General features: G+C 45.2%; 43 protein-coding genes and 1 tRNA gene (1 of these 44 running past the window's edge). 11 read left to right on the forward strand and 33 right to left on the reverse strand.

What is annotated here, in order from left to right; genetic code table 11:
• The 7 genes from ABDW16_RS20510 to ABDW16_RS20540 all read right to left on the reverse strand — a co-directional run.
• The coding region (locus tag ABDW16_RS20510; protein ID WP_343672324.1) for a hypothetical protein at positions 1-427 on the reverse strand (427 nt) is incomplete at its 3' end.
• 18 nt (positions 428-445) lie between these two features.
• Complete coding sequence (kynU, locus tag ABDW16_RS20515; RefSeq protein ID WP_343672326.1) at positions 446-1,702, reverse strand: kynureninase; 1,257 nt, start codon at positions 1,700-1,702, stop codon at positions 446-448.
• A 600-nt stretch (positions 1,703-2,302) separates the two neighbouring features.
• Entirely contained in the window at positions 2,303-3,088 is a 786-nt protein-coding gene (locus ABDW16_RS20520) for a TIGR00266 family protein (protein ID WP_343672327.1), read from the reverse strand.
• 216 nt (positions 3,089-3,304) lie between these two features.
• Positions 3,305-6,859: an efflux RND transporter permease subunit gene (locus ABDW16_RS20525; RefSeq protein ID WP_343672328.1), complete on the reverse strand. Its 3,555-nt coding sequence runs from the start codon at positions 6,857-6,859 to the stop codon at positions 3,305-3,307.
• Positions 6,860-6,877: 18 nt separating this feature from the next.
• Positions 6,878-7,984, reverse strand: a complete 1,107-nt coding sequence (locus ABDW16_RS20530; protein ID WP_343672329.1) for an efflux RND transporter periplasmic adaptor subunit — start codon at positions 7,982-7,984, stop codon at positions 6,878-6,880.
• 34 nt (positions 7,985-8,018) lie between these two features.
• Positions 8,019-9,383 (reverse strand): TolC family protein, encoded by a 1,365-nt coding sequence (locus ABDW16_RS20535; RefSeq protein WP_343672330.1) that lies wholly within the window; start codon positions 9,381-9,383, stop codon positions 8,019-8,021.
• 15 nt (positions 9,384-9,398) lie between these two features.
• Positions 9,399-10,007, reverse strand: a complete 609-nt coding sequence (locus ABDW16_RS20540; RefSeq protein WP_343672331.1) for a TetR/AcrR family transcriptional regulator — start codon at positions 10,005-10,007, stop codon at positions 9,399-9,401.
• A 186-nt stretch (positions 10,008-10,193) separates the two neighbouring features.
• On the opposite strand from ABDW16_RS20540, the gene ABDW16_RS20545 reads away from it, so the two are divergent.
• From ABDW16_RS20545 to ABDW16_RS20575, 7 genes are all read left to right on the forward strand, one after another.
• Complete coding sequence (locus ABDW16_RS20545; RefSeq protein ID WP_343672332.1) at positions 10,194-10,817, forward strand: DUF502 domain-containing protein; 624 nt, start codon at positions 10,194-10,196, stop codon at positions 10,815-10,817.
• A gap of 2 nt (positions 10,818-10,819) precedes the next feature.
• Entirely contained in the window at positions 10,820-11,767 is a 948-nt protein-coding gene (locus ABDW16_RS20550; RefSeq protein WP_343672333.1) for a zinc dependent phospholipase C family protein, read from the forward strand.
• Between the two features lie 232 nt (positions 11,768-11,999).
• Positions 12,000-13,070, forward strand: a complete 1,071-nt coding sequence (gene serC, locus ABDW16_RS20555; RefSeq protein ID WP_343672335.1) for a 3-phosphoserine/phosphohydroxythreonine transaminase — start codon at positions 12,000-12,002, stop codon at positions 13,068-13,070.
• Between the two features lie 167 nt (positions 13,071-13,237).
• Positions 13,238-14,467, forward strand: coding sequence for a DUF1015 family protein (locus ABDW16_RS20560; RefSeq protein WP_343672337.1), 1,230 nt, complete (start codon positions 13,238-13,240; stop codon positions 14,465-14,467).
• 85 nt (positions 14,468-14,552) lie between these two features.
• On the forward strand, positions 14,553-15,632 hold the full coding sequence (locus ABDW16_RS20565; RefSeq protein WP_343672338.1) for a tetratricopeptide repeat protein: 1,080 nt from the start codon (positions 14,553-14,555) through the stop codon (positions 15,630-15,632).
• 84 nt (positions 15,633-15,716) lie between these two features.
• Positions 15,717-17,375 carry a phenylacetic acid degradation protein PaaN gene (gene paaN / locus ABDW16_RS20570; RefSeq protein ID WP_343672339.1) on the forward strand — a complete coding sequence of 553 codons (1,659 nt, stop codon included), beginning with the start codon at positions 15,717-15,719 and terminating at the stop codon, positions 17,373-17,375.
• Positions 17,376-17,394: 19 nt separating this feature from the next.
• On the forward strand, positions 17,395-18,057 hold the full coding sequence (locus ABDW16_RS20575) for a YceI family protein (RefSeq protein WP_343672340.1): 663 nt from the start codon (positions 17,395-17,397) through the stop codon (positions 18,055-18,057).
• A 55-nt stretch (positions 18,058-18,112) separates the two neighbouring features.
• Here the strand turns inward: ABDW16_RS20575 and ABDW16_RS20580 are convergent, their stop codons facing one another.
• A complete protein-coding gene (locus ABDW16_RS20580; RefSeq protein ID WP_083723420.1) occupies positions 18,113-18,481 on the reverse strand; it encodes a helix-turn-helix domain-containing protein in 369 nt (122 codons plus the stop codon).
• Positions 18,482-18,703: 222 nt separating this feature from the next.
• On the opposite strand from ABDW16_RS20580, the gene ABDW16_RS20585 reads away from it, so the two are divergent.
• Positions 18,704-19,813 carry an alpha/beta hydrolase gene (locus ABDW16_RS20585; protein ID WP_343672341.1) on the forward strand — a complete coding sequence of 370 codons (1,110 nt, stop codon included), beginning with the start codon at positions 18,704-18,706 and terminating at the stop codon, positions 19,811-19,813.
• 2 nt (positions 19,814-19,815) lie between these two features.
• Here ABDW16_RS20585 and ABDW16_RS20590 read toward each other — a convergent pair whose 3' ends face one another.
• The gene (locus ABDW16_RS20590) at positions 19,816-20,178 is read right to left on the reverse strand and encodes a hypothetical protein (RefSeq protein ID WP_343672342.1); all 363 of its coding nucleotides are present in this window, start codon (positions 20,176-20,178) and stop codon (positions 19,816-19,818) included.
• A gap of 2 nt (positions 20,179-20,180) precedes the next feature.
• A complete protein-coding gene (locus ABDW16_RS20595; protein WP_343672343.1) occupies positions 20,181-21,140 on the reverse strand; it encodes a glycosyltransferase in 960 nt (319 codons plus the stop codon).
• 182 nt (positions 21,141-21,322) lie between these two features.
• On the opposite strand from ABDW16_RS20595, the gene ABDW16_RS20600 reads away from it, so the two are divergent.
• The gene (locus ABDW16_RS20600) at positions 21,323-22,486 is read left to right on the forward strand and encodes an iron-containing alcohol dehydrogenase (RefSeq protein ID WP_343672344.1); all 1,164 of its coding nucleotides are present in this window, start codon (positions 21,323-21,325) and stop codon (positions 22,484-22,486) included.
• Positions 22,487-22,516: 30 nt separating this feature from the next.
• Here ABDW16_RS20600 and ABDW16_RS20605 read toward each other — a convergent pair whose 3' ends face one another.
• From ABDW16_RS20605 to ABDW16_RS20700, 20 genes are all read right to left on the reverse strand, one after another.
• Positions 22,517-25,903: an SbcC/MukB-like Walker B domain-containing protein gene (locus ABDW16_RS20605; protein ID WP_343672345.1), complete on the reverse strand. Its 3,387-nt coding sequence runs from the start codon at positions 25,901-25,903 to the stop codon at positions 22,517-22,519.
• A gap of 18 nt (positions 25,904-25,921) precedes the next feature.
• Positions 25,922-26,518: a DUF4194 domain-containing protein gene (locus ABDW16_RS20610; protein WP_116853447.1), complete on the reverse strand. Its 597-nt coding sequence runs from the start codon at positions 26,516-26,518 to the stop codon at positions 25,922-25,924.
• Between the two features lie 6 nt (positions 26,519-26,524).
• A complete protein-coding gene (locus tag ABDW16_RS20615; protein WP_343672346.1) occupies positions 26,525-27,994 on the reverse strand; it encodes a DUF3375 domain-containing protein in 1,470 nt (489 codons plus the stop codon).
• A 54-nt stretch (positions 27,995-28,048) separates the two neighbouring features.
• Positions 28,049-28,954, reverse strand: coding sequence for an ADP-ribosylglycohydrolase family protein (locus tag ABDW16_RS20620; RefSeq protein ID WP_343672347.1), 906 nt, complete (start codon positions 28,952-28,954; stop codon positions 28,049-28,051).
• 14 nt (positions 28,955-28,968) lie between these two features.
• Positions 28,969-29,460 carry a class I SAM-dependent methyltransferase gene (locus tag ABDW16_RS20625; protein WP_343672348.1) on the reverse strand — a complete coding sequence of 164 codons (492 nt, stop codon included), beginning with the start codon at positions 29,458-29,460 and terminating at the stop codon, positions 28,969-28,971.
• A 2-nt stretch (positions 29,461-29,462) separates the two neighbouring features.
• On the reverse strand, positions 29,463-30,425 hold the full coding sequence (locus ABDW16_RS20630; RefSeq protein ID WP_343672350.1) for a hypothetical protein: 963 nt from the start codon (positions 30,423-30,425) through the stop codon (positions 29,463-29,465).
• A 13-nt stretch (positions 30,426-30,438) separates the two neighbouring features.
• Positions 30,439-31,539: a toxic anion resistance protein gene (locus ABDW16_RS20635; RefSeq protein ID WP_343672351.1), complete on the reverse strand. Its 1,101-nt coding sequence runs from the start codon at positions 31,537-31,539 to the stop codon at positions 30,439-30,441.
• A 17-nt stretch (positions 31,540-31,556) separates the two neighbouring features.
• Complete coding sequence (locus ABDW16_RS20640) at positions 31,557-32,171, reverse strand: TerD family protein (RefSeq protein ID WP_343672352.1); 615 nt, start codon at positions 32,169-32,171, stop codon at positions 31,557-31,559.
• A gap of 5 nt (positions 32,172-32,176) precedes the next feature.
• Complete coding sequence (locus ABDW16_RS20645) at positions 32,177-32,731, reverse strand: TerD family protein (RefSeq protein WP_343672353.1); 555 nt, start codon at positions 32,729-32,731, stop codon at positions 32,177-32,179.
• 3 nt (positions 32,732-32,734) lie between these two features.
• On the reverse strand, positions 32,735-33,568 hold the full coding sequence (locus ABDW16_RS20650; protein ID WP_343672354.1) for a phosphoribosyltransferase family protein: 834 nt from the start codon (positions 33,566-33,568) through the stop codon (positions 32,735-32,737).
• A gap of 251 nt (positions 33,569-33,819) precedes the next feature.
• Complete coding sequence (locus ABDW16_RS20655) at positions 33,820-36,255, reverse strand: DUF4982 domain-containing protein (protein ID WP_343672356.1); 2,436 nt, start codon at positions 36,253-36,255, stop codon at positions 33,820-33,822.
• Positions 36,256-36,264: 9 nt separating this feature from the next.
• Positions 36,265-37,278, reverse strand: coding sequence for a glycosyl hydrolase 53 family protein (locus ABDW16_RS20660; protein WP_343672357.1), 1,014 nt, complete (start codon positions 37,276-37,278; stop codon positions 36,265-36,267).
• Positions 37,275-38,336: a DUF5111 domain-containing protein gene (locus tag ABDW16_RS20665; RefSeq protein WP_343672358.1), complete on the reverse strand. Its 1,062-nt coding sequence runs from the start codon at positions 38,334-38,336 to the stop codon at positions 37,275-37,277. The genes ABDW16_RS20660 and ABDW16_RS20665 overlap by 4 nt, the downstream gene beginning before the upstream one ends.
• 17 nt (positions 38,337-38,353) lie before the next feature.
• Positions 38,354-39,925 (reverse strand): RagB/SusD family nutrient uptake outer membrane protein, encoded by a 1,572-nt coding sequence (locus tag ABDW16_RS20670; protein WP_343672360.1) that lies wholly within the window; start codon positions 39,923-39,925, stop codon positions 38,354-38,356.
• Between the two features lie 5 nt (positions 39,926-39,930).
• Positions 39,931-42,873: a TonB-dependent receptor gene (locus ABDW16_RS20675; RefSeq protein WP_343672362.1), complete on the reverse strand. Its 2,943-nt coding sequence runs from the start codon at positions 42,871-42,873 to the stop codon at positions 39,931-39,933.
• 31 nt (positions 42,874-42,904) lie between these two features.
• Positions 42,905-45,364, reverse strand: coding sequence for a cellulase family glycosylhydrolase (locus ABDW16_RS20680; protein ID WP_343672363.1), 2,460 nt, complete (start codon positions 45,362-45,364; stop codon positions 42,905-42,907).
• 141 nt (positions 45,365-45,505) lie between these two features.
• Positions 45,506-49,399: a two-component regulator propeller domain-containing protein gene (locus tag ABDW16_RS20685; RefSeq protein WP_343672364.1), complete on the reverse strand. Its 3,894-nt coding sequence runs from the start codon at positions 49,397-49,399 to the stop codon at positions 45,506-45,508.
• A 344-nt stretch (positions 49,400-49,743) separates the two neighbouring features.
• A complete protein-coding gene (locus ABDW16_RS20690; RefSeq protein ID WP_343672365.1) occupies positions 49,744-50,256 on the reverse strand; it encodes a cupin domain-containing protein in 513 nt (170 codons plus the stop codon).
• 21 nt (positions 50,257-50,277) lie between these two features.
• Positions 50,278-51,234, reverse strand: coding sequence for an alpha/beta hydrolase (locus ABDW16_RS20695; protein WP_343672367.1), 957 nt, complete (start codon positions 51,232-51,234; stop codon positions 50,278-50,280).
• Between the two features lie 60 nt (positions 51,235-51,294).
• Positions 51,295-52,089, reverse strand: coding sequence for an alpha/beta hydrolase (locus tag ABDW16_RS20700; RefSeq protein ID WP_343672369.1), 795 nt, complete (start codon positions 52,087-52,089; stop codon positions 51,295-51,297).
• A gap of 320 nt (positions 52,090-52,409) precedes the next feature.
• Between ABDW16_RS20700 and ABDW16_RS20705 the strand changes: the two genes are divergently transcribed.
• Both ABDW16_RS20705 and ABDW16_RS20710 read left to right on the forward strand, forming a co-directional pair.
• Positions 52,410-54,641, forward strand: coding sequence for a histidine kinase dimerization/phosphoacceptor domain -containing protein (locus tag ABDW16_RS20705; protein WP_343672371.1), 2,232 nt, complete (start codon positions 52,410-52,412; stop codon positions 54,639-54,641).
• A gap of 53 nt (positions 54,642-54,694) precedes the next feature.
• The gene (locus ABDW16_RS20710) at positions 54,695-56,617 is read left to right on the forward strand and encodes a sigma 54-interacting response regulator (RefSeq protein ID WP_343672373.1); all 1,923 of its coding nucleotides are present in this window, start codon (positions 54,695-54,697) and stop codon (positions 56,615-56,617) included.
• 64 nt (positions 56,618-56,681) lie between these two features.
• Here the strand turns inward: ABDW16_RS20710 and ABDW16_RS20715 are convergent.
• From ABDW16_RS20715 to ABDW16_RS20725, 3 genes are all read right to left on the reverse strand, one after another.
• Positions 56,682-56,753: transfer RNA gene (locus tag ABDW16_RS20715), tRNA-Arg, on the reverse strand.
• Between the two features lie 61 nt (positions 56,754-56,814).
• Positions 56,815-57,426 carry a MarC family protein gene (locus ABDW16_RS20720; RefSeq protein WP_343672374.1) on the reverse strand — a complete coding sequence of 204 codons (612 nt, stop codon included), beginning with the start codon at positions 57,424-57,426 and terminating at the stop codon, positions 56,815-56,817.
• 188 nt (positions 57,427-57,614) lie between these two features.
• Positions 57,615-57,671 carry the end of a hypothetical protein gene (locus tag ABDW16_RS20725; RefSeq protein ID WP_343672375.1) on the reverse strand. Its footprint extends 594 nt past the window's final position, so 57 of the gene's 651 nt are visible here — the last part of the coding sequence; its start codon lies off the right edge, out of view — the gene reads right to left on this strand; its stop codon occupies positions 57,615-57,617.

The following is a 57,671-nucleotide window of genomic DNA, read 5'->3' on the forward strand; positions in this document are numbered from 1 at the left end:
CGCCGCGATCATAACCACCGCCGCCACGATTGTAGCCACCACCTTCACGGTCGCCATAGCCACCGCCACGGTTGTAGCCACCACCACCGCCTTCACGGTTGAAATCACGGTCTCCGCCACCGTAGCCACCGCCGCCGCGATCGTAACCGCCGCCGCCACCATAGCCACCGTTGTCACGTGGACGATATCCACCGCCGCCACCATCGCGATCACCGCGATTATAGCCACCGCCGCCTTCGCCGCGGTCACGGTTAAAATTAGGTCTGTCATCTCTGTCCTGGTTGTAACCACCAGGTCTGCCCTCCCTTTCGTTGTTAAAATCGGGTTTGAAGTAACCGCCTGGTCTCTCCTTATTGGGATCTTGGTCTTTTTCTGTACCAGGAGGAGAGTAGGGCCTGCGGGGGCGTTCGTTTCTCTCAAAATTCATCGTACTTAATTAAGCGTTTTAAGCAATATTTGCTATGATTTCATAAAAATGAAATACGTCTCCATAAGAGTTATATAAGGGCGCCGGTGAAACCCGTATTACTCCGGGCTCCCGCCAGTCCACAATGATACCGGCATCCGTCATCTTTTGTTGGATATCTTTACCTCTGTCATGGAATAGCAAAGATAATTGGGCGCCGCGTTCCTTACAATTTTTAGGCGTAATTATTTCAAATTTTATGTTTTCTATATGTTTTAACAGGAATTCAAGATAATTGGTAAGTCGTATACTCTTATCTCTCAAAGCTGCCATACCAGCTGATTCAAACAGTTCCAGTGAGGCTTTTAATGCTACCATGTTAAATACCTGTGCCGTGCTTATTTGCCAGCCTTCTGCACGGTTTTTAGGCTCAAAGCCTTTTTCCATTTTAAAACGGATGGTTTCCTCGTTGCCCCACCAGCCGCCTAACCTTGGCCGGTTCCTGTCTCGGGCATGTCTTTCATGTATAAATGCTCCACCAACTGCGCCGGGGCCTCCATTTAGATACTTATATGAGCACCACACGGCAAAATCTACTTCCCAGTCGTGTAACTTCACAGGTACGTTTCCTACTACGTGTGCCAGGTCGAACCCGACTACAGCCCCTGCTCTATGGGCTGCTTTCGTAATGGACTGCATATTAAACAATTGGCCGGTATAATAGTTTATTCCCCCCAACAATATAAGCGCTAAGCTACTACTTTCCTGATCAATTATCTCAAAAATATCTTCCTCACGGATTAAAAATTCTCCCTCACGGGGCGCTACTTCTATTATTGCCGTCGCCGGATCCAGGCCATGCAGTTTCACCTGGGTTTCCACAGCGTACTGGTCGCTGGGAAACGCACCTGCTTCCATTAGTATCTTGAATTTTTCCTTTGTCGGTTTGTAAAATGTCATCATCATCAAGTGAAGATTGACAGTTAGTGTATTCATTACTGTCAGTTCCTCCTGGCTGGCACCTACTATCTCCACCATCGGCCGGCTGCAATATTGCTGGTAATATAACCATGGATTCCTGGCTCCCCAGTACCCCTCTACTGCACATTGCTGCCAGTCCTCCAGCTCCTGCATAACAGCTGGTTGCACATTCTTCGGCTGCAGACCCAATGAATTACCACAAAAATATATCGCATCCTTTCCATTCCGCTGTGGGAAATAAAACTGATTCCTATAGTTTTTCAAAGTGTCTTTCTGGTCCTGCTCTTCGGCAAATGCCCATGATAGATCAAACATAATTCAATTTCCATTGTTTCCCGGCAGATTCTGCTTTTTACGAAGACTCTACTTAAAAAAATTGAGTATTCAATGCCCTTTTGGTGTATCACAGAACCCGTAACGTGTACAATTATTTTTATGGTCCATAATGCCCGTCACTATCATGCAGGACTTAATACCGCCATGCAATAGCGCCAGTTATTCTAGTATGTATAGTTTGCTAATTTTTTCTTTCTGTTAATTGCTAACGCTGCTTATTAATAATATCAGTTTATTTAAAAATTACCGGTTAGTCAATATTCCTTTCTAATTATAGTATTCCGTTTGATAACCTTGTTTTCAATAAATAAATCTTATAATCATAGGTCTTCTTCCTCTGGAAGGTACCATTAGTTTCACTGTCAATCAGGATGTAATATGCAATGACCGGTTATTAATTTTTTTCCTCTGCCAGTTACAACAGTTATTTGATTCTTTGTCTGTTTAATGATCTCAATTCTATAAAAATACCTGCTAATAACGGTTATTCAATAAGGCGGTTCTTAACGATACCAGTTTTCTATGCGTCTGATTATTCCAGTTATAACAGTTAATATGCTGTTTCAGTTTAATTAATTGTCAATCTCCATCCAGTAAATTTCCCAATCCGCCTAATATACTACCTTCTTCCTTACGGCGAACTGTTCCATATGATACAATTCTGCTTGCTAACCGACTTATAGGCAATGACTGTACCCACACCGTCCCGGGTCCTCTCAAAGTGGCAAAAAATAATCCTTCACCACCAAATACCATATTCTTAATTCCCCGTACAAATTCAACGTCAAAATCTATTCCCGAAGTATACGCGACCAAACATCCCGTATCTATTTTTAATACCTGCCCGGGCAGTAATTTTTTCTCTAATACCAACCCTCCTGCATGCACAAAAGCCATACCATCACCCTCCAGCTTCTCCATAATGAAACCCTCGCCTCCAAAAATCCCTGTGCCCAGCTTACGCTGCCACTCTATCCCGATACTTACCCCCTTCGCCGCACAAAGAAATGCATCCTTCTGGCAGATCACCTTGCCCCCCATCTGGGATAAATCCATGGGGATGATCTTACCCGGGTAGGGTGCCGCGAAACTTACACGCTTCTTTCCCTGCCCCATATTCGTAAATGCAGTCATGAAAAGACTCTCCCCGGTCAGCATGCGCTTACCGGCAGACATCAACTTCCCTAAAATACCTTGATTTGATTGTGAACCATCACCAAACATGGTTTGCATCTGTATCTCCTGGTCCATCATCATAAAACTACCACTCTCGGCCACGGCGGTTTCCTGTGGGTCGAGTTCTATTTCGACAATCTGTATTTCTTCGCCATAGATACTGTAATCTATTTCATGGTTGCGTCGCATAGCGTTGTTGTTACCCGGATTAACAAAAATGGCGCTTTAAGCCCAAAAATACTGATTTGCTACAGTAGTATTTGTTAAAGTTTGTTAAGATACAGAAAAAAGTGGGAATATGGCAAAGTTTAATATAAAAAAACCGTCCCGGACGAAACGGGACGGTATGCTGTTAAACCTACAACTGTTACACTGTAATTGTGTACACTTACTTTAAATTATCTACTACAAGCTCTTCACTTCCTTTACCCCTACCCCATTTTCATGCGCCTTTTCCTCTTCCTCTTTCCCACTGAAGAACTTATACGGCTTGTCTGATACATAATCCGGTGCATGCAGTTTCCGCACTGTCTCCTTCTTCATAAACAGCTTCACAATCACTACAAAGAATGGAATATACTTCAGCGCCCTCGGCCATCCATAATAATCCAATACATCGATAGACCGCTTATTCATCGCATACATCACCGGAACAAGAATCAGGGTCAGGAAGGTAGCAAATACCAACCCATACACCATGGTCCAGGCCAGAGGACCCCAGAATGCCACATTGTCTCCACCAAAGAAGATATGTGGCTTGAACTCAGAAAACAAGGTTTCGAAATCAATATTTAATCCCACCGCCAGTGGAATCAAACCTAGAATTGCCGCTATGGCTGTGAGCAACACCGGCGTCATACGGGTACGTCCCGCTTCTACCACCGCTTCATATACCGGTATATTTTGCTGCACCAACAGATCTGTAAACTCTACGAGTACAATACCATTACGCACTACTATACCCGCCAGCGCCATGATACCTACCCCCGTCATTACGATAGAAATATCCATTCCGAAAACGGAGAAGCCCAGGAATACGCCTATGATACTAAACAGGATTTCCATAAAGATCACCAGCGGACGACCTATTGAGTTGAACTGCGTCACCATAATCATCAGGATCAACCCAAATGCACCGATCATCGCAAACATCAGGAAGTTCATCGTCTCTGCCTGGTCTTCCTGCTCACCCGTCATCTTTACCTGGATACCTGCAGGCTTCGCAAAATCACCCAGCGCCGTCTGTATTTGTTGTACCACTTCGTTCGCATTATAACCTGTGAGTACATTTGAGTACAATGTAACCACACGCTTCTGATCTATACGCTTGATACTTGCATATGTATTGGAATAATGAATATCTGCCACGGCACTCAGTGGTACCTGCCTGATCGTGCCTCCCATATTCATGTCCCTGTATACCAGGTTCAGGTTCATAAGCGTATTGATATTGTTACGCTGTGTTTCCTGGAACCTTACCATAATCGGATAATCATCTTCCGGATCCCTGAACTTAGATACCTCATATCCATACAATGCTGTACGCAATGCCATACCAATCGTAGTGGTAGAAATACCCTCCCTGTTCGCGCGCTCACGATCTATATTTACTACGATCTCCGGCTTGTTACTCTGAAAATCTGAACGTAACTCTTCTACCCCACCAATCTCCAGTGAATCCAGGTAACGTTTCAGTTTATCGGCTGTAGACGTCAGTTCTTCAAATTCATCGCCAGCTATTTCTATGTTGATAGGTTTACCTGTTGGAGGCCCCCCCTGCTCCTGCTCTACCGTGATGTCTGTACCAGGTATTCCTTTCACGGCCTGCCTGATCTTGTCCAGGTATTGCTTGGTATCATGTCCGTCACGCTTGCCAAATTCCACGAACGCCACTGTTACCTTCCCTTTATGTGGCTGCACACTCATATCCATCTGCGATGGATCGCCGGCACCTACTGCTACATTGGAGATAATAGATTCTACAATCGGATTGTTTGCCCCGACTACCTTTGTTATCCTGTCTTCTACAATATGCGTGATACTATCAGTGTACTTCTGATCTGTACCCATCGGCAACTCTATATATGCATAGATGAAGTTCGGATCTGCCTGCGGAAAGAATACCACTTTGGGATTCCTTATCGCTGTCAGCATGATACTAAAGATGAGCAAACCGAATGTGCCGATCAGGATCCAGATAGGTCTCCACCCAATAAGGCACCATTTCAGGATACGCTTATAACGCTCCTGCACCTTCGGCCAGAAGTTGCTCTGGAAGCGACGTGCCACCCCACCCAGGTAAAATTTCTCAAGTAAAATGAGCAGGAATATAAAGATGACAAAGTTGCCTAATCCCATACTACCATTCGCATAACCTAACAGTGCTATCACACCAAACACGATTGCCATGTAAGTGAACTTCTTATTCCATGTCGGCTTCGGATGATTTTCACCTTCGTGCCTGTCCATGAAATCCACCGCAAATACAGGGTTAATGATATATGCTACTACCAGCGATGCACCCAGCGTAGTGATCAATGTTACCGGCAGGAAAAACATAAACTTACCTATGATACCCGGCCAGAACAGCAGGGGCACGAATGGCGCCAACACCGTCAGCGTACCGGAGAATACAGGTAGAAACACCTCTCCTGCCGCTATCTTGGCGGCCTTCACAATACCTAAATCCTTTCGTTCATAAAAGATACGGTGCACATTTTCTATCACCACAATCGCATCATCTACCACAATACCCAATGCCAGCAGGAAGGAGAACAGCACCATCATATTCAGCGTGAAATGATAGGCGGGCATCAGCAGGAAGGCAATGAACATCGAGATAGGTACTGACATGGCTACGAAGATCGCATTCACCGCTCCCATGAAGAACATGAGGATCACCGTCACCAGCAGAAAACCAATGATGATAGTATTGATCAGGTCATGTAGTGTAACGCGTGTAGAGTTAGACTGATCGCCTGTGATCACTACATTCAGTCCTTTCGGGAAATAATCCTGTTTCATTTCTTCGATGATCACCCTGATTTTATCAGAGGCATCGATCAGGTTCTTACCACTCTGTTTGATCACGTTCAGTGTGATTACATTCTTTCCACCCAGGCGTGCATAACTCTCCTGCTCCTCAAATCCATCTACTACATCGGCAATATCACGCAGGTAAACCGTTGCGCCTGAAGCACCGCGGATCACGATATTGCGCAACTTGGAAGGATCCTTATATTCTCCTTTCACACTCAGGGTACGCTTTTGTCCATCCATAGATACCTGGCCGCCGGAGATAGTCCTGTTTTCAGAAGCCACTGCGTTGGCAATATCATCAAAACTCACCTGCGCTGCATCCATCTTGTATTTATCTACATTGATCTGGATTTCACGATCCAGTGCACCTACGATATCTACACGGGTAATTTCATTCAGGGCTTCGATCCTGTCCTGCATCTCATCTGCATACCTTTTCAGGGATTGCAGATCGAAGTCACCAGACAGGTTAATGTTCATAATCGGAATCTGTGATACATCTATCTTGATGATCTGTGGTTCCTGTGTGAGATTATTAGGCAAATCCTTTTTCGCATCGTCTACTTTTTCTCTTACTTCCTGGCGGGCCGTTTCCATGTTCTCACCCGCTTCGAACTCAATGGTGATGGCAGAGTAGTCCTGCATACTCGTACTCTTGATAGACTTCACACCAGATATACCGCCCAGTTGTTTTTCAATGGGCTTGGTCACCAGTGTCTCCATATCTTCAGGAGAGGTTCCATCATTGATCGTACTGATATAGAACTGCGGGAACACTACCTCCGGGTATTGTTCCTTCGGCAGACTTTGATAGGATAGTATACCCGCTATGGCTATGATAATAGTGGCGACATACACGCTCACTTTATTATCAATGGCCCAGCTGGTAGGCTTAAATTCTTTGTTCAGATTATCTTGCATACAACAGTATTTTTAAGATCATAACTGGATCAGGTCATTATCATTCAATCCCTGATAGCCTGTTGTCACTATATTATCGCCTGCCTGTAATCCGCTTTTGATTTCAGCTTTATCATTGTAGGTACGGCCTACTTCCACTTCTCTTCTTTTAGCAATCAATCCAGCTTTGGATTTCTCAGCGATGATTACATAGGATTTACCCAATGCATACTGGATGATATTGACAGGTATCACCAGCGCATGGGGCGCCACGTAGTCTATGATCTTGATCTGTGCAATCATGTTTGGTCTCAGTGCCGGATCGCTGTTCAGCGGCACTTCTACTTTGATAGTACGGCTTATGGGATCGATAACTTTGGCTGCAAACCCGATTTTAGTTCGGAGTTGCTTATCGATGTCCGGGAACCGGATCACTACCGGGTCACCTGTTTTCACCACCCCGGCATAAGCTTCTGCCACATTGGCCAATACACGCAGGTTCGCATTGTTCACCACCCTGAACGAGGTGGAACCCGGTGCTGCATTGTCACCCAGTTTGGCAATCACTGCATCGACAGAGCCATTGATCGGGGAAACGATTTTAGCCTGAGAGAGTTGATCATTCAGGGTAGCCATTTTCCGTTCCAGTGATTCCTTCTGGTTTTTGGCATTGAGGTATTGTACTTCGGAGCCTATCTGTTGTTTCCAGAGGTTCTGTTGCTTTTCATAGAGGGTATTGGCGAGGTCCAGCTGGGTGCGGAGTTCCGCCATGTTAGCCCGCAGAATCTGATCGTCTACCTGGGCCAGTGTCTGGCCTTTGGACACGCTCTGCCCTTCTTTTACATAAATAGCGGTGATCACACCGGGTACTTTGGAACTGACGTTCACGTTTTCACGTGCATCTACAGCTCCCTGTATATCTATATAGTGTTCGAATACAGAATCCTTTACAGCTGTGACAATCACTGACTTCATCTTTTGGGCAGCGGTATCAGTTTTATTCACCTGTTTTTCCAGCTGTGCAATCTCCTTTTTCAGGGCCGCCTCCTGTTGTTTCAGCTGTTTGAGTTTTTCTTCGGCTGTAGGTTGACCGCATGCCATGAAGACGAGCAGGAACAGTAATGCGGATGGATATTTGTAAGACATATAGAATGAATTAGAATGAGAAATAATGCAGCAACTACAACTTGCCATACGCTTTCAGGTAATCGATCTTGGCCACACTGGCATTGAATAGTGCTGTGAAATAATTGTTCTGGGCAGTGAGCAGGTCATTTTCCGCATTACTCATTTCCAGGCTGGAACCTACGCCCTCCCTGTATTTTATTTGTGTAGTATTGTATACTTCCTGCGCCAGCTGCATATTGCTTTCCTGTGCTTCGAGCGCCATGATATTGTTGCGCAGGTTAGAAGTAGATTGTGTTTGTTCCAGGTCGATACCGAGTTTTGCATCTTCTATGCTGACTTCAGTTTTCTTCACCTGCAGGAAAGCCTGGTCTACCTTGCGTCTGCGCTGGAAGCCGGTAAATATGTTGAAACTCAGGTTAACCCCATAGCCAACATAGCCGTACCAGGTTTGCTTATCAAAGTAGTTGAACACGTCGCTCGCGCGGCTCACACCACCTGTACCAAAGAGGGAGAGCACAGGCAGGGCATTGTATTTATATCTCTTAAGATCGTATTCGTATGCTTTCTTTTGTGATTCCAGTAACTGGTATTCTATACGCTGGGAGTAGTCGAATTTTTCCACGGCTACTGCTGATTTTATCTCTGCAGTAGAGAGCGTGTCGGTAAGTGTCAGCTCCTGCTGCATGGGCATGCCCATGGAGTATTTGAGAGCTGCCAGTCCTACTTCGGAGAGGTTCTGTAACCGGGTCTCTTCCGTGCGGAGGTTGGTTACCTGCACCATCAGCCTGTCTACATCAAGTTTTTCAACGAGGCCGTTTTTGTAGGTCTCCCTGGTTTCGCCCAGCAGTTTTTCCAGTGTAGCCAGGTTGCCCCTGAGTATGGTCAGGGCTTTACGTGCGGAAAGCACGTTGTAATAAGCTTTGTAAACATTCACTTTGACATCGATTTCCGCTTTCTGCACACCTCTGTGTGAGAGCTCTTCCAGTGTTTTGCGGGCCTGAAGGGCTACAAGTATACTGGGATCGAAGAGTACCTGGTTGAATTTTACTTCGCCAAGCACATTGAATTTAAGGCCAAAAGCGAAGGGTACGAGGGTACCTTTGGGTACAGTGTCTGAAAAGTTGGAGGCATCGATCAGTTGTTTCTGGACAATCGGATTGTGCTGGAAGGATCCTGCGCCGCTGAGTTGTGGCATGGCCATTCCGCTGACTTCTTTGTTTTTCGCCAGCTGGATGAGTTCATCCAGTTTCGCGTTTCGCACGGTGGCCTGGTTAGCCAGGGCATAGTCTACCGCTTCTTTCGCAGTAAGCGACATAGGCGCTGACGGCGGATTGGCGGGGGACTGGGCCATTCCCGTGTGAAAGATCAGCAGCAGTAAGGCTCCTATCCATCCTGTCCGCTTTTTGTTCGCTTGCATAAAGGTCATTTGTTTTTACGATAGTTGTAGTTTATAGGCTTCGATCCTTTCAAATCCATCACTGGAAACAAGTCCATATAGAAAATGTTCCAATAAAATGCGTTGTACCTTACTCATTTCGTAGAGGCCGGGTGCAAATACATCTGGTTGAAAACAGAGCATAGCAGTAGCCAGCCGGTATTTGGTGAGTACATCTACGTCCAGGTCCGGGCGATAAAGCCCCTCCCTGATACCTCTTTTGAGGTTTTCGCGGATGGTGCTTTGCAGGCTATTGTCCCGGTAAGAGAGAAATGCCTGGTAAGCGCTGGAGTGATATCTTTGCAGGTCGAGGAGGACAAAAGGCTTCATGTTTCTGAACTGTTTGTCCAGCATTTGCATGACGAGGAAGAGCTCGTCGATGGCATTGGCGGCCTGGGTTTGGTTTGCCTTGCAGTCTTGCTCTATGGTTAAGAGATGACGGGTGATCGCATGGGTGACCAATTCGTCTTTGTCGGCGAAATGGGCATAGAGGGTCTTTTTGGATACACCCATTTTTTGGGCAATGTCATCCATGGTAATGGATCTGGTGCCGAATTGGCTGAACAGATTGAATGCGGTATCCAGAATACGTTCCTGTATTTCCATTGGATAGTGGTTTTGCAGGGGCAAAAAATCTCAAATCTCTTCTCAGAATAAGGTCGGGAGTAAAACTATGGAAACTTTTTAAACTATAAAAGTTTCCAGAAGGATTTTATTTAATGTAGATAACTTGAAGTTAAAAAACACATTGCCCTTTAAATAGTACCTTTGCCCCAGTTCACAACAACTTATATGTCTCCAAAAATCCGTCTTAAGGTTCTGGCATCGAAGATATTAAGGTATTTCTTCCAGGGTTTGCTGGTTCTGGCACCCATGGGTGTGACCGCCTTTACTTTGTATTACCTGTTTGTAACCATCGACAACATCTTCCCGAAGGATCTCATCCCCCAGGAAGCTCCTTTCAGCTATCTCCGGTACAAGGGGGTGGGGTTTGCGTTGGTATTACTCCTGGTAGTAGTGGTAGGTTACCTGAGCTCCTCCTTTATTCTGGGAAGGATTTTCGCCCTTTTTGACGGCATCCTGGAAAAGACACCTTTCATTAAATATATTTACTCATCTGTCAAAGACGTTTTCGACGCCTTTGTAGGGGAAAAAAAGAAGTTCGATCACCCCGTACTTGTCCAGATCTATGGTGTGGATGTATGGGAAATGGGCTTCATCACCCAGCCGGACGTAAGCACCCTGGGCCTGGAAGGTTACATGGCGGTATACGTACCGCATGCGTACGCCATCACAGGCAAAGTATTCATGGTGCCTGCCCAAAAGGTAAAACCCCTCACGAATATCTCTGCCGGGGAAGCAATGAAGTTTGCCGTGAGCGGTGGGGTGACTTCCCTGGAACACCACCATAAATAATCATGTTTTTTAAAAGACTGTTTTCCATTGTTGTTTGCATCCTCCTCCCAGTCATCGTTATGGGCTGGGGTTTCTTTGCTCACCAGCGCATCAATGAACTCGCGGTGTTTTCTCTCCCACCTGCCATGCTCCTGCTCTACAAGCCGTATCAGGCCTACCTGAAAGCGCATGCTACAGATGCCGATAAAAGAAGATATATTGTAGCTGCCGAAGGGCCCCGTCACTACATAGATATTGATCACTATGGCGCACCACCCTACGATTGGATACCCCGCAGCTGGCAGGCTGCCCTGCTACAGTTTGGGGAAGACAGCCTGCTACAGTATGGGATCGTACCCTGGTACATACCGCAAATGATGGCCCGCCTGTCTAAAGCGTTCCAGAACAGAGACCTTGACGGGATACTCCGCCTCAGCGCTGACCTGGGCCATTATGTAGCCGATGCACATGTGCCCCTGCATGCCTGCTCCAATCACAACGGGCAGTTCACCGGGCAGGAAGGTATTCATGGACTATGGGAGTCTCGTATTCCTGAACTGCTGGCAGACGCCAGTTTCAATTACTGGTGTGGCAAAGCCATTTACATCCGGGATGTTCCAACCTTTGTATGGCAGATAGTGAGTAGCAGTGCCAGCGCAGCAGACACCGTGTTAAAACAGGAGAAAGACCTGAGCCTGCGTACTCCGCCGGATGCACGTTATGCCTATGAAAACAGGAAAGGAAAACTGGTGCGCACTTACGCTACTTCCTATACGAAAGCGTATCAGCAATTGCTGGGCGATATGGTAGAACGTCGTATGCGTGCCGCCATTCATGCAGTAGCCAGCTGCTGGTATACTGCCTGGGTCGATGCAGGCCAGCCTCCACTCACCACCATCGTGAACGGGAAACTGAAAGAAAATACGCCCCTGCCAGATACGGGCAAAATGATTGGTCGTGTGGAGGAATAGCTGGCACACGCTTTGTGCAATGGAGCGGGTTGAGCACACAAAGGATTTTCAATTAATTTCGAATTTAAAAAAATATAAATTACCTTTGTTAGCACTATCTTTTTTAGCCTTATCCTACACGCTATCAGCATCTGATTTGAAATGCCATACATTTATTTTTTAATCCATTCCTCTGACAAAACCAAGAAGCAAAGTGGAACAAGCTAACAATTTATTTAATTTAGATCGACCTATGAAGGTGCACAATTTTAACGCGGGACCTTCCGTATTACCAAATGAGGTTCTGTACAAGGCTAGTAAAGCTTTGATTGACTTTGAGGGGTCAGGAATGTCCATATTGGAAATAGGGCATAGGACACCACTGTTTCAGGCTGTAATGGATGAGGCACGTAATCTCGTACGCGAACTGATGCAACTGGAAGATGACTTCGAAGTACTCTACCTTCACGGTGGTGCTACGCAGCAATTCCTGCAGGTTCCTATGAACTTACTTGAAAACGATGGAACGGCATCTTACATAGATACCGGTGTATGGAGCAATAAGGCGATTAAAGAAGCAAAGCAGTTTGGTTTCGTAGACGTAGCTGGTAGTTCAAAAGAAAGCAACTACACTTACATCCCCAAACAATTTAATGTTTCCCCAAAATCAACTTACCTGCACATCACAACCAACAATACCATCTATGGTACGCAATGGCAGCAATTGCCACAGGTAGATGTACCACTGATTGGAGACATGAGTAGTGATATCCTGAGCAGGCCAATGGACTTTAACAAGTTCTCCCTCATCTACGCTGGTGTACAGAAAAACATGGGCGCCGCAGGCGTTACGATGGTAGCTGTACGTAAGAGCATTCTTGGTAAGGTAACCCGCAAGATTCCAACGATTTTGGATTATCGCAATCACATTGAGAACGGATCAATGTTGAATACCCCGCCCGTATTTTCAGTTTACATATCCATGCTCACCCTTCGCTGGCTGAAAGATCAGGGCGGTGCGGCTGCAATGGAGAAACTGAATGAAAAGAAAGCAGCGCTGCTGTACGATGAGATCGATCAGAACCCATTGTTCCGTGGTACTGTGGCCAAGGAAGACCGTAGCCGCATGAACGTTTGCTTTATCATGGATAAACCTGAACTGGAAGATGAATTCCTGAAATTTACTAAGAAGGAAGACATAGTAGGTATCAAGGGACATCGCAGCGTAGGTGGTTTCCGTGCTTCTCTGTACAATGCATTGCCGTATGAAAGTGTGGAAGTGCTGGTGGAGGCAATGAAGTATTTCAGCCTGAAGAAAGCATAATTTTACTTATTAAATAAAGAGAAAAAGCTCCCGCCTTCGGCAGGAGCTTTTTCTCTTTAGGGGAAGGGCCTGCGGCCGGCTTATTGCCAACAATACCATTGTGGCCTCGTATTTGTTCATCTGCCTATTTGCAGTTACATTTACCTGACTAACAATATCTTTTCAATATGGCAATCATCAGACCGTTCAAAGGATTAAGACCCACGCCGGCACTGGCTCAAAAAGTTGCAGCCAGACCATATGATGTGTTAAGCGCTCCAGAAGCTAAGTTAGAAGCAGCCGGCAACCCCTACTCTTTTTACCACGTTTCCAAATCAGAAATCGACCTGCCAGATGGCACCGACGTATATAGCCAGCCTGTATACGATAAAGCTGCTGAAAACCTGCAACGCTTTATCAAAGAAGGTACCCTCTTCCAGGACAACACCCCCTGCTACTACATCTATCGCCTGATCATGAATGGCCGCAGCCAGACAGGCCTCGTATGTATCTCCTCGATCTCCGATTACAATAGCGGGATTATCAAAAAGCACGAATTCACCCGTCCAGACAAAGAAAAAGACAGGATCAACAATATCAAAACTACCCGTGCACAAACAGGCAATGTATTCCTTGCCTACAACGATGTTCCCGAGATCAATTCACTCATTGATCAATGGACAACCCATCATACACCAACGTACGACTTTACCGCTGCCGACGGCATTCAGCACACCATCTGGGTGGTGGATGACAAAGCAACCAATGACAATATCACCTCTCTATTCGAGACCAAAGTACCACATACCTATATTGCGGACGGACACCATCGCGCCGCATCGGCCTCCCTGGTACAAAAGGAACTACACGTCAACCCCGATGATCCGGCTAATTATTTCCTGACCACCATATTCCCTGCCAGCCAGCTGGTGATCCTTGACTACAACAGGGTAGTGAAAGACCTGAATGGCCTGAGCAAGGAAGACCTGCTTTCCAAACTGGAATACGACTTCGTCGTGGAACCCATCGGTCACCTGCCACAGGCACCTTCCATGCTCCACGAATTCAGCATGTACCTGGATGGCAGCTGGTATCGCCTGGTGGCACAGGAAGGTACCTTTAGCTACGACCCTATCGGTATACTGGATGTCACCATCCTCTCTAACAATGTGCTGGATAAACTGCTCGGCATCAAAGATCAGCGTACAGACAAGCGTATCGACTTCATAGGCGGCATCCGGGGACTGCAGGAACTGGTAAAACGCGTAGACAGCGGAGAATACAAAGTTGCTTTTGCACTATACCCTGTCACCATTCAGCAACTATTTGACATAGCAGATAGTGGTAATGTGATGCCGCCCAAAAGTACCTGGTTCGAACCCAAATTAAGAGACGGACTGGTATCCCACCTTCTCTGATCTGTCACAGAAAGCTTCAAATCCGTAAGATGAAGCAGGTTTGGCACATTTTTTACCTAATTTTACACCAAACGAAAGATCAAGAATGTACACGAGGGCCTCTTTATTGAAAATAGCTATATGTATTGGCTTCTTTTTCGCGACCATACCGGGTTTCGCACAGGATGCCAATGAATTATTTAATACCGCCAATGGCTTTCTTCGCAGCGGAGATTATTCCAACGCTATATTGGTACTGAACCAGGCCATTACCATGGAACCTGACAATACCCAATTTAAAAAGCAACTGGGATTCGCTTATTTTCTGCAGGGCGATATGAGCAAAGCCAAAAGCACCATCGAACCCCTGCTGAGCAAAAAGGACGCCGATGCACAACTCTACCAGATAGCCGGCAATATCTACCAGGCGAAACAGGAATGGAAAACAGCCCAGAAATTGTACGAAAAAGGCCTGAAGCGCTTCCCCGAAAGTGGAGAACTGTATAATGACAATGGCCAACTGCTGATGTTCCTGAAAATATACGAGGGCGGTATGGCCAGCTGGTTGAAAGGGATTGAGAAAGATCCCGGCTTCCCGGGCAACTACTACAACGCCTGCAGGGCCTACTCTTACGTAAAAGATCCTTCATGGATCATCCTTTACGGTGAGATCTTCGTAAACCTGGAGAGCTACACCGAGCGTACTGCCGAAGTGCGTACCATGCTGATAGATGCGTATAAAAAATTATATAACGATCCCAGTCTCATGACCCAGGCCCTCGAGGACATGGAAAATGAGCGGAAAAGCAAAAAGCAGTCAGCCTCCGAATTTGCTGACAGCTATAAAGCCTCTATGGGCAAACAAACATCTGTAGTGATGACAGGTATAGACCCTGAGAGCCTGGTGATGGTAAGGACCCGTTTCCTGCTGGACTGGTTCAACTTTTCAGGTGTGAAGTTTCCCTACGCATTATTTGACTACCAGCGCAACCTGCTGAAAGAAGGCTTATTTGACGCTTACACCCAGTGGATTTTTGGTCCCGTAAGTAACCAATCTGCCTTCAAAGCCTGGACAAATATGCATAAAGCTGAATACGACGCGTTTTTACAATATCAGCGCAACCATCCGCTGAAGCTGAGAGCTGATGAGTACTACAACGACAATCGTTTCTCATTAGCCAGATAATGACTGAAGGATGGTAAAGATCTCTACCGGGGCTTGCAACGACGCAAGCCCCGGAATGAAAAGCTAATTATTCAAATTCCACATATGCTTACCATCAAACACCAAAACACGATTGAAAAAGCCGTGAAGGCAAATCACGAGCGTGCGTTCTACTCGCAATACCCTGAGCACCCCAAAGCTTACGGCGAGCAAGCCCCCGAAGAAGGCCATAACAGGTACAAAGCACAACTCAACAACCCTTTTTCTCTACTTCTACAAACCGGTGAATCCGGATGGGCCGGTGAGGAAGTATCTCCATACACCATGGAGCCACTGGGCATTACCTATCCCCTTTTCACGGCGAACGATCTTGTGGAAAATGCTGTTGCTGCGGCTCCCCAATGGCGCAATACAACTGTGGATATACGGGCCGATATCCTGGTAGAAACACTGGATCGCATACAGACATATTTTTTTGATATCGCCTACGCCACCCAGCACACTACCGGGCAGAGCTTTATGATGAGCTTTCAGGCATCCGGCCCACATGCAAACGACCGGGCACTCGAAGCTATTGCCATGGGCTACTACGAACTGAATCGCTACCCTGCCGAACAGTTGTGGGAAAAACCTATGGGTAAATTTGCCCTCCAACTCAAAAAGAACTTCAGGGCCATGCCCAAAGGGCCGGGTCTTGTAATTGGCTGCTCTACATTCCCGGTATGGAATTCGCTACCTGGTATATATGCAGATCTGGTAACAGGCAACCCTGTGATTGTGAAACCTCATCCCAGGGCTATATTGCCTATCGCGATTGTGGTAAGCGCCATACAGCAGGTATTGCAGGAGAAAGGCTTTAGCCCTAACCTGTGCCAGCTGGCCACCGATACCTCCGCAACGCCGATTACCAAAACGCTGTGCGAACATCCCGGTATCAAACTCATTGACTATACAGGGGGCAGCCAGTTTGGGAATTACGTAGAATCCCTGCCTGGCAAAACTGTTTTTACAGAAAAAGCGGGCGTCAACTCTGTGATCCTGGATAGCGTAGCGGATATAGATGCGGTGATGCAGAACCTGGCATTCTCCGTCTCCCTGTACTCCGGGCAGATGTGTACCGCGCCACAGAACTTCTTTATACCTGCAGGAGGCGTGCAAACTCCTAACGGCACACTTTCTTTCGATGAAGTAGTAGAGAAATTCAAAAATGCAGTAACTGCCCTGGTCAGCAATCCTAAAATGGGCGCCGGCACGCTGGGTGCTTTACAGAACGATACCACCCTGCAACGGGCGCACAATGCGGGTAAACTGGGTGCAAAGGTGATACTGGAAGGCCAGCCTCTGGTAAACGAAGAATTTGCACACGCCAGGGGTTTCACACCAGCTATCCTGCAGGTAGACAGTGCAGACAGGCACATTTTTGAGCAGGAACTATTTGGCCCGGTTTTATTGCTCGTCAGGACCAAAGATACAGACGAGTCCATTCAACTGGCCCGCCAGATGGCAGAACAACATGGGGCAATTACCTGCGCAGCATATGTTGTAAACCCGGACATAAAGGAAAAAATCACAGAGGCAATGAACAGCGTGTTCACCCCGGTTTCTTTCAATTTTACCGGATTTATATGGGTGAACCAGCACGCAGCTTTCTCTGATTTTCATGTGACCGGAGGTAACCCTGCGGGAAATGCAAGCTTTACGAACCCGGAATTTATTCTCAGACGCTTTGTCTGGGTGGGCAACCGGGAAATAGCTGGCAGCTGAGATGCGAATAATATAGTTTATGAAATATATAGTTCCAATCATTTTGCTTACGTTCATGGCCGCCTGCGAACAGGTGCCAAAGGCCGATAAAGCAACGATTCAAAATGCCCAGTCCGTAAAGGAAGGAGAAGGCAGGTCATACCAGGTAGATACCACGGTAAGTGTTGTACAGTTTATCGGTACAAAGCCTACAGGCAAGCATACCGGCATCATCAGGCTCCTGGAGAGCAAATTGTATGTGCAGGATACGCTGATCACCGGCGGTAGTATTAAGATCAATATGAGCACGCTGGAAGACTTAGATCTGGCACCTACTGATTCCATGCTGCAACACAAGCTGGAAGCAGAGCTGAAAGGACCTATGTTTTTTGATATTGAAAAACACCCGGTGGCTACTTTTGAGATTACTGGTGTGACCAATTTTAAACCTTCTGTCGGGAATGAGGTATTGATGAAGAATGCGAACTATACCGTGCAGGGAAACCTTACTATAAAGGATTCAACAAAGAACATTTCATTTCCAGCTATTATTACAAAAGATAAAGGTGTGATAAGAGCAGAGGCGAATTTTAACATCGACAGAACATTGTGGGGAATGACTTACAGAGCAGATAAATCCATGCAGGATAAGTTAATTAATTCGCTGGTGAATATCCAGTTTAAGCTCGTTGCAAAACAATAAGCTGTATCCAAATAAAGAGGGGATGTATCATGATGATGATACATCCCCTCTTTATTTATACTGCGACAGCTTTCTCGTCGTAGATAATACTGGAAAACTCACATAACTTTTCCAGTAAGCCACAAAGTTCCACTCCATTTTCTGTGAGGGAATAAACAACTTTAGGTGGCATGCCGGGAAACTGCTGACGGGTGATCAATCCTGTCTTTTCCAGCGTTTTTAGCCGGTCTGAAAGAATATGATCTGTAATGTAGGTCAGCTCTTCCCTGATTCCTGAAAATCTATTATTGCCTGCTTCTATACAAAATAAGATATCTGTAGTCCAGCGACGGCTCATAGAAAACAACAACTCATTCAGCGGACACTTGCTCTCCAGGAACGATTGATTCTGATAATTAGACGAATTGGTCTTTCTTTCTGCCATAGTGCTCTAAAATTCTAAGTTTACGATCGGGTTCGTCCTTCAAAAAGTGACAGGTATAGAAAAGATACTGCTATTATAGAAATTAGTCAAACTAAATTATCGTTAATTGATGAGTGGCAGCAGCCTGAACCGGACTATTAGCTGTTCATTCATATCTTTGCCACTGTTCGAAAAAAGAACAGGCTGAACCACCGGAATGAATGGGTTTCGTAAAAACACGCTATGATCCGTCTTATTTTAATTATTCTTTTGCTGCTGACTTCATTACTCACAGTTATCAAAGCACCTACCTATCACCTGTGGATGCTCGCCATTGGCGCCGCTGAACTGGCGTGGATTTTCATTGTGATCACGCTGGTGGTCATGCTAAGTGGTTTCTTTATACATGACTACAATACATGGGGCACCGTATTGGGTTGTGTGGCCATCATACTGTTTCTCTCTCCCCTTTTCAGGGCGTACGATGTGGCCAGTCACTTACCCAAAGCCATGAATAAAGCGCTTGGAGATGAGTCAGATGCAACGCCTTTGAGCCTGTCTGTATTACTCTCTGGTTATAAAGAAGCCCCTGTTGCTTATAAAAGCCTGCCTTATTGCAACAACCTGCATGTGGACTTCTACCCTGCCGTACATCCGGGCAATCATCCCTGTGTAGTGCTGGTGCATGGTGGATCCTGGAGTAGTGGCAGTAGTCAGGACCTTCCTGAACTGAATATCTACTTAGCCAATCATGGCTACCATGTAGCAGCTATCAATTACAGGCTGGCGCCGCAATACATATGCCCTGCGCCAGTGGAAGATGTGTACCTGGCCATGGATTACCTGCGTGCCCATGCCGGAGAACTGCGCATCGACACGAACAATTTTGTATTGATGGGCCGCTCTGCCGGCGCACAGATTGCTTTGCTGGCAGCCTATCGCGAGCAGGTACCGGGACTGAAAGGTGTAGTAGATTTCTACGGTCCTGCTGATATGGTGTGGGGTTATTCACTACCTGCCAGCCCACTGGTTATGGATTCCAGGAAAGTAATGGAAAACTACCTGGGTGGTACTTACAGCGCAGTACCAAACAACTATGCAGCCAGTTCCCCCGTTGAATTTGTAAACAAAAATACAGTGCCTACATTACTCATTCATGGTGAACATGACGTGCTCGTAGCGTATGAACATAGCATCAGGCTGGAAAAGAAACTACGGGAAAATGGTATTAAACATTTCTTTCTCTCGCTGCCCTGGGCCACCCATGGGTTTGATTATAACCTGAAAGGGCCGGGCGGACAATTATCCACCTACGCTGTATTAAGATTCTTACAAAATATATGTAAAGGATAAAATCAGACTGCGTCTGGTACAAAGTTGATTTCTGACTCGTCAGTAAAAGCGACATATACTCTCTTCCATGGCTGATCATCTATTAGTTGCCACTTATGGCCACTGCCAGTGGTATCCATCGCAATGAGTATATCTCCGGGTTGAAGTGTGAAGGTCTCACCCGGACCGGTTTCAAACAACAATGTTCCGGTAAGGGTGATTACATATTGTGTAGTTGGCGCCGGGTGCCAGTCGTAAAAACTATGCGCCGGTGTTTCGTTGAACATAATTGATGCAGCAGGATTTACCTGCAGATTCGACACAGTACCCACCTGTACATAAGAATGGCCGTCGTTGCCTGTGTATAACTTGTACGCCCTGATCATAACTATTTAAACATTTTCCTGAATGATTCCAGCAATCTCACCGGCAAAGATTTTGCACGGGAGAATGCTTGTTCCGATGCCTTACGTTCCTGTAGTATTTCCGTTCTGATCACAGGATCTACCTTTATATAGCGCGAAAGACGATTGACCAATCTAACTCTTTTTCTTCTTAAATGAATGAGCTGTACCAGCTCATCATTACCGGCCTCACCTTTCAACTCTTTCAATTGCAGTGCCGGCACAGGATTATTGCCTGCTATAATACTGTTAATTTTTTGCATATACCCCCACCCTACCTGTTGCTTACTATGCACACGATAGCGGATCAATGGCGCTTCTATATATCCCAGCATCTTTGCATTGGCGGCGACCAGTGCAATCCACGCATCATGCCAGATCTTGTGCATAAGACGGAATGGCAGGATCTGTGGCAGGCTCTCTTTTTTGAGCGCAAGTGTTGCCCCGGTTACAATACGACCGTGTTTCAACAGGTAGCGCAGCAGATCATCTTTTGTTTGTGCATATGCCCTTACTTCGGCAGTGAAGCCAACCACATCCCATAAGGTAGATGGTAAAGGAGCACTGTTTTCATCCATGAAAACAGCATTGGTAAAGACCACCTTGTTCTCCGGATGATTATTAAAATATGAGACCACCGTTGCTACTTTCTCTGGCAACCAGCAATCATCATGATCACTCAGAAAGATGATATCTCCTTTGCTCTCTGCCAGTACACACTCAAAATTCTTACGCGCCCCTTTGTTCTTTTCATTACGAATAATGCGGAAAAGATCAGGATAACGACTGGCATAATCATTCAAGATCCGGATAGTCTGATCTGAGGAAGCGTCGTCGACTACCACTATTTCATTCACGCGCAGCGTCTGGTGAATGATGGTTTCCAGTTGTTCCGGAAGGTATTTCTCACTGTTGTAGGTGCAGATGCCGACGGATATGATCACTGATATTTGAATTTGCTGCAATATAGGGCAAACGAATCCCATTTTTTATTCCTTGACTATGGCAACTTTATTATGTATTAATATTCAAATTAATATAACTCATCCTTTTTCATTCATTTTGCAATAGTTGCCTTTGTCAAGTTGATAATCTGCTACATTTATCCTGCTCAATAACCAACCCCATGTTAAATTTCGAATTTAAAAATCCTACGAAGATCCATTTTGGGAAAGGACAACTTTCTCAACTCCCCAACGAGATTCCTGCTGGTGTAAGATTACTGATGGTGTATGGTGTAAGCAGTATCAAACAAAATGGTATTTACGAACAGGTTAAAAGTCACTTAAAGGAATATCACCTTTTCGAATTTGGCGGCATCCATGCCAATCCCGAATACGAAGTGCTGTTACAGGCGCTGGACATTATCAGGAAAGAAAAGATCAATTTTATACTGGCTGTAGGTGGTGGCTCTGTCATAGATGGTGCAAAATTTCTGGCAGCAGCAGCTAAGTACGAAGGAGATAATCTATGGGATATGCTTACCTATAGAATCAGGGTAGAACATGGTATTCCATTTGGCACTGTACTTACCATGCCGGCTACCGGTTCTGAAATGAATTCAGGCGCGGTGATCAACAGGGCTGCAACACAGGAAAAATTGCCCATGGGTCATGGCCCGGCCCTCTTTCCACAGTTTTCAATTATGGACCCGGAGTTCATTGCTTCCATTCCTGTCCGGCAAATAGCGAATGGGATCACGGATGCCTTTACACATGTGCTGGAACAATACATGACCTATCCTACCGGCGCCCTGCTACAGGATAGATTTTGCGAGAGCATTCTACAGACATTGATTGAAATCGCACCCCGGATTATTGAAAATCCGGCGGACTACAATACGGCGGCCAATTACATGTGGTGCTGCACCATGGCCCTGAACGGCCTGATTCAAAAAGGAGTTCCTGCAGACTGGGCAGTGCATTCTATGGGGCATGAATTGACTGCCATGTATGGAATAGATCATGCCAGAACATTAGCTGTGATCATGCCCTCTCATTACAGGTATAATATCCATTCTAAACAGGAAAAACTGGCCCAATATGCGGCACGGGTATGGAACATCACAGCCGGTAGTATACGCGAAAAAGCCTATGCGGCTATCGATCGTACTGAAGCGTTTTTTCACTCTCTGAACATCGCTACACATTTATCTGCTTATACCCCTGATTTTGAAGGCGCTGCCCAGCAGATTTCCCGCCGGTTTATTGAAAGAGGCTGGTATGGGCTGGGGGAAAGGAAAACACTGACACCTGCCGATGTGGAAAAGATCGTGGAAATGAGTTATTGAGGGCCGCCATCACAGCGGCCCCTGTATTAATTAAGCAGAGATCTTATCCTGCAATTCTTTTACTGTCATATTGTAGAGTACACTGTGCCTGTTATTCACCCTTTGTACCAGGTGCACATGCGCAATAAACTGTTGTACTACTGAGATCTTATCACTTGGTGTCACCACCAGTAATTGTAAGTGCAGCTGCTTACAGAGCTCCATAAGGTAAGTTGCCTTTTCCTCATCCTGGTTACTGAAGCTCTCATCTACTGCAATGAAACGGAGGCTGCGGGTATTCTTGCCTTCCCTCGTGATACCAAACTGGTAAGCAATGGCGCTACACAGAATAGTGTAAGTGAGCTGTGCTTTTTCACCTCCTGACAGTTGTCCCATCTGGCGGTAAATTTTCTTGGACTCGTTGGTATTGCGATACCTTTCATCTGCCCAGAACTCAAACCAGTTACGGGCATCCATTACCCTGCTACGGTAGGTTTCACTTTCATCCAGTGCGGTGATCAGTGGCATCACTCTTTCACGGAAGTGCGTGGCCTTTTCTTCGAAGGTGCTTTGTTGCCAGTTAGCCGCCTGTGGCAGGGCATCGAGTAAGCGGCTTTTGAATTCCCTTACTTCCGTACCTGTTGGTACAGGCCGCTTTACCAGCTGTATGTAAGTATCCGGCAGGCGGTTGAAGTTGATGCCGCTCAGAGATTGATTCAGCTTCTGGATGGTATTGGAGATATCACGCTCCCACTTCTCCATCTCTTCGTTCAGGCCCCCGATCTTGTAAGTGATGGTGACGTTGATATAGCTTTCAAAATCCTTTTTAAAACGGGGCAGGTTATCGTTGCTCAGTTTATCCAGCCATTCGATGTATTCACCCGCATTTTTCGCCTCTTCTGACATCGCGTGAACATCTGCACTCCAATCAGGGAAACGCTGTAATAATTCAGGAGAAGGGTTTTTAAGACGATTGATACTGCGGTTCAGCAATACCTCTTCTTTATGACTGGCATCTTCTGCCTGCTTCAGGTTTTGCTCCTTGCTATCACGCAGCGATTTGTAGATGCTGCCGATATTATCCAGCGTTACCTCACTCAGTTCCTGGCTATGCTGCTGCTGGAATTGCAACAGTTGGTCCTTGTCTGCATCCGTGATGTGTTGTAACAGGTGTTGCAGGGTTTCCTGCTCTGTTTCCATATCGGAAATAGTACGTTGCTCCAGTGCTTCGTTCCTGATTAGGGTAGCCTGGGTTTCCTGTACTTCCTGCTTTTGCCTTTCTATATCCTGCAGTTGTTCTGTCAGCGCATCCAGTTCCATGTTTTCATCACGCATGGAAGCAATCTGTTCTTCTGCTTTATGAATGTTTTTCTGGATCTTAGGAATGTTCAGCTCTTCAAAACCTTTGTGCTCCTTTAAGCGGCCGGCAGCATAGAATTGCTTTTGCAGGCGCGCAGAGCGGGTTTTGCAGGTTTGCAGTATTTCGGTACTCGATGTGATGGCTTCATTCAGCTTATTACGCTTAATGATCAGCGCTTCTTTTTTCCTGTCATTGTTCCAGCCCATCACATAGCGGGACTCATCGTTCCTGTTGGAGCGGTCATCCTTTTCATGGCGGTCCCGGTTCTTGATCAGCCCTTCGATGGTGATGGCCATATCATAGCGCTGCAGAAGCTTTTCGTTTTCTACACAGGTGTAGTTGAAATGCTGGATGATTTGCTGCTCTACCCATTCGGTGAGCTTGTGATCAGGATGGAAATCCAGCTTTTCATAAACGGTGTTTTCATCCGGGTACAGGTTGAGTGCTGATTCCTTGATCTGGTAGTATACCAGGCGGGTACGCATGTTATTGTTGTTCACATAACTGGTCACCTTCTTGTAATGTTTGTCAGGCACCAGCAGGCGCAATGCAAAGGAGTGCAGCAGCTTCTCGATAGCTGGTTGCCAGTGCAGTTCTTCTGGTTTTACCTGGATCAGTTCACCGGCAAAGAGGATCTCACCTTCATCTATCTTCAGGTAATTGCACATGTCTTTGCGCAATTGAATCAGGTGAGAAGGGATGTTGTTTTTAGATTGGTGCAGGAGTTCTATTTCCTTTTCCAGGCTATCTTTTTCGCTATCGGCTTTTTCCTTTACCCGCTTGGCACTGTACTCATCTTCTTCATTCAGACGCTGCTCTGTTTCCAGTTTCAGCGCTGCACGGCCGGCTTCTTTCAGCAGGCGTGTATAGGTAGCTTCGTCATTGATTTCATTATCCTTGATGTGCAATGTTTCGCACCAGGTCATGAACTCCTGCAGGTTCGCTTCTGCAGCTACTTTCTTCTGGCGCAGTTCTTCGATCGTCTTTTCCAGCTGTTGCAGGCGCTGACCAGCTTTGTTCTGTTCCAGCATATTGCGGGTAGTACGCTCCTGTTCCAGCAACTCATTCATCTGCGTTTTGGATGTTTCGATCTTGCGGAGCAGGGTGGTTACTTCCTGACGTTTTTCCTGCAAGACCTGGCCCAGCAACTGGCTGCGGGTAAAGCTGTTCCAGATGGTGGCGGTATTCAGGTCCTGTTTATAGCCGGAGATCTTTGCTGCATAGTTGGCAAAATTCGCATGGTGTTCCTTGATTGGTTCCAGCATGCGGATCTGTTCTTCTGCCTTTTCGATGTTGCGTTGTGCATCGAGCAGGGTAGTCAGGTGTTTTTTCAGTTCCTGAAACTGCTCTTCCATGTTACGTGGTTCCAGCATGTTGGTCCGGATAAAATCGTCCAGGTTACCCAACACTTTGATACCTACGGTCTGGTTAAAGAGCTGTAATGCCTGTATACTCTGCATACCCAGGGCGTCTACCAGTCGCTGTGCATATTTGCTGGCGGCGTCGAACCATTCTACCTGTTTACGCGCACCTTTGTTGTACAATTGATCGATCCGTTTTTTCCACTGGCCGCCCAGGTCGAAGGGACGGAAATCGTCTGCAATGTGCATAGCCCTGTGCGCCACGCCAAAGATCTTGCGCATGTCGCCATTCACAAAGTAACGTACCTGGAAGATGGTCACGAACTGTTCTGCTTCGTTGGCAAAGTTGGCCAGCAGAATGCTGTAGGCTTCATCTTTGTTCTCGCGCAGGTACAGGGTTTTGGTCACGCCTGTGGCCTCGTTGTTCACCATACCATAGCCTCCCATTACATAGGAGTCTTCGGTACGGTCGCCTTTCTTTTCACTACCACTACTCTGGTTGTAAAAGCGATATTTTTTTTCCGGCACCATCAGGGTGAGTAGGGCATCGATGAAAGTGGTCTTACCACTACCATTGGCACCGGTGAGCAAACTGGTCTCCCCTTCTGGCTTGATGGTATGAATGTGTTCATCAAAGGTTCCCCAGTTGAACACTTCCATATATTGCAGGCGGAAGCCGGTCTTTTGACTATCTGTACTAAATACGTTTAATTGCATTGGATGAGTTGGTTTTGCTTACTCCGCCTCCACAGGGGTTTCCTGGTGAGCGAGCAGTTGTTGCTGGAATTGCTCCAGCGCTTCGCTGTCTACTTTCGCTTTGATGATTTTCCTGATGCGAAACTTCTGTTCATCGATCAGGTCGTGGTTTTCTATTTTTTGCAGGAAGCCGTTTTCCTCCACTTTGTCGATCAGGCGGTCTATATCTTTCAGGAAGCGGATACGGCTGGCGCCTTCTTTGAAGAACAGTTCTGCATATTCCTTGATCTCTCTTCTCTTCTTGATCAGCTCACGGGAAGAGGAATCGCTGATTTCAAATTCGGCCATCATCTCGCGTAGCAGCACCAGCATAATGCTTTCTTCGTAAGAGAATGAGCGGCGCTGTACCCAGCTCACATAGGCTTCTTCGTCTTCAGACATGGCATGCTTTACAAATGCATAGCCATCCTGTTCATCCAGTACCAGGGTGAGGCCCAGTTGCTGCAGGAAGATGATCAGTTCCACCTTGTATTGCAACAGTTTCTCCCAGGCACTTTTTTCTACGTATTCTACGGGTCCTTTGAGCAACTTGACTACTAAGGAAGCGTAGGGTAATATTTTGACAGGTGTACTCATACTTGTTTATTTTCCGAATAAGAGATAAGGTACTTCCAAAAACCGGGTTTGCTCTGCATTGAGCGGTATCAGTTCTGTGGTATTCTGTACGGTGTATGCTTTGCCCCCTTTTTCCCTGACAAAGTCGTAATAGCTGATGATTTCAGCAAGGCCATATTCCAGCGGTGAAGCTTCCAGTACTTCTTTGAGCGTAGCGGTCTGCTTGTCTTTCAGCACGCTTTCTACTTTTGTCCACAGGTATTTTTTGTTGATATGAGAAGTATTGAGCAGGCGGCTGAAACGTGTCATATCCTCTATTTTCTCAGTAGCCGTACCTGGTTGCTTTACTTCTGTGATGGTTTTCTTTTGTTCCAGGGTCAGCTTACGCTCCAGGATCATCCTGATTTCAGCACTGTCGTCAATGCTGATGCCGGCTTCTACATCCACTTCTTCTTCTTTGAAACCGAACACCAGTTCTTTGATGCTGTTGATCTGCTTGCGCAGGCGGCGGTGGCGTGCTATCTCTTTTTCAGAGATGATACGGCTTAGTTTTTCCGCCATCTTATCGTTGGCATCATATACGTTCTTTCCTTGTTCCAACAGCAGGGATTTGATGTTGGTGAGGAAGGATTCGTCTGCCTGTATGCCTCTTTCATCTACCAGGTGCAGGAGCTGTTCGGTGAGTTCCCGCCATTCTTCCTGGCCGGCGCGGGAGATGAGGAAGTCCCAGAAGGCGTAGAAGCTCTTACCCTGGTTACTGTTGCGCAGGGAGTCGTAGGCTTCGAATGCAAAACCGATGATGGCACCTTTGCTTTGTTCAGCGCGGGTATGTTGCTCCACGATCGTGCGGTGAATCTGTTTGAAGTTATCTTCTACCTCGCGGAAGTCGCTGATCAGTTCATAACAGAGGCGGGTAAAGAGTTCCAGTCGTTCCTGTACCTGGGCATTGTTGTACCTGTCCGGAGTAATACCTAGTTCCAGTGCCTTGATTTCTTTATCGATTTCAGCGCGCTTATTCTTGAGTATTTCCAGTTTCTTTCCCCTGTCATCTTCGGTGTTCTCCACGATATCGCGGAGAGAGTTGAAGAGGAGTTTGAAGCGGCTTTCTGTACCTACGTGCTGGCGTAGCTGCAGGGTTTGCATCCACTGGAATACTTTTTCAGTATAAGCGCTCAGCTGGTAGCGGGTATTGCCTTCGGCATCCGGCAGATCCTGCAGGATGCGTTTCTGTACCCAGTTGAGTATATATTTTCGGCTGCGTGTTTCTTCGTCTTCACCAAAGTTGATCCTTGCTTCTTCCAGGTCTTCCACGCCGTCTTCCTGTAAGCTGAGCGTTTCGGCCAGCATTTGTACCAGCTGGGACTCAGGGATAGAGAAACGGTTCTCTTCCTTGAACACGCTGTACAGGAATGGCAATATCCAATGTGTGTTGCGCAGGCGCAGCATCTGGATAGCAGGTGAAGAGGAAATGAGCCAGAATAAATCGTCTTTGTTCATAGAGGGTGCAAATTGTAGAAAAAAAAGGAGTGAACAAAGAAGGAGTTACCCCCATTACCTGTTGAAAAAAAGAGTTGATTTATAATCTTCTGTATGGTTGATCCATTCCTGCGGAATGTGTTCAGTACCAGCTGATAAGGCAACGATGCCCCCCACGATGGCACAGGTGGTATCCCGGTCGCCAAGGCCATTTACAGTAGTCCAGATGGCGGCCTCAAAATCATGCAAATGGTGGGCTGCACACCAGAGGGCAAAAGGCACCGTATCCTGGGCGAGCATTTTCGCCCCGCTACCCAATATGGAAACGATGGTACGGAGGTCGTAATTGGCTGGTAATGTGGCTGCTTTTTGAATTTTGGACCGGGTATCGCTGGCTGGCGTGTGCTGAATAATAAAATTGAAAAAATCGGCAGGGGCAATACCTGGTTGCTGAATCACGATACTGGCAGCCAGGGCTACGGCAATCGCGCCGGCAATGGCTTCTTCGTTATAATGAGTAACTTCCGCCGAAAGGCGGGCCTGTGCCACAAGTGTATAGACATCATCGTGAAAGTAAGCGCCCAGAGGAGCGGCACGCATGGCAGCACCATTGCCCATGGAACCCATGCCGTCAAAGGCATTGCTGCTCACAGTTTTCCAGTCTTCGCCCTCCCCTATTGCACGTAGAATAGCATGAGCGGTACCACCGTAACCACGGTAATTGTCTAAATTATAATTTCTGGCAAATTCAGCTGCAAGCTTTGCCTGGTCTACCTTTCCTCCCTGTGCGAGCATATTGTAGATGCCGATAGCCATAACGGTATCGTCGGTGAAGTTCCAGGAACTCGATTTTAATTCCCTGTTAATTAGTCGCTTCGTAATGAGATCTTCATTGCCAAAGAAGGTTTCTCCAAAGGCGTCTCCAATTGAGAGACCAAATAGAGAGATGCTGGCAAGGCGTAGTTTTTCGGCTATGGTCATAGGGTATAAAGATACTAATAAATCAATGCAGCATACATATTCCCCTGCCCAAAAGCAGACGGTCGTTCTCTCAATTTTTTAATCTGCCTGTCAGGAAAATGGGTTGACAGTTTGCTGTAACTAACCGGATAAGGCACCCATGTTGGCACCGGTTTTTCTATATCGTACTCAATCACTAACAAAGTTGAACTATATCTTTTCAGCTTTTGTAAAAATGCAGCTTTATCCTTTACATAATGCAATGAATTGGCCATCAATATACCATCCAAAGCACCAAAAGGAAACGGATCAAACACAAAATCAAGCTCCAATACCTGCACTCCATGCCCCGGTATCTTCGAAGCCGGTTTACGATCCACTGCGTAGATAGTACTACCTGCTGGCAGGTAATGCGCAAGTGCAGTAGAAAATAAGCCACTGCCGCATCCCAGATCTGCCCATTTACTCACAGGCGCATGCTGCAATACATCGCATTGTATAAACTGAATGGCTTCTGATAATTGCATGATTAAAGACTATCTGTATTCAACATGGCTTTGAGGATGTTCGCCTCTATATCCACATCACTGAGGTTCTGCAGAAAATTCACATCATCAATCTTATTATGATAATCCGATATCAACCTTTTAATATCCGGAGGAATCTGCGTTTTCACCACACTGGCAGTGCTTTGCAGCTGGTCATTTTTATCCGCTATTTCCTGAATGATCTTCGCTTTTTTGGAGATATTGTTGTGCAGATCAATTCCTGACAGATCTGCCAGATCGAGGAAGAGAAATAAACTACGCGATGGTACAAACACAAAGTACTTATCTACTCCTGTAATGCTATATACTTCCAGTATGAGGCTACCCGCCGTCAATCCGCAATAGAACTCGCTTTTGAACTCCACCTTATTCAGAATGCCCATCAGCCTTCTGTGGATGGTAGCATATGCATTGCGATATACCTCTGCAGGATTATAGTCTGTGAGTTTTTCTACCAGGTCGAAGGGAACATCGAAGAAGAAATCTGCCGCAAAACGGGCACTAAAGGCATTGATATTTTTCGAGAAAGGCGACTCATCTTTCTCTTCTGATAATAACTGGAAAAGCCGACGCAGGGACTGGTTTACTTTCAGCGCCTGTCGCTGCTTTTCCAGGTTATAACTTGCTTCTGTAAATACGTTGCTATTCAGCTTGTCAATAAGGTCTCTGTTCAGCTGTATCTCATCATGAAGAATGAGTACATTCCGCTCGTTGGCACTTTTGATTTTCCTGAGTAGTTCGATAATGGTCAACGAATATTGAACATGAAAGAGTTCCAGTTTATTGATATCCAGGTCCGCATTGTTCTCAAATAATTTATGGATCACCTGTGTACGCAGGTAAATCTTATAGATTATTTCATCTTCGAAAAAGACTGAGAGCAGCTGTAGCTTGCTGATCGTTCTTTGTGACTCACTTAATATGATGGCCCGGTTCTCCTCCATTTTCTAGCGTTCCTTATACGTTGGTTACATTCTTTCTCAGCTCTGTTTCAAGTGACTGCAATTCGGTATTCAGTTGTTTTCTGTTTTCTGCACCCTGATCGTGAATACGTTTCACTTCATTCAGTGTTTCGATCAGGGAAGAAGTAGTCCGCTTCAGCGTATCGATAGATACCACGGTACTTTCATTCTGCCTGGCTACTTCAATACTGTTTTGTTTCAGCATGTCCGCATTCTTCTGCAGGATGGTATTGGTCGTATCTGCTACTTTCTTCTGCATTTCCACATTCGCCTTTTGCCTTTGCAGGGCAACGGCAATGGTCAGCTGGTTCTTCCACACCGGGATGGTGGTAGATACGATGGACTGCGCTTTTTCAGCAATGGCAGTATTGTTATTTTGCACAACCCTGATCTGTGCCAGGGACTGCATCATGATGAAGCGTACAATCTTCATATCGGCCAGTCGCTTGTCCAGGCGGTGCAGGAACTCACGCATGTCAGAGATTTCGTAATCCTGGTATGCAGTCGGGTTGCCTTCCATTTCAGCCAGCTTAATACTCAGCTGGTTGTATTTGTACTGACCGGAGATGATCAGTTCTTCCATCTGCTTGATGTAGTTCACATTGTTGTCGAACATCGTCTGCAACGCTGTGTTATCCTTCAGGGAGTTGATACGACCCGCTTTGATCTTGTTGGTGATCTTGTCCACATTGGCAATCACGGTATCGTACTTCTGGAACATTGCTTTCACATCCACTACCAGCTTCTTGAAGAAAGGTATTTTGGACATAAAAGACTTGAATCCGCCCTGTTCCAGTTCATCTACATCTATATAGTTCAGTTCTGTGAGCAGATCGTTGATGTGGCCCCCTACTTCTCCGGAGTTGAAAGTACGCACAGAGGTAAGGAAGTCGTTGCTGTACTTGTCCATGGATTTCTCCACTTCAGCTCCATAGTTCAGGATGGCGTTCACATCACCAGGTACGAGGGACTTACTGACTTCCTCGAACTTTTTGCTTTCGTCCGAAGTGACGGTGGTGAGGTCCACATTGCCTTCCCTGTCTATGTGCGGGGTGGCAACGACTACATCAGTTGTTGTATTTGCATTGATATCCATTAGCAAATGTTTAAGTCTTATAAGTATTGGCGGGTCACTGTATCAACAGTTTCCTGCAGTTTTCTGTCTTTGGTAGCTTCCCCGATGGCATTGAACTTCCATTCACCATTCTTTTTGTAGAATACTCCCATGACCATAGATACGTGTCCGGCAAAGGCTGCATCGTGCGCAATGTCGTACTTGGCAAATACTTCGGTCACCCGGCTGGGCGTACCTTCGTAAATACGGATAGATGCAAATGGGATGGTACCAAAATCCTGTCCCCTGAAGCTGTTGAGTACAAAAGCTACATAGTTTACAGCAGGATTGAGGATGGAAAAATCCAGTGTGATCACTTCATTATCCAGCCCGTCGTTACCATTTACATCCCCGGTCAGGTCGTCACCGCTATGTTTTACTGCCCTGTCCTTAGATTGCAAGTTACCAAAATAGACAACTTCCAGGGCCTGTTTGTTTTCGTTGTATAATACGCAGCTACCATCCAGGTCTACGGCTTCTTTGGTTTTGCCGAGTCCGAATAAACCTTTCTTTTCAATAGCTCCCCAGTTGATACCCACACATACTCTTTCCAGTTTGGTGCCATTGCTTTTTTCGAGGGAAATGCGTTGTCCTTTCTGTAAGTTGATAGCCATGATGATTAGTTATATTTATTCAGATAATCCTGTAAACCGCCTTTCATGCCGGCACCTACAGCTTCAAATTTCCATTCGTTGTTTCTCTTATAGATCCTGCCAAACTCAACGGCAGTTTCGATAGAGAAGTCTTCTTCCAGCTCGTACTTAAGCAGTACCTGGTTGCTGGAAGCATCCACAATGCGCACATAACTGTTTCTTACCTGGCCAAAGTTCTGGCGTCTTGCTTCTGCCTCATGAATGGTCACTACCACAGAAAGCTCGGTTACATTAGGATCTATTTTAGACAGGTCTACCTTAATCTGTTCATCATCGCCAGCACCCTCACCTGTCAGGTTATCGCCGGAATGTTCTACCGCACTGTCCGGGGATTTTTTGTTGTTATAGAATACAAAATGAGAATCTGATAAGATCTTTTTATTTTCTCCGAGAATGAATACTGATGCATCCAGGTCAAAACTGGAGCCCGTGGAAGAGCTATTGGTGTCCCAACCAAGCCCGATTGTGAACTTAGGCGCATTGATTGCCTCTCTCTGTCCTTTTTGAAGGTTAATTGCCATTTTCTAAGCTTTTATATTATTTGTCGGATATATGAACCTGTTAATGAAGCCGAGGTTGCGGGCGTAAGCGTCAATGGTATGATACCCGTTGCCCAGGGCCATGTTATACAGCAAATTGACAAAGTTGTCCGATTGATTTTGTAAAAAGATACAAAACGACTCGTAATCATAATTGAGGATATACTTTACAATCCTCGTATTGATCAGGAAACTATCCCCCTGTATAATCTTTTCAAGATCGAAGATAGACTTCACATGGTGATAATTTAAATAATTTTCGATGTTCGGATGAATTGAAGGATTGGCCAGCTCTGCGAAATATAGCAGGTAAATGTCGTTCTTCAGCTCATATTCCTCTACCATGCGCAGGATCATCTTTTCATGACTGCCTGTAATGCGGATATCATCCAGGAAAATTACAGCTTTTCCTTCCAGGAACGACCTATCGATATGAAAAGAATCATTATTAATCAGGTTAAGCCGCTCAGCTGCATTCAGCTCTCCATAATCTTCCTTGTAGGTGATGGTACGGTGTACTTTGGCCTCCTGTACTACCGGGTAGCCCTCCTCCGCCAGCCACCTGTTAAGACGGAATACAAAGTGATTCTTCATCGCAAATGTAGCGGTGGGAATGAAGGAATATGGGCTGGAAATAACAACCAGTTGCTTTTCCAAAGGCACATAATGCAGGTAGTTCCTGATAAATCCTTCGGCAAGGGCTATCCCAAAATCCTTCGCAACCCCATCATCTCCAAATTTAAAGCGGCTATAGGCATCAGGAGAGAAACCAAAGCTGTCAGGATGGTGGATCTTATGTAATGAATAGGTAAATGTCATTAGTTTAACAAACTTTTTTAGTTCATAAGTCGAATACAATACAATCTTAAAATGCCTGGTTTTGGGTCCATTTAGCTCTTGTCCCTCTGTCAATATTTTAAAAATAACGAGATTTTCCGGGTTCCGTCGATTTGGAAGTTAAATATTTGATGAAGTTTTTATACAAAGGGGGGAATAAGGGTCAAACGAGGTTATAACAAATTACTTATATATTAAAATAAAGGCGCCGGCAATGCCGGCGCCTTTTACATTTATTTACTTTTGAGCAGGATCCTCCCGGAAGTGAGCCCTTTGGCCTGCACTTCCACTACGATCTCCCCTGCCTGTTCTTTTGACTGGACAATGGTGGTCAACTCCCCGTTGAAAACATGCATCCGGGGAAGATGAAATAACTCAAGAGAAGTAGGATCTCCATTGGCCACTGCTTTAAAACTACCTGCGCCTGACACTGTAAAGGTGACCAACCGCTGATCTGCCGGGCAAAGATTCCCTTCCTTATCTGTTATTTTTACCCGTATATATGCCAGGTCCTTTCCATCAGCAGCTATCGTATCTCTATTCGCCTCCAGCACTATGTGATGTGGTTTTCCTGCAGTACGTACCACCTTTTCTGCTGCCGCTTTTCCATTTTCATCATAGGCGACTACCTTTATTTCGCCCGGTTCGTATACGGCATTCATCCACATTAACCGGTAGCGGTTTTGTGTAGTTGAATCATTTTTGAACCGCCTGCCATAGCTTTTGCCATTAATGAATAACTCGGCCGCAGGATAACTGCTATAAGCAAATACAGGCGTTACCTGCCCCTCACGACCCGGCCAGGTCCAATGTGGCAGTACATGCAGCGTAGGTACTTTTTTATTCCAGACACTCCTGTACAGGTAATAACGATCTTTGGGAATAGATGCCAGGTCTATAATGCCGAACATAGAACTATGATTAGGCCAGCCATCCACATCATAAGGCGAAGGCTCCCCTAAATAGTCAAAACCTGTCCATACAAACTGGCCTATAGACCACTCATTATCTTCCGCCATTGCCAGATCTTCGTCCGGCAGGTTTGACCAGGAGCAATATTCAAAGTCGTAAGCTGAAGACTGGTGATCTGTATACACCGCATCCGCTTTTTTCTCCACAGGAAACTTGTATACACCCCGGGAACTTACTGTGGAAGAAGTTTCTGTGCCCAACACCAGGTTTTGCGGCAGCTTTGCATAGGCTTCTTTATAACGGTATACCCTATAGTTAAATCCCGGAATATCCAGCATAGCAGCAAAGCCATTGTTCAGTACACAGCTTACCTGGTCCATGCCACAGGTGACGGGTCTGGAAGGATCTTCCCGATGACAGATCTCCTGCAGAAAGGAGGCCACCTTGTATCCACCAGGACTACATTGTGTAGGCACCTCATTCCCAATACTCCACATCACCACAGCCGGATCATTGCGGTAATGACGCAACATATTGACCATATCTTTCTCTGCCCATTCTGCAAAGAAGCGATGATACCCGTTTTCACACTTAGCAATGTCCCATTCATCAAATGGTTCTATCATCATCATAAACCCCATTTCATCGCACAGGGATACCAGTTCAGGAGCTGGCATATTATGCGATGTCCTGATGGCATCACATCCCATCTCTTTTAAGAGTGTGAGCTGATATCGCAATGCTGCTACATTGACAGCAGCCCCCAGCGGCCCAAGGTCATGGTGATTACACACCCCCTGGAACTTGTGTAGCTTCCCGTTCAAAAAGAATCCTTTATCTGCCACAAACCGGATATCACGTATCCCAAAACGGGTGGTATAAGTATCTACCTGCTCCCCATTTATATAGATAACAGACTTCGCTGTATACAAATTGGGCGCTTCGGGAGACCATAATGCCGGCGCGTTGACAATAAAGTTTTGTTCAAACGGTTTACCATGCGTTACTTTCTGGATATTCTCTTTTTTAGCAACGGACTCTCCTTTTGCATTGAGTATTTCTGTGATGATCTTAATATCTGCATCTCCCCCATTGTCAATCGTTATTTTAAGATTCACAGCAGCATATGCGTCGGAAACGTAGGGAGTAGTGATATAGGTGCCCCATACAGGTACATGCACTTTACGGGTAGCTATCACATGCACATTCCTGTACAAACCTGCTCCGGGATACCATCTTGAAGACTGTGGCTTATTTTCTAATCTCACAGCAAGCAGGTTATTGTGTCCATCAGCCGTTAAATAAGGCGTCACATCTACAGAGAAAGAATTGTATCCATTCGGCCAGAAACAGGCTTCCTTTCCGTTCACATATACCCGGGCTTCGCTCATCGCACCATCAAACAACAGGGATACGGTAGTGCCTGCAGGTACATCAAAATGGGTACGATACCACCCAACACCTGTATAAGGCAAGCCACCCGTTCTACCCGTCTTCGTGCTGGCAACCGTTTCTCCATTCTGCTTCACTGCCACTTTCTGCAGGTCATTATTGCGATCAAAAGGACCGTATATTGCCCAGTCATGAGGTACGGACACAGTTTGCCAGTCTTTATCGTTAAAGGTTTGCTCCATGGCCCCCGATGGATCGCTTTGGATAAACTGCCAGTTCTTTTGCAGCAAAAATTCCTGCCGGTCCTGTGCCTGTATGCAATTTGAGATCAGCACAAATAGCAGGCACCATCGTTTAATCATCATATCGTCTGTTTATTTAAATGCATCCAGGGCTTCAGTGGGTTTGCCTGAGTCGTCGAATGCGCCCATCGTGTAGTTTTTCCAGGCACCATATGCCTCTGGTTCCCAGTAAAATATACCCAATACTTTGTTGTTGGCAATGGACTTTGATTTTGTAATCAGGTCAGCCAGGAAACTTTTGGTAGCTGCTGCCTGCTCCTGGTCCATGCCCACTTCGCAGATCATCACCTCAGAACCATAACGGGATATCATATCCTGCATATTTTCGTAACAAGCTGTATTCAATGCAGACCAGTTATCTTTAGTAGGATACAGGGACATCCCGATTACATCCCATTTTGCTCCATTGGCTTTCAACCCATCAAACAACCATCTGAACAAAGAATTATCATTTCCGTTCTGCAGGTGCACAATCACTTTAGCTGCCGGAAAGATCGCTTTCACTGCATCATAACCGGCATTGGTCAGTGCAGCGTAATTGGCCATATTTGTAGCTGCCTTTCCATCGTCCCACAGCATACCATTGCCGGTTTCGTTCCCTACCTGTACCCATTCAGGTGTAATGCCTTTCTCTTTTAACAGGGAAAGCACTGCTGTGGTATGATCAGCCACCGCTGTTTTCAATTCATCAAAACTCTTGCCGGACCATGCGGCTGGTTTGGTTTGCTGACTAGGATCAGCCCAGCTATCGCTATAATGGAAATCGATCATGATACGCATACCCAGGCTATGTGCACGATAAGCTTTTACCAGCAGATCATTTTTATTACACCAGCCATCTGAAGGATTGACCCACACCCGCAGGCGTACTGCATTCGCACCCAGCGTTTGCAATAACCGGATGCCTTCCATTTCTGTGCCTGCAGCATTGTAGAATTTCTTTCCGGATGCTTCCATCTCGGTGATCCAGCTTACGTCTGCACCTTTGGCAAATCCCGAAGTATCTGTTGCTGTAGTTGTAGCGCCGTCGTCCTTATTGCATGCTAACAGCAACAGTATCGCTACTAATATCCTTATGTTCCTCATTCTACTGAATATTTAAATTTATGTGGATCGCTCAGGTCCAGCTTCAATGTGTAGGTGCCTACTTTTGTATATGGAAACCCATTTGCATCGGCAGTATATAATGTACATACCCCTTCTTCATCACTAGTGCCAAAGAACCAGCTCCAGCTTTGATTGATCAGCACTTTGATGCCCCATTGCTCTGCAGCAGTAGTAGTGATACTCGCTGTCCATACCTTGTTGGCAGCATCGTACGTCATAGGTGTGGCTGTAGTACTCCAGCTATTAAAGTCGCCCACTACGCTGAGCGAAGTGACTACTGTTTCACTCCACGTGAGCGTATTTGTATTGGCTGCTATATAAAGGTAGCCGCCATTAGACGTCCACAAATTCCAGTGATCGCTGCCAGCTGATAAAACGTATTGGTTGCCATCTGCAGGATAGCTGCCGTAGATTACAGAAGCGCTGTTACTTTCTTCGTTCGTAAGCAGGAAATTGTACCACTGGTCTACTTTTACAAACCCGTCATACTTTCCGTCTTTATTCCTGGCACAGAGTTTCCAGGGAAAAGAGGTGAGATCGGTACTCGCCATATATAAATAAGCGGCATCGCTCACTGCTGCATAAGGTGTGATGCTGATCGCAATTACATTGCTGTAATTGGCAGCTGTATTGGCAGTCAGGGTAGATTTTACACGTACGTACACGGTGCCACTTTCACCTGCCGTCAACCCAAACCCAAGTACTAAAGTATTCAATGTAGCGGAGGTATAAGAGATGGATGCACCGGTCACTGCCACTTCTTTTTTGATACTGCTAAAATTTGCATCCAATGCATACTGCACGGTAGTTGATATAAGAGACTCTTCTACCGCATAGCCATTAGAGACGCTTAATTTTCCTGCATCCCACACGAGTTGTAATACAACACTATCTTTTGCAGACTGTGACAAGGCCAATTGTGTGGCAGTGGCAGTCAGGGTAGCATCTTCAAAACCGGAAAGCACTGGCTGTGCCCCCTCCTTTTTACAACTGGCAAAAAGGAATATACTCAGTATATAGCAAACTATTTTTTTCATGGAACGTGTATTTGAGATTAGTAGCCTGTGTTTTGAACCAGATTAGGATTTGAAGCCAGATCAGTTGATGGAATCGGGTACAGGTTATACTTTGTATCAACAGCCTGCCCGTTCACAACACCACCTTTCCATTGCCATAAATAATCTCCACCGGCGAACTTGCCAAAGCGGATCAGGTCTGTACGACGGGTACACTCCCAGAACAGTTCGCGGCCGCGTTCTGCCAAAATGAAGTCGAGTGTTAAAGTAGAAGCGTTAACATCACCTGAAGTATTCTGATAGGCACGTTCACGAATCAGGTTTACATAGTTCACCGCACTACCAATAGAACCACCGGTACCACCTCTCAATACTGCTTCTGCATACATCAGGTATACATCTGCCAGGCGGAACATGGGGAAGTCAGTATTTACCAGCCCACCATCTGTTGTATAACTACCATCATCATTCAGGTTGGTGAACTTAACGATAGAGAGGCCCTGGCTGGAAGATGATGGATCGTCTACATTGAGGGTTTGGCCATCCGTCCAGAAATCACCACGTATATCAGTTTGCCCGGTTGTATCCGGGAACAGATTCACAAACTCCCTGAGTGTGCGTATGCTGGCCCATCCTGATACTACGCCATAGTCGGGTGCTTTCATCGTGCCTACAATAGGACCATTTACCAGGTAAGTAGTGGAGCCCCAGGTAGTAGTATTGACTACATCTGCCTCAATAGGGAAGATGATCTCATTTGCCGTACGCTTGTCATTATCACCATTGAACAGTTTTTTATAGTTAGACTCCAGGGCATAACCACCGGCAATCACTTTGTTACAATAGGTGAGGCAGTTAGTGTAATCTGCGGCACCGGTATATACCGCGGCATTCAGGTAGTTCCTTGCCAGCAGTGTCCATGCTGCTGCTCTGCTCACTCTGCCGTATTCATTTTGCAGTGGTGCCGGCAGTACTTCTTCTATATCCTGCAACTCAGACTGGATATAGGCATACAGGTCAGCTCTCTTGATGCGGGGTGGAGTGTAAGCACCCACTTTATCTGTTTCCGTTACAAAGGGGACATTGCCATACAGGTCCATCGCATGTGTATAGGCCAATGCACGCAGAAAACGGGCTTCTGCCCTGAACACTTTCAGCGTGGCCTGATCTGATTCAGAAAAGGAAGCGATCTTTTCATCTGTTGCATTTCTCAGGAACTCATTACAGAGTGCCACGGTATAGTATATGCGGTAATACATGGCACTTACCCAGGTGTCTGACGCGCCCCAGGTCATGTATTGTATATCCGTGAGGTTATCTCCACCGGCCCAGGTATATACCACTTCGTCAGTGGGTATTTCCTGCAGGTTGAAATATACCCTTAAATATCCCCAGGATGCTGTACTACTTGCCATATCGGCATTGCCATCTCCTTTTTCAATACCTGCCACTGCAAATGCGGAGTAAAGTTTGGCCAGTACGGATTTATAATTAGCAAGACTGGTGTATACAGATTCAGACGTTGCTTCTACACTGGGTACCTGGTTCAGATCCTTGGTACAGGATGCTAACACGGTGATCAGTAATATGCAGGATAATATCTTTTTCATAGACGTTAGAACTCAAGGTTAATATTGATGGAATAAGTACGTGGACGGGGATAGAATGCGCTTTCATATCCATTGGTCACCTCTGGATCCTGTCCGGTGTATTTGGTAATGGTGAATACATTCTGCGCAATGGCGCCAATGCGCATATTCACATGCTTTACTACTTTTCCAAGGTTATAAGCGACAGACATATTATCCATTCTCAGGAAAGAGGCATTCTCTACATAATAGTCTGAGTAATACTGGCGGGTCTGAAAACCTGTTTTCAGGTAATCTTTATGCAGGTTGTTCAGCGCAGCATCTACATATTGCACGGTTTCCCAGGCGCTCAGGCTCATTTTTGTATTGTTGTATACATAGTTGCCTATGTTTGCGCGCATGGTGAACCCGGCAGACCATTTTTTGTAAGTGGCTTGTGTGTTGAAGCCCAGCAGCCAGGTTGCAGCAGGAGAATGGTAACGGTACAGGTCACTTTCGTTGATCACACCATCTTTGTTCAGATCAGCATACACGCCTTCCAGCGGCTTTCCTGCCTTGTCGTATACCTGTTTGTATACGTAGAACATATTGGGCTGGTAGCCTGGTGTAAGGATCTGTATCCCCCTGCCGGCCACGGAAGGCCCTGCATAAGTGCCCACTGTATTAGCACCCTGTACCAGGGAAATGTTGGTCACTTTTGTATGCTGATTGGTGGCGTTGAAATTCACGTCCAGTTTGAAATCACGCGTACTGATCGGGGTAGTATTGAGCTGGAATTCAAATCCCCTGCTTTCAATATTACCCACATTGGTGGTAGCTGTCTGGTCAAAGTTAGTACCAGCAGGTACTGATACATTTGCCAGCAGGTCGTAGGTTTTGCGGGTGTAATATTCAATTGAACCGGAAATCCTGTTGTTTAAAAATCCAAAGTCTAATCCATAGTTAAATGCCTTTGTCGTTTCCCACTTCAGATCGTATACATAGACTGACGGTCTGTATACATACAAATATTCATCCCCAAAGCGATATTGTGCATAACTGTTCCCCTGTTGATACACAGACAGGTAGCTATAGTTGCCTATACCATCCTGTTGCCCGGTTACACCATAACTGGCCCTTAATTTTAAGTTGTTCAGCACCTTGTTGTATTTCAGGAAATTTTCTTCTGTTACATTCCAGGCTACTGCTACTGAAGGGAAAGTACCCCATCTGTTCTCAGGGCTAAAGCGGGAGGTACCATCTCTTCTGATAGTTCCCGTAATCATGTATTTGGATAATAACGTATAGTTCACTCTTCCATAATAAGACAGCAGTACATGTCTTTCATCTGTAGCTTTGGCTGTAGATTGTAGCTCCCCTTTTTCATTGTAATAGGTGATAGCAGGGCTTTTGGCACTCCAGTTCTGGTAATCATACCCGGCAGTGGCATCAAAGCGGTGGGTATTGTTAATGTTCTTAGCGTAGTTCAGATAGCCTGTGAACAATTTGTTTTTCAGCGTCTGGGAGTAAGTATTATTAGATCCGCCCACACTATAGCCATCTGCAGAGGATGCAGGAATATATACAGAACCCTCCCCTTTACTATAATCGTAACCCAGGGTAACATGGGCTTTCAGGTCAGGCAGAAAATGGAATCTATAATCCGCATCAAAGTTGCCGATACTTCTATACACATCACTTTTCCGCTTTTCCTGCTCTAATAATCCTACAGGGTTCCGGTTAGCGCCTGTAGCAGGTACGCCACTGTTGTCAAGACTTTCATAAAAACCACCATAGGCTGATTTACCAGAGTATACAGGTTGTGTGGGATTGAAGGCAACAGAAGACCAGATAGCATCTGTATTGGCAAACCTGTTATTATTGGCAGCCCCTTTCAGGTTGAGGGTCAGGTTCAAATGTTTGTCGAAGAAGCTCGGTGTAACTACCAGTGAACCGGTGAAACGTTGCGTCTTATCTGTCCGCAGGTTACCATCCTGGTTGTAATAGCCTGCTGATGCACGGAAAGGAATTGATTTGGCTATTTTACCTGTCACGCCCAGGTTATTATCAGTACCCATTGCATTCTTAAATACCTGTTTCTGCCAGTCAGTATTACTACTGCCTAAGAGCGCTTTTTGTGCGTCGGTACCTTCTGCATTTATCACATCTCTGAACTGCGCTGGCGACATCATATCTGCTACATTCTTCCTTTGCTGCAAAGTGACAACGGATGAGAAGTTGAGCTTCAGCTGATCTCCTTTCCCTTTTTTAGTGGTGATCATCAATACCCCATTAGATGCCCTGGAACCATAGATAGCAGTAGAAGCTGCATCTTTCAGTACGGTAATGCTTTCAATATCATTTGGGTTGATCATGCTTAAGAAGTTGTCTGTATTGCCGCTGATACCGCCTGTTTCCAATGGCACACCATCCAATACAATCAGGGGTGCATTGCTGGCACTTAAAGAAGCGCCACCACGTATGCGGATAGTACTACCAGCAGTGGGAGAACCTCCATTGGTCATAATCTGCACACCAGAAGATTTGCCACTGATCAGCTGTTCAGAAGAACCCACTAACCCGGGGTTAAACTCTTTGCTGCTGATGCTGACAGCGGAACCTGTCATATCTTTTTTAGTCTTGGTACCATAGCCGATCACGACTATTTCATCCAGTTTTTTGTCTTCAAAAGACATCACTACATGCACGGTATCTCCCTCTGCTTTCACTACCTTTTTAGCAGCACCTATGTAGGTGAATTCCAGTACATCTTTTCCTTCAGGCAGATGTATTGTAAACCCTCCGGCAGCATCGGTAAGCGTGCTGGTGCTGGTACCGCTTACTAATACGGATACCCTTTCAAGAGGTTTTCCACCTTCGTCGGTCACAATACCTTTTACGGTACGGCTTTGCCCCTGGGCATGCACTCCCAGGCTGCTAATCACCATGCATAGGCAGAATAGGAATTTGCGGAAAATTGATTTCTTCATATTGTGGAATTAAAAATTTTAAACGATCTGTTTATTCCAGCCAGATTGCTCCTATGTCTATCGAAGCATTATCAGGCACCCTGTCTGATGTGGAAATGTTTAGTGTTTCAATTTTGTGAATGTTAAAGTCAATGTTGGTTTTTGGTACAAAATACCGGTTCATAAAAACCGGGTATGGACGAGGTAGTAAAGCTGTACTATCCTGTACCAGCGCAGTAACCGGTATCTTATACAAATGCTCATTATTGTTTAATGAAATGTGATGTGAATAAGTGTACCCATCTGTTGTAATAAATCCAATATTTAGTTCTGTTAATGTTGTTGCCGGAATATATACACACAGGAATTTTGTCTCTTGCAATTGTCTGTCTCTGTTGATATGTTTTCTCCAAAAAAAGCGGGCGTCATTATCTTTTACATGCAGGGTATATCGATGTACAATTGCTTCCCACGGCCGTTCTCTGTGGAGTTCAGCCTGTATAAAGGATTTGTCAGAGAGAGAATAATATTCCAGTTCCCCATGCAATATGACAGGTGCTGTTGGTGATGTAATGCCCGTTTCCCAATATTTTGTGACAGTGAAGTCCCAATCTAAAGGAGCCCCCTTTTCATTTTGAGGAAATGTGTAGCTATTGCCGTTATTAAATACAGTGATAGTGTATTTTAAATCTTTGCTTTTTATCATACTGGCAGGAATAGTTCCCTGATAGGTATAACCGTGTGCTCTTTGCAAATGGATATAAGGATTGTGATCAGACCAGAAAGACACATGATCTGTTTGCAATATTACAGAGTCGGGAAAAGTAGGTCCTACTATATCTGCTTCGACTAATATATTTTGGTCACTTGCGGCCGTGGTCAGTGGAGTATGCACTACGGTGAACTGTTTTTGTTGTGCAGGTGGTGCTACGAACTCACCCAGTTTAATATGCTCCCATTCAGTAGCAGCAGACCATCGCCGGGTATCTTCCTTCATCAGCAAATAAACACCGGGACTGACGTTAAAAGCCCCATTTTCGGCGATGGTATCTCTTTCGGAGTGGAGGTTCCTGATAATAAAATGGGCCCCCAGGTCTGGCAATTGCAATTGCATCGGCCATTTGTTCCATGCAATGCTTACCACCTCCTTTTTTGGAGCTGGCCGTGCAAAGGGATCTGACACCTGTATTGCATCAGGCATTACCTCTAATCGCCACACACCATTTTCCAGTTTGTCCAGGAAATAAGCACCAGTGCCTTCATACTTAATTACAGGCGAATTGCCATAACCGGCAATCGTTGTAAGCTGTGCGGGTGCTACTGGCTGGATGGTCGTATTGTTAGAATAAAAGTATTGCTGCGGGCTATTGAGCAGGCTAAGATCCTGCTGGTAACTAACCAGGAAATTGCCAAAAACAGTATCAGCAGGAAAGGAAGGGAATTGTTCCCCACGTTTTACATCCTTTGCCACTGCTGCAGCTATTTTCATACTCAGGGCCTTCCTGGGTGTATAGGCAAGGTTTAAATAATGCGTCTGGTATTCAGTATTATAGGCCGCAATATCGATGGGGTCATAAGCAAACTGGGTGATCCACTGGAAGCCCTGTGAGCGGAACGTCCGGGTCATAGCCGGGTACATATAACTATAAGTGATATCTGCCGGATCGAATTCATAAATGGCTTTGGCCTTTGTGTCAAATCCTTTTTCGTTGGAGAAAGGGATGTTGTACTGGTCTACATAAGGCAGAAAATTCCCCTTTCTCGTATGACCAGCTACCAGGCCAGTAGGATACCATTGATAGGTAGTACCCTGAATATCAGATGCATAGTAAGCTCCTACATGCTCCCGGTTATGACTTACATTATAGAATATTGGTTTTTTGTTGCCTGTTGCCTTGATAACCGCCACCATTTCGCCGATATACTTTTTAGTCAGCGCCGGGTCTTCTACATGGCAGGGTTCATTATTGATTTCAAAACCTACGATTGCCGGATCCTCTTTGTAAGCTTTTCCTGTGTACGGATTCACGTGCGTCAGCAACTGCCGGATATAGGTTTGTTGCGCAGCAATGGCTTTGGGATTCTTATGTACATCACATTTGTCATATAAATAGGAAAAACCACCAGTAGGCTCATTCTTTTCGGGGTAGCCATTCCCAAAATTGGTCATACAGGTGATCAGCACCCTGATTCCCCGTTGCTGTACCCGGGATACCAGGTAGTCGAGGAGATCGAGGTGCTCATTCTGTTGTAACCTTCCTATGGAATCGGTGATCTCTACATCCCATATATGTATCCTATAAGCATTCAGACCAAGACGGGAAAAATGGTATACATCTTTATCAATAGCTGCCTTATGATCTTTTATTGAACGGTAGGCATGTGCAAAAGGGAGGGTATAGTTCACCCCATAAAAGGATGCCTCTTTCTTACTATCCGACCAGCGCATCACCCCAGCTTTATCTACATAGATAATCTGTTGAGCGAACGTGGCTGTAAAATACAAGCACATGCAAAGGAGTGGAATTGCCTTTAGGGACATATATAACCGTATCAGTTTTCGTACGGTTCGAAACTATTTAAGATTCGTTTTTAAGTGCGGCTGATATCGGACATAATAGGATAAAATTCAGACAAAGAGAACATATATTGATTATATATTATTTTTAATGAATTGAGAAGGTGTGAGTCCGAATTCTGCCTGAAAACATTTAGAGAAATAGGAGGCCTCAGAAAATCCGACCATATACATTACCTCGGCCACGGAAAATTTGTTTTGTTGTAACAGCACGGCGGCTTTTTTCATCCGGATGGAACGGATGTATTCTACCGGGGTAAGACTGGTGAGCTGCTTTATTTTGCGGTATAGTTGTTTGGAATTCGTAAAACTTAGCTCACTTAGTACCTGCACATTGAACTGGGGATCGTCCATTTTTTCCTCTATGATCTGGGTGATGTCGGAGAGGAACTGCTCGTCCCGGGATAGGGTCTCTTCTTCTTTTGGGTTGGTGAGGGATGAAATACGCAGTTGGTGTTCCATTTCTTCCCGGCGTTTTAGCAGTTGTTCGATCCTTGAGAGCAGGATGGAGATATCAAAGGGTTTGGACATAAAGGCATCGGCCCCCAGGTCTATGCTATCCAGTTCGGTTTTCCGATCGTCTTTTGCGGTTAATAATATAATAGGTATGCTCGCCGTCATGACCTGCTTTTTGAGCTGTTTGGTCATTTCGAGTCCGTCCATTATTGGCATCATGACATCTACAATGATCAGGTCAGGTTGCCATTCGAGGCTGAGGGCTTCCCCTTTTTTGCCATCATGGGCGATTTTGGTTTGGTATTGGGGGGATAATGCCTGTTGCAGGAATTCTGTTATTTCCTGGTTGTCGTCTACGATGAGTACCTTTTTGCCAGTGGCGTTTTGTTCCTTTGGAAGGTGCTGTTCTCCTGAAAAGGTGTTCGGTTCTCCTGAAGGGGTGTTTTGCTCTTCTGAAAGGGCGTTTTGGCTCTCTGGAAGGGCTTTTTCGGGCACTGGCAGGCTGACAGACACTGTAGTGCCCTCTCCTTCTACAGATGCTATCGTTACATATCCACCCAGTTGTTCAGCATAGCTCCTCACCAGGTAAAGACCAATTCCGGAACCTTCCTTGTTCCTGGCTGTAATGGAAGATTTGAAAAAACGCTCAAACACGTATGGCAGGTCGGCAGCCGGAATACCAATACCGGTATCGGTTACTTTTATAACAACGACGTTGTTTTTTTGGGTGATATCCAGGTGGATGGTCCCTCCATCTGGCGTATACCGGCAGGCATTGGACAGCAGGTTGTTGATGATGGCCTCTGTTCGGATCACATCTGTATCAATATAAATTTCTTCCTTATTGCAGGTGAAAGTAAAAGTTACCTGCTTATTGATAAAGGAGTCATACAGCTTTCGGGCAAAGGCAACCAGTTCCAGCTTTGACAGTACCAGGGCGGAGAGCGCACTGCTGTCGGCCCGGTTGAAATTCAGTACCCGGTGAATTAAGCCATTTAACTTCAGCGCATTCTGTTGTATACCTTCGAGTTGTTTCTTTTTCAGGGGACTCCTGGTTTCTGCCAGCATTTGGCTTACAGGCGCCAGAATAAGGCTCAGGGGCGTTTTTAGCTCATGAGAGATATCAGTAAAAAAGTTGATCTTCAGGTTCGTCAGCTCTACCGTCTTTTGCTTTTCGATACGCTCGATCTTGAGATTATGCCTTACCCTGAAGAAATTAATCGCCCAGAGCACCAGTCCTACCACGATCAGGAAGTAGATTGCCTTGGCCAGGTTGGTGTAGTACCAGGGTGGAACAATGGTGATCGACATCTTTAAAGGATTGCTATACGGCTTTCCATATGCATCGAGTTTGCTCACCAACAGGGTATAATGCCCATAACTGAGATTGGTATAGGTGATCAGGTTGCTATTGAGGGGCAGGGTATTCCAGTCATCGTCTATTTGCGTGATTCTGTATACATACCGGGTACCTTCCGGATCTGAATAGCTAAGGTCAGAAACGGAGAAAGCAAGGTTGTTCTGCTCGTGGTTCAGGCGAATCTCCTGCTTGTACCGGATAGATCCAGACAATTTACCGTTGATGTACATGGCGGTGAGGTACAGCTGATTGCCCGCACCAGTGGCAGGTTGTATAGCCGACGAGGCGATTGCCAGTTCATCTGCTCCGCCCAGGTAGACCTCATGCAGGGCTTTGTCGTAATACATGGATGTGAAGGCAGATTGACCACTGTTGAATTGTTGCACCATTGTAGTATTCCTGTCCATCATCCATATACCTTCGCTCGTGGAGATCCAGATATAACCATCCACCTGTTCCATGCTTAAGATCTGGTCGGCTTTGAAAGGAATGGTTTGTAGCTGGCCATCTTTAATCCTGACGATATTGCCCTGGCAGCCGATCCATATTACACCGGCATCATCTGCGATCATATAAGTAGGATGCATGGCTCCTTCCATCACCGTTTCTACCTGGAAGGTATGCGGGTCTATCTTATGCACAGCCCTATTATATATTAATGCCCAGATATTTCCCTGCTGGTCTTTTGTAAGCTGGTTCACGGAATTGCCGGCCAGGCCATTGTGAGCAGCGAGGTTGCGCAGGGCAATATTAGGAGCTCCCGTCAACTTTGACCTGTCTACTACAAAAATCCCTCCCAGGTAGGTAGCTATCCATAGTCTTTGCTGGTCGTCTTCCTGGATGCTATAGGCCCAGTTAGCATTGCGTGACTGGGAGCTGTCGATAATATTGTAATTGACGAATGCTTTTGTATTGCGATCGTACCTGTTGATACCACCATCAGTAGCTACCCATACATTGTTGTTTGCATCTTCAAAGATGTTCCTGATGCGGTTGTGTGAAATAGGCAGGAACTTATCTCCCATCTTATACCAGGCGGATAGTACTTCGTGCCCCCCGGGAGAGCTGGAGCGGATGATACCATTAGTACCGCCCAGCCAGTAATCACCGAAATGATCTTTATAGATATTATAAAACCGGTTACCATCTTTTTCATGGGTGATGTCGAAGATGGGAATGAGCTGCAGGCTGTTCTGGTTTTGCAACAGGGAGATGCCGTAATCGGTACCCAGCCAGATATTGGCTTCTTTGTCGGCAAACAGGGACCAGATAATATTATTGACAATAGAGCCTTTATTGCGGGCGTCATGTACGATATGCTCTAATTGTTCATTGGCAGGAGTGTATATGTAAAACCCGGCGTCGGTTCCTATCAGCAGGTTATTCCTGTTGTCTGTCATCAATGACTTTACAGAGTGATCCTGGAGGATGGGCAGCTTTACTGCCAGGTTGTTTTGAAGATCATAGTAATAGATGCCGCCTTCTGTACCTACCCAGATCCGGTTGCGCACGGTATCTTCAAATAGCGCGTTGACAAAAAGGTTGCTGCGCTTATGGAAGTCGGATAGTGGGATCTGGCGGACCTGTGATTTATCAGATGAAAGGCAATAGAGGCCATTATAGGTGCCAATGAAAATGTCTCCTGCTGCGGTGCGGGTCAGGGAATAGATGGTGTGGTTGGATAGTCCTTTGTATCCAACGCTTTCCAGTTTCTTGTGGGTGACGTTGTATTTAAATAGTCCTTTGAAAGAGCCAATCCATAGGTTATCGTTTTCCAGCAGCAGGGTACGTACGTCGGTGGGGAACTGTATGGGGATGGTTTCATATTCATCTTTCTGGTAGTTGTAAAAGAAGATACCATTTTCCATGGCCAGGCACATCAGTTCTTTGTTGATGACGATGATGTCGTAGACGAAGGTTTTATGGGAGGTGTCGTTGCCAAGGTGGGGTTGAACAGAAAACCCGTCGTAGCTATAGAGGCCATTGTTGGTGCCCAGCCACATGAGGCCAAGGCTATCCTGGGCGAATGCGTTGATGGTGGTTGCTTCCGGCCCGATGGCGATGTTTTTGAATGTATGGTATTGATAGTTCTGGCCCCAAAGTAATTGTACAGACAATATGAGGATGGCTGTACAAATAAATCGATTCAACATAACGGTACAAATGTAGGGGGAAATGCTCAGCTTTCCCATCCACATCAATAGTTTAAAAATGCTTAATTATCGTAACCTGCCTGTAGAACACTAAAAAATTAGCACCTCTTAAGTATACAAATAAGAAAAGAACATCCTCCGATGTTCCTTTCTTATTTGTAGCCGACAGGCAATTTGTCGAACTATTTATAGTCGTTCTTTGCTCGAATTTACCCGTTAAGACACGGAATTTCTGATTTGAAACTATAAAGGCTTAATTATCCAGGCGACTATGCTCCGCCAAATGGCGAGATAACGCTCGCTTTTCCGGTTTTTGTAGCCAGGTATATACTAAAGGGAAATCATTATTGGCCTTTCTGTGGATCGTCTTCCGGGTTTACATAGGTTACACCAGAAGGTCCATAACCCGTTATTTGGACAACCACCGGCTCATTCTTTGTCATTGCAAAATGATTTTGGTCTTTTACTTCCGAATAAACGCTTCCGACAGGCAATTTTTTTAAATCGCTTTGACTAAATACATCTCCATAGCCAAAATACCATGTTCCTGAAACAACACAGCCCATTCTTTCATCAGGGTGCAGGTGAGCCGGAATTTTTGTGTTCGGAGCTACCTTCAACAAAATGGTATAGAGACCCGCTTTGGAAGGGTCGCCATGAATAACGATTACCTGCACGGCGCTTAAGTTGGAAGAGCCCGGAGCTGAAGGCCAGACGGCTTTTACCGCTACAATTTCCTGTGGGGTCATTCTGAGCTGACCGTTTTCTTTGGACTGGCTGTACGAGGCAGTAACAATGCCTGTAAGAACCAGGACAAGGCTTAACTTCAGCACTATGGAATTTATTTTTTTAAGCATACTCTATCAGATATTTAACAGTTAAAGAAAAAATTTGAGAAGGTCACGTTGCACCTGCTCCGTATTTTCCTGAACCAGCCAATGGCCGGATCCTTTGATGATGGATGATTGAACATTCTCAGCCACTAACCGGCAATGATCAGGTAAGAAACTGCCTCCATACTCCCCACCCATCGCGAGGAGGGGCATTTTCAATTTATGCTTCATGAACTGTTGATTATCCAGCGCATCCTGGTTAAAAGCTGCAAACCAGTGGAAGGCGCCGTATGTTGATTTTGGAGTGGCGTAGGCACGTATAAATTCATCTGTTTCCTGTTGTGTAAAAGCATTGTGTACATGTCCTACTACGGGCCAGAAACCTGTCAGGAATTCTTTTTCCTTTCCGGCAACAATATTGGCAGATGCAGGCATGGCAAAGAAACCAAACCACCAGGCTTTGGCTCTCACCTCACTCCATACTGGTTCTATGCCAGGCAGCAATGCATCCAGCAACGCAACTTTTTTTACCTCCTCGCCAAATTGTGCCGCATAGGCGTAAGCAACCATCAGACCGATATCATGGCCAACAAGGTTTATTTTTTTGTAACCCAGCTGTACTATTAAAGCGTGCAGATCCGCAGCTAGTGTTTTCTTGTCATAGCCATTGTCCGGCTTGTCACTTTCACCTAGTCCGGGCATATCAGGAGCGATAACGGTAAAGTGTTTGGACAGCTCTGGCAGCAGCCGGTTCCACATATACCAGTTTTGCCCAAAGCCGTGGATCAGCAACAGTGGGTCACCGGCTCCGCCAATAACATAATGTATATTGATACCATTTACCTTCATTATATCACTTTTGAAGCCTGATGGTGGTTGTGCAGGTTGCACGGGTTGCTTATCTAATGTATCAGATAAGAAAGCAGAAGTTCGGGCATTCACCTGGAGGTTCGCACATACCAGGAGGACGCACATACTTGACAGAAAGAGTATAGATTTCATATCAGTAAAATTTAGCTTGTAATTTGTTCGTTTGTAATTATGATTTTTTTCAGCCTTGTTTTAATAGCTGTTTGCCTGTGATCTTATCCATTCAAGAATATAATGGGCATCTTCTTTCCAGGTGGATTGGCCCAGCACAAAATGGTTACGACCTTTAAACTCTTTGTATTCAGTGATGGAGTTACTGTGTTTATATTTTTTGTAGTTTGAATAATTGAGTGAAGCAGGGATTGTATTGTCATCGCTGCCTGACGTAAGCAACAGCGGCGGGTGTGGACTTTCGAAATTTAACTTTGCAGCACTGGTTATTGTGTCTCTCACAATAAGTTTGGATTCAGGTATGGCAAATTGGTAATATGCTTCTTTTTGCTCCTCACAATCCATTCCGTTGGTAAATGCATACTTCCACTGTGCAAAAGACATAAAGAATGTTTTTTTAGTGGAACTAAAAAATCCGAGCGGCCCCCAACCGGCTTTTAAGAATGAAAGCTTAAATGTAAAAATACCCTGGGGAGGGACAGAATGGATCGCTACACCTAACGAGCCCAATCCTTTTTGCAACAAGAGCTGAACAATCAGGCCGCCTATTGAATGCCCGATTAATACCGGCTTTTCCGGTAAGCCGTTTATGATAGATGCAAAATATTCAGTTAATTCCCTTAGTCTGTTAGAAGCTATCTCTGCATTGGGATGGCTGTTGCGCAACACCTCCGGAGATTTGTTTTTATGCGGCCATGGAGGTACAATAGCTTTATATCCATTGGCTTCAAAATAAGTTTTCCATTTATCCCAGCAGCTGTGATGCACAAAAGCACCTGTAATGAAGACAACCGTTTTTGACTGAGCATTTTTCATAAATCATATTTTCGACGGCGAGTGATGGCTTGTTGTCGCTAAGAAAGTGCCATCCGCATAAATAACTGGTAGTCAGATATTTTAAATCCTTTCGTGAGCGGGCAGACCACGAAATATCGTGGTTCCCCAATGAATACCACGAAGTATAATTGCGTATTTATTTATACCTTTAAAAGGATGTAATTACATTATAAACGGAGTTCCTTACCGGTAGTTTTAACCTGTTGAATCCCAATAATCTATTCTGAACCAAGCTGCCGACAACCGGGCTGTCATTCAATTAAAGAAAATCAGGCTTAATATATGAACCAGTTAGTTCAATGCTGAGACGACTTAAATATACATGTATATTGGCCGGCTTCTTTTTCTCCGCTTTGGCACAGCAGACAAAAGATAACCTGGCCAGCCTGCTATCCCAATTGTCAGAACATAAAGAAGACACGCTTAAGGTAGACCTGTTTTTGTCGGTGAGCGAACATTATTTTTTGAATCCGGCTGGTAATGCAAAATATCTTGACAGTGCGTTATCGTATGTACTTGCTGCCGAAAGACTTGCCAAGTCTTTGCATTATGAACGGGGAACAGGCAAGAGTTATGAGCAGCTTTCGCAAATTCTGCATGTACAAAATAATACAGCCAGGGCGAGACAATTCGCCGATAAAGCCATTGCTATTTTTAAGCAAAACAATTTTTTCCTGGAATTAGGATTCGCCTACTACGATTTATCGGGCTATTATTCGATAAATACCACTGAAGACCTGACCGAAAGAATACGTATAGTAGAGCAATTGGCACTTCCTGCTTTTCAAAAATCGGGAAATAAACTAAAAGAAGCGGATATTCTCAAAGAGTTGGGTGATTTGCTCCAACTCATAGGCAATTACACAAAAGCATTGGTAGTGCTCAACCAATCGCTCCAACTGTACCGGTCACTTGATTATAAAAAGCTGCACGACATTTATAATCTGATGGGTGCTGTTTACAGTGTTACGGGGAATAATGAACTGGCTTTACAATATGGATTGCTGGCAGTGGATGCTGCTGAAAAGAACAATGATACTACCATTCAGCTCGCGAGTATTTTCAAGCGCATCGGTTCCACTTATCGCCGTATGAAAAAATTAGATGCAGCCTATTTATATTTTCAAAAAGGCCTGGTAGTTGCAAAGAAATATGGTAACAATGAGGTTATCGTTTTACTGGCATCCGAAATTTCGAGAACATTGGTAGCATTAAATAAACCATACGAAGCACTCATTGTTTTAAAGGAAGCAAGCCCCAAATGCCCTCCCAACGATATTTATTCTCAACTTTATATTACCGCCAGTTTTTTAATTGCTTATGAAGCATTACAACAATATGATGAGGCACAAAAGTACTGTAACCGGCTATTGGCCATTTCAGCAAAGCTGGATAAATATGAGCCCGATCAGAGTGAGGCGCAATACCCCGTAACAGAGTTTTATCTGGCAACACACCAGTATGATCTGGCACGTAAACATCTTGCCCAAACAGATACTTTTTATAAGGCCATTCAGAGCAGACTGGAATTAAACTACAATCATCTGCTTTGGTTTAAGCTGGATTCAATACAGGGCAACCATCTTTCTGCCATCAAGCATTATCAACAGTATAAGACCTTAAGCGATACCCTGCTGAACGAAACCACAAGTAAGCATATTGAACAACTGCAGGCAGCATATGAAAGTGAGAAAAAAGACAATAATATTAAACTACTCGAAAATGCCGGCAAATTGCAGGAGTCAAGACTTGCACATGCAAACCAAACACGTAACTGGTTTTTGGGCGTTGCTGTATTACTGCTCATCATCACTGGTTTGCTGATAAACAATGTGCGGGTAAAACACCTGTCAAACAGCAAATTAAAAGTTCAGCAAAAGGAAATAGAAAAAAAGAATAGTACCCTGCTCAGGTTAGTCAATGAAAAAGAATGGCTGGTGAAAGAAATACATCACCGCGTAAAGAATAATTTCCATACGGTAGCAGGATTATTGGCAACCCAATCGCAATACTTAATAACGGATGAAGCAATTGCAGCGATGGACGAAAGCCGTCATCGTGTTCATGCAATGTCTCTTATCCATCAGAAATTATATCAGTCCGATACTTTATCTGCTATCAGCATGCCGGCTTATATTCATGAGCTGGCAGACTACTTGCGCGACAGTTTTAATATTGGCCAGTCCATTCAGTTTGTACTACGGATCGAACCGGTTGCATTAGCCTTGTCATATTGCGTTCCCCTGGGCCTGATTTTGAATGAAGCCATCACTAATTCAATTAAATATGCGTTTCCGGATAATAGTAGAAATGGCATGATTGAAATATCACTAAAATCAATTCAGGTAAATCTCTTGCGTTTAACTATCAGTGATAATGGGATTGGATTACCGGCAAATGTTGACATGAGGAATCCCGTTTCAATGGGACTGAAACTGATGCAGGGCTTGAGTGAGGACATAGATGGAAGTTTTAACATCAATGGCTGTAAAGGAACAACCATAACAGTTGAATTTACTTATGACAGCTGAATGACATCATCGTAGTTAAATTAAAATAATTGCCCCTTATGAAGGAGAAAATATTGATTGTAGAAGACCAGTTTGTAGAAGCCGATTATTTGAGATTGATGCTTGCCCAGGCAGGATACAGCGTTATGGAAATTGCGCGTTCCGTCCCCAAAGCACAGGAAATAATAAGCAGGGAAAGACCCGATTTTGTATTGCTGGACATTTTTCTGAAAGGCAGGCAAACGGGCATCGATTTGGCTAAACAGTTAGCGGTTGATAATATTCCTTTTGTTTACCTGTCTGCCAATTCAAACGAAGATGTGTTGAATGCTGCCAAAGCCACACAACCCTACGGTTTTCTGGTAAAGCCTTTCAGAGAAAAAGATTTACTGGTTACGCTTGAAATTGCAAAGTATCGCCATAAGCACAGCCTGGAGTCAAAGTACCGGCAGGAAGCTGAGCTGAAAAAGAGTATAAAGAATATCATAGCTGAATCAGGTAATCCAGAGCAGATGCTTCCTAAAGTCGTGACAGTACTTCAGCAATATATTCCCTTTGATTTTATAGCCGCGGGCTTTGATAACATAGGACAGTCGCCTTTCCATGGTCTTTGTTTTTTAAGGATTGGATTTGATGAATATCAGACCATCGGGGTTAACGAACTTATAGTTATCACCGGCAAATCCTTACAGGAACTTACAGCATTACAGTCTAATAATACACAGGAAGCCCAGGCAACATTTTATGACGACCAGGCCTTCAAAAATATGTGTAGGCAACCTTCTTTAAGAAAATTGTTTGCCGATACTTTTCAGTTACGATCCCATCTTGAGATGCCCATGTACATTTCGAATGGCAAACCTTTCAGTTTTTGTTTGTACAGCCGGATATCAGATGCCTACAATCCGGTTCATGTCGATTTGTTTGAACGAGCACAAATGCAGCTCATCAACGCCATTGAAATAATGCTGGACAAAAAAGATAAGCAGCAACAGATTTCCTCAGGCGGTCATATTAGTCATAGTCCTGATACCGGCATACCCAAGGGGTGTGAAGGGATTATTGGCAAAAGCCCGGTGCTGTTAAATGTACTGGATCATGTGGCCCAGGTTGCCCTTTCGGATACTTCTGTTCTTTTACTTGGAGAAAGCGGAACAGGCAAAGAAAAAATAGCCGATTGTATTCATAACCTATCCCCCAGGAAACATAATCCTTTTATAAAAGTGAATTGCGCAGCGCTACCCGCCACCTTGATCGAGTCTGAATTGTTCGGGCATGAGAAAGGCGCTTTTACAGGCGCGCACGATAAGCGGATTGGAAAGTTTGAGAAAGCAAACGGCGGGACCATCTTGCTGGATGAGATTGGTGATATGCCAGTGGAATTGCAGGTAAAATTACTTAGAGTGTTACAGGAAAAAGAAATAGAAAGGATTGGCGGCAGGAATACGATAAAAGTTGATCTCAGAATTATCGCCGCAACCAATAAGAATCTGCAAAAGGAAGTAGCGGAGGGGCGGTTTCGCCTTGACTTGTATTACCGCCTGAATGTCTTTCCGATTGAACTTCCTCCGCTTCGGGAACGTAGAGAAGACATTCCCGCGCTGGCTTATCATTTTATGGATTATTACAGTCATAAATCAGGAAAAAAGATCAGTGCTATCGCTGATCACGTTTTGAAGAACATGATGGCTTATGTGTGGCCCGGAAATATTCGTGAACTTGAGCATTCAATAGAAAGAAGTGTATTACTTACAAAGGGAAACGTGATTGGAGAAATTTTACTGCCGGTTGCCATAAAGGAAACAGAAGTGGCCGTTGAAAAGTCTTACATAAAAACTATCCAGGAAAATGAACGCGATTATATCCTTTCAGTACTCAAAAAATGCAATGGTCGTATCTGGGGATCGGGCGGCGCCGCCGAATTATTAAATCTCCCTCCGTCTACATTGAAATCGAAAATGAACAAACTTGGCATCAAAAAGGAGTTTACCAGTTAAGATCGGATCCAGGTTTTTACATAAAAAAAAGCATTCATTTGAATGCTTTTGATGTTGGAACAAGTAGCCTCGACAGGAATCGAACCTGTATCTGGAGCTTCGGAAACTCTTATACTATCCATTGTACTACGAGGCCAAAACGCCTTCTCTCACAAGAAGGAAGGCAAAGCTAATGTTTTTGATCTCAATTACAAAAACTACAGGTTAAGATTACTCTTAAATATCTTCACAGCTATCGCCAGGAGGATGACGCCAAAGAACTTACGAACCACCATCAGACCGGCTTTGCCCAGTATTCTTTCGATAAAACTAAGGGAACGGAGTACCACGTAAATGATGACCAGGTTAATGAGAATACCTGCGAAAATGTTCCACTGGTCAAAGTTTGCCTTCAGTGACATGATGGTAGTCAGGGTACCGGAACCTGCAATGAGCGGGAAAGCAATAGGAATGAGACTGCCTGTTTTCGTATCCTTTTCACTCTTGAAAAACTCCACTCCAAGAATCATTTCAAGCCCAATCACAAAGATTACGATCGAACCGGCTACGGCAAACGAGTGTACATCTACACTCAATAATTTCAGGAATGGCTCCCCTACCAGCAGAAAAAGGATCATCAGCACACCGGATGCCAGCGTGGCCTTGCCCGAATCGATATGGCCCAGCTTTTCTTTCATAGAAATAAGAACGGGAACGGAACCAACAATATCAATTACAGCAAAGAGTGTAAAGGTAATGGCTAAGATCTGGTCAAAATGAAACATGCAGGGTTCGTATTTCCTGCAAATGTAATATTTAATTGCTTCCATGAGAAATCCTTACCAGGAAGGAAATTCTGGTACAGGGGGCTAAATCTATTCAAGACTTAAAAGCATTGGCTTCGGGTCAGGGCCTGCGGCCGGCCGGGAGGGTCAGTGTAATAGGTAATGATGACTGCTTATAAAAGAAAAAGGGCGCCCCGGTATGGAGCACCCTTTTTTGAAGTTTGTAGCCGGCATCAACCTGGCATACGGGAAATATATTTATCCATTTCCTTGATCTGGCTTACGATCTG

It is taken from the genome of Chitinophaga sp. (genome assembly GCF_039596135.1).
GTDB lineage: Bacteria > Bacteroidota > Bacteroidia > Chitinophagales > Chitinophagaceae > Chitinophaga.

What these genes read in the sequence shown, in the direction of transcription:
- ABDW16_RS20575 (WP_343672340.1), top strand. Translation starts at nt 17,395, where the DNA reads ATGAAATATATAGTTCCAATCATTTTGCTTACGTTCATGGCCGCCTGC.
- ABDW16_RS20650 (WP_343672354.1), bottom strand. Translation starts at nt 33,568, where the DNA reads ATGACATTTACCTATTCATTACATAAGATCCACCATCCTGACAGCTTT.
- kynU (WP_343672326.1), bottom strand. Translation starts at nt 1,702, where the DNA reads ATGTTTGATCTATCATGGGCATTTGCCGAAGAGCAGGACCAGAAAGAC.
- ABDW16_RS20545 (WP_343672332.1), top strand. Translation starts at nt 10,194, where the DNA reads ATGTCTCCAAAAATCCGTCTTAAGGTTCTGGCATCGAAGATATTAAGG.
- ABDW16_RS20635 (WP_343672351.1), bottom strand. Translation starts at nt 31,539, where the DNA reads ATGGATATCAATGCAAATACAACAACTGATGTAGTCGTTGCCACCCCG.
- ABDW16_RS20600 (WP_343672344.1), top strand. Translation starts at nt 21,323, where the DNA reads ATGTTAAATTTCGAATTTAAAAATCCTACGAAGATCCATTTTGGGAAA.
- ABDW16_RS20680 (WP_343672363.1), bottom strand. Translation starts at nt 45,364, where the DNA reads ATGTGCTTGTATTTTACAGCCACGTTCGCTCAACAGATTATCTATGTA.
- ABDW16_RS20670 (WP_343672360.1), bottom strand. Translation starts at nt 39,925, where the DNA reads ATGAAAAAGATATTATCCTGCATATTACTGATCACCGTGTTAGCATCC.
- ABDW16_RS20720 (WP_343672374.1), bottom strand. Translation starts at nt 57,426, where the DNA reads ATGGAAGCAATTAAATATTACATTTGCAGGAAATACGAACCCTGCATG.
- ABDW16_RS20620 (WP_343672347.1), bottom strand. Translation starts at nt 28,954, where the DNA reads ATGACCATAGCCGAAAAACTACGCCTTGCCAGCATCTCTCTATTTGGT.
- ABDW16_RS20565 (WP_343672338.1), top strand. Translation starts at nt 14,553, where the DNA reads ATGTACACGAGGGCCTCTTTATTGAAAATAGCTATATGTATTGGCTTC.
- ABDW16_RS20535 (WP_343672330.1), bottom strand. Translation starts at nt 9,383, where the DNA reads ATGCAAGCGAACAAAAAGCGGACAGGATGGATAGGAGCCTTACTGCTG.
- ABDW16_RS20590 (WP_343672342.1), bottom strand. Translation starts at nt 20,178, where the DNA reads ATGATCAGGGCGTACAAGTTATACACAGGCAACGACGGCCATTCTTAT.
- serC (WP_343672335.1), top strand. Translation starts at nt 12,000, where the DNA reads ATGAAGGTGCACAATTTTAACGCGGGACCTTCCGTATTACCAAATGAG.
- ABDW16_RS20640 (WP_343672352.1), bottom strand. Translation starts at nt 32,171, where the DNA reads ATGGCTATCAACTTACAGAAAGGACAACGCATTTCCCTCGAAAAAAGC.
- ABDW16_RS20655 (WP_343672356.1), bottom strand. Translation starts at nt 36,255, where the DNA reads ATGATGATTAAACGATGGTGCCTGCTATTTGTGCTGATCTCAAATTGC.
- ABDW16_RS20705 (WP_343672371.1), top strand. Translation starts at nt 52,410, where the DNA reads ATGCTGAGACGACTTAAATATACATGTATATTGGCCGGCTTCTTTTTC.
- ABDW16_RS20585 (WP_343672341.1), top strand. Translation starts at nt 18,704, where the DNA reads ATGATCCGTCTTATTTTAATTATTCTTTTGCTGCTGACTTCATTACTC.
- ABDW16_RS20525 (WP_343672328.1), bottom strand. Translation starts at nt 6,859, where the DNA reads ATGCAAGATAATCTGAACAAAGAATTTAAGCCTACCAGCTGGGCCATT.
- ABDW16_RS20605 (WP_343672345.1), bottom strand. Translation starts at nt 25,903, where the DNA reads ATGCAATTAAACGTATTTAGTACAGATAGTCAAAAGACCGGCTTCCGC.
- paaN (WP_343672339.1), top strand. Translation starts at nt 15,717, where the DNA reads ATGCTTACCATCAAACACCAAAACACGATTGAAAAAGCCGTGAAGGCA.
- ABDW16_RS20630 (WP_343672350.1), bottom strand. Translation starts at nt 30,425, where the DNA reads ATGGAGGAGAACCGGGCCATCATATTAAGTGAGTCACAAAGAACGATC.
- ABDW16_RS20560 (WP_343672337.1), top strand. Translation starts at nt 13,238, where the DNA reads ATGGCAATCATCAGACCGTTCAAAGGATTAAGACCCACGCCGGCACTG.
- ABDW16_RS20610 (WP_116853447.1), bottom strand. Translation starts at nt 26,518, where the DNA reads ATGAGTACACCTGTCAAAATATTACCCTACGCTTCCTTAGTAGTCAAG.
- ABDW16_RS20520 (WP_343672327.1), bottom strand. Translation starts at nt 3,088, where the DNA reads ATGCGACGCAACCATGAAATAGATTACAGTATCTATGGCGAAGAAATA.
- ABDW16_RS20550 (WP_343672333.1), top strand. Translation starts at nt 10,820, where the DNA reads ATGTTTTTTAAAAGACTGTTTTCCATTGTTGTTTGCATCCTCCTCCCA.
- ABDW16_RS20695 (WP_343672367.1), bottom strand. Translation starts at nt 51,234, where the DNA reads ATGAAATCTATACTCTTTCTGTCAAGTATGTGCGTCCTCCTGGTATGT.
- ABDW16_RS20625 (WP_343672348.1), bottom strand. Translation starts at nt 29,460, where the DNA reads ATGCAATTATCAGAAGCCATTCAGTTTATACAATGCGATGTATTGCAG.
- ABDW16_RS20690 (WP_343672365.1), bottom strand. Translation starts at nt 50,256, where the DNA reads ATGCTTAAAAAAATAAATTCCATAGTGCTGAAGTTAAGCCTTGTCCTG.
- ABDW16_RS20660 (WP_343672357.1), bottom strand. Translation starts at nt 37,278, where the DNA reads ATGAGGAACATAAGGATATTAGTAGCGATACTGTTGCTGTTAGCATGC.
- ABDW16_RS20700 (WP_343672369.1), bottom strand. Translation starts at nt 52,089, where the DNA reads ATGAAAAATGCTCAGTCAAAAACGGTTGTCTTCATTACAGGTGCTTTT.
- ABDW16_RS20675 (WP_343672362.1), bottom strand. Translation starts at nt 42,873, where the DNA reads ATGAAGAAATCAATTTTCCGCAAATTCCTATTCTGCCTATGCATGGTG.
- ABDW16_RS20665 (WP_343672358.1), bottom strand. Translation starts at nt 38,336, where the DNA reads ATGAAAAAAATAGTTTGCTATATACTGAGTATATTCCTTTTTGCCAGT.
- ABDW16_RS20530 (WP_343672329.1), bottom strand. Translation starts at nt 7,984, where the DNA reads ATGTCTTACAAATATCCATCCGCATTACTGTTCCTGCTCGTCTTCATG.
- ABDW16_RS20580 (WP_083723420.1), bottom strand. Translation starts at nt 18,481, where the DNA reads ATGGCAGAAAGAAAGACCAATTCGTCTAATTATCAGAATCAATCGTTC.
- ABDW16_RS20685 (WP_343672364.1), bottom strand. Translation starts at nt 49,399, where the DNA reads ATGTTGAATCGATTTATTTGTACAGCCATCCTCATATTGTCTGTACAA.
- ABDW16_RS20540 (WP_343672331.1), bottom strand. Translation starts at nt 10,007, where the DNA reads ATGGAAATACAGGAACGTATTCTGGATACCGCATTCAATCTGTTCAGC.
- ABDW16_RS20615 (WP_343672346.1), bottom strand. Translation starts at nt 27,994, where the DNA reads ATGAACAAAGACGATTTATTCTGGCTCATTTCCTCTTCACCTGCTATC.
- ABDW16_RS20645 (WP_343672353.1), bottom strand. Translation starts at nt 32,731, where the DNA reads ATGGCAATTAACCTTCAAAAAGGACAGAGAGAGGCAATCAATGCGCCT.